General features: G+C 64.9%; 55 protein-coding genes (1 of these 55 running past the window's edge). 30 read left to right on the plus strand and 25 right to left on the minus strand.

All coding sequences use genetic code 11. The features are described from left to right. The first annotated feature begins 3 nt into the window (after positions 1-3). The 4 genes from OO12_RS21510 to OO12_RS21525 all read left to right on the plus strand — a co-directional run bounded on the left by OO12_RS21510 (position 4) and on the right by OO12_RS21525 (position 4,254). Positions 4-732: a cytochrome b/b6 domain-containing protein gene (locus OO12_RS21510; RefSeq protein WP_034160815.1), complete on the plus strand. Its 729-nt coding sequence runs from the start codon at positions 4-6 to the stop codon at positions 730-732. Then, positions 729-1,490, plus strand: a complete 762-nt coding sequence (locus OO12_RS21515; RefSeq protein WP_034160816.1) for a molybdopterin-dependent oxidoreductase — start codon at positions 729-731, stop codon at positions 1,488-1,490. Before OO12_RS21510 ends, OO12_RS21515 begins: the two co-directional genes overlap by 4 nt. Positions 1,491-1,577: 87 nt before the next feature. Continuing rightward, positions 1,578-2,816 carry an SAM-dependent methyltransferase gene (locus tag OO12_RS21520; RefSeq protein ID WP_034160817.1) on the plus strand — a complete coding sequence of 413 codons (1,239 nt, stop codon included), beginning with the start codon at positions 1,578-1,580 and terminating at the stop codon, positions 2,814-2,816. 130 nt (positions 2,817-2,946) lie between these two features. After that, positions 2,947-4,254 (plus strand): MATE family efflux transporter, encoded by a 1,308-nt coding sequence (locus tag OO12_RS21525; RefSeq protein ID WP_034160818.1) that lies wholly within the window; start codon positions 2,947-2,949, stop codon positions 4,252-4,254. Between the two features lie 62 nt (positions 4,255-4,316). On the opposite strand, the gene OO12_RS21530 is transcribed toward OO12_RS21525, so the two are convergent. Then, positions 4,317-4,919 carry a TetR/AcrR family transcriptional regulator gene (locus OO12_RS21530; protein WP_034160819.1) on the minus strand — a complete coding sequence of 201 codons (603 nt, stop codon included), beginning with the start codon at positions 4,917-4,919 and terminating at the stop codon, positions 4,317-4,319. 50 nt (positions 4,920-4,969) lie between these two features. Between OO12_RS21530 and OO12_RS21535 the strand changes: the two genes are divergently transcribed. The 4 genes from OO12_RS21535 to OO12_RS21550 all read left to right on the plus strand — a co-directional run bounded on the left by OO12_RS21535 (position 4,970) and on the right by OO12_RS21550 (position 10,888). Further along, the gene (locus OO12_RS21535; protein ID WP_034160820.1) at positions 4,970-5,815 is read left to right on the plus strand and encodes an oxidoreductase; all 846 of its coding nucleotides are present in this window, start codon (positions 4,970-4,972) and stop codon (positions 5,813-5,815) included. Between the two features lie 402 nt (positions 5,816-6,217). Then, a complete protein-coding gene (locus OO12_RS21540; RefSeq protein WP_034160821.1) occupies positions 6,218-7,447 on the plus strand; it encodes an argininosuccinate synthase in 1,230 nt (409 codons plus the stop codon). 54 nt (positions 7,448-7,501) lie between these two features. Beyond that, on the plus strand, positions 7,502-9,265 hold the full coding sequence (locus OO12_RS21545; RefSeq protein ID WP_052216158.1) for a hypothetical protein: 1,764 nt from the start codon (positions 7,502-7,504) through the stop codon (positions 9,263-9,265). A 9-nt stretch (positions 9,266-9,274) separates the two neighbouring features. Next, entirely contained in the window at positions 9,275-10,888 is a 1,614-nt protein-coding gene (locus OO12_RS21550; protein ID WP_034160905.1) for a hypothetical protein, read from the plus strand. Here the strand turns inward: OO12_RS21550 and OO12_RS21555 are convergent. From OO12_RS21555 to OO12_RS21570, 4 genes are read right to left on the minus strand one after another with little or no spacing between them, the layout of a single operon-like run. Then, the gene (locus OO12_RS21555; RefSeq protein ID WP_034160822.1) at positions 10,869-12,005 is read right to left on the minus strand and encodes a GNAT family N-acetyltransferase; all 1,137 of its coding nucleotides are present in this window, start codon (positions 12,003-12,005) and stop codon (positions 10,869-10,871) included. The genes OO12_RS21550 and OO12_RS21555 overlap by 20 nt on opposite strands. A gap of 50 nt (positions 12,006-12,055) precedes the next feature. Then, on the minus strand, positions 12,056-12,520 hold the full coding sequence (locus OO12_RS21560; protein ID WP_034160906.1) for a RidA family protein: 465 nt from the start codon (positions 12,518-12,520) through the stop codon (positions 12,056-12,058). Between the two features lie 37 nt (positions 12,521-12,557). After that, positions 12,558-12,776 carry a DUF2061 domain-containing protein gene (locus tag OO12_RS21565; protein WP_235364957.1) on the minus strand — a complete coding sequence of 73 codons (219 nt, stop codon included), beginning with the start codon at positions 12,774-12,776 and terminating at the stop codon, positions 12,558-12,560. A gap of 50 nt (positions 12,777-12,826) precedes the next feature. Next, positions 12,827-14,044, minus strand: coding sequence for an LL-diaminopimelate aminotransferase (locus OO12_RS21570; RefSeq protein WP_034160824.1), 1,218 nt, complete (start codon positions 14,042-14,044; stop codon positions 12,827-12,829). A 134-nt stretch (positions 14,045-14,178) separates the two neighbouring features. Between OO12_RS21570 and OO12_RS21575 the strand changes: the two genes are divergently transcribed. From OO12_RS21575 to clpS, 4 genes are all read left to right on the plus strand, one after another. Continuing rightward, positions 14,179-15,921, plus strand: coding sequence for a PHA/PHB synthase family protein (locus tag OO12_RS21575; protein WP_034160825.1), 1,743 nt, complete (start codon positions 14,179-14,181; stop codon positions 15,919-15,921). A 123-nt stretch (positions 15,922-16,044) separates the two neighbouring features. Then, on the plus strand, positions 16,045-16,881 hold the full coding sequence (locus OO12_RS21580; protein WP_082006711.1) for a phasin family protein: 837 nt from the start codon (positions 16,045-16,047) through the stop codon (positions 16,879-16,881). Positions 16,882-16,938: 57 nt separating this feature from the next. Further along, positions 16,939-17,430: a hypothetical protein gene (locus OO12_RS21585; protein WP_152616586.1), complete on the plus strand. Its 492-nt coding sequence runs from the start codon at positions 16,939-16,941 to the stop codon at positions 17,428-17,430. Positions 17,431-17,561: 131 nt separating this feature from the next. Next, positions 17,562-17,933, plus strand: coding sequence for an ATP-dependent Clp protease adapter ClpS (clpS, locus tag OO12_RS21590; RefSeq protein WP_200887533.1), 372 nt, complete (start codon positions 17,562-17,564; stop codon positions 17,931-17,933). Between the two features lie 91 nt (positions 17,934-18,024). Here the strand turns inward: clpS and OO12_RS21595 are convergent, their stop codons facing one another. Continuing rightward, on the minus strand, positions 18,025-18,723 hold the full coding sequence (locus tag OO12_RS21595) for a Crp/Fnr family transcriptional regulator (RefSeq protein ID WP_034160827.1): 699 nt from the start codon (positions 18,721-18,723) through the stop codon (positions 18,025-18,027). A gap of 185 nt (positions 18,724-18,908) precedes the next feature. Between OO12_RS21595 and murA the strand changes: the two genes are divergently transcribed. Both murA and OO12_RS21605 read left to right on the plus strand, forming a co-directional pair. Beyond that, complete coding sequence (gene murA / locus OO12_RS21600; RefSeq protein ID WP_034160828.1) at positions 18,909-20,192, plus strand: UDP-N-acetylglucosamine 1-carboxyvinyltransferase; 1,284 nt, start codon at positions 18,909-18,911, stop codon at positions 20,190-20,192. A 22-nt stretch (positions 20,193-20,214) separates the two neighbouring features. Further along, the gene (locus OO12_RS21605; protein ID WP_052216172.1) at positions 20,215-21,060 is read left to right on the plus strand and encodes an arginase family protein; all 846 of its coding nucleotides are present in this window, start codon (positions 20,215-20,217) and stop codon (positions 21,058-21,060) included. Here the strand turns inward: OO12_RS21605 and OO12_RS21610 are convergent. From OO12_RS21610 to OO12_RS21625, 4 genes are read right to left on the minus strand one after another with little or no spacing between them, the layout of a single operon-like run. After that, positions 21,057-21,575: a phosphoribosyltransferase gene (locus OO12_RS21610; RefSeq protein WP_034160829.1), complete on the minus strand. Its 519-nt coding sequence runs from the start codon at positions 21,573-21,575 to the stop codon at positions 21,057-21,059. The two genes, OO12_RS21605 and OO12_RS21610, sit on opposite strands and share 4 nt — an antisense overlap. Beyond that, entirely contained in the window at positions 21,572-22,591 is a 1,020-nt protein-coding gene (locus tag OO12_RS21615) for an adenosine deaminase (RefSeq protein WP_034160830.1), read from the minus strand. The genes OO12_RS21610 and OO12_RS21615 overlap by 4 nt, the downstream gene beginning before the upstream one ends. 39 nt (positions 22,592-22,630) lie before the next feature. Beyond that, entirely contained in the window at positions 22,631-23,437 is an 807-nt protein-coding gene (locus tag OO12_RS21620; RefSeq protein WP_052216159.1) for a hypothetical protein, read from the minus strand. Next, a complete protein-coding gene (locus OO12_RS21625) occupies positions 23,434-24,762 on the minus strand; it encodes a cystathionine gamma-synthase family protein (protein WP_034160831.1) in 1,329 nt (442 codons plus the stop codon). Before OO12_RS21625 ends, OO12_RS21620 begins: the two co-directional genes overlap by 4 nt. A gap of 89 nt (positions 24,763-24,851) precedes the next feature. On the opposite strand from OO12_RS21625, the gene OO12_RS21630 reads away from it, so the two are divergent. Beyond that, entirely contained in the window at positions 24,852-25,232 is a 381-nt protein-coding gene (locus OO12_RS21630) for a VOC family protein (RefSeq protein ID WP_034160832.1), read from the plus strand. A gap of 100 nt (positions 25,233-25,332) precedes the next feature. On the opposite strand, the gene pgeF is transcribed toward OO12_RS21630, so the two are convergent. The 4 genes from pgeF to lgt are packed head-to-tail and all read right to left on the minus strand — an operon-like array spanning position 25,333 to position 28,612. After that, a complete protein-coding gene (gene pgeF, locus OO12_RS21635; protein WP_034160833.1) occupies positions 25,333-26,094 on the minus strand; it encodes a peptidoglycan editing factor PgeF in 762 nt (253 codons plus the stop codon). Further along, entirely contained in the window at positions 26,091-26,624 is a 534-nt protein-coding gene (locus OO12_RS21640) for a GNAT family N-acetyltransferase (protein ID WP_034160911.1), read from the minus strand. Before OO12_RS21640 ends, pgeF begins: the two co-directional genes overlap by 4 nt. A 49-nt stretch (positions 26,625-26,673) precedes the next feature. Beyond that, positions 26,674-27,720, minus strand: a complete 1,047-nt coding sequence (locus OO12_RS21645; RefSeq protein WP_034160834.1) for a class I SAM-dependent methyltransferase — start codon at positions 27,718-27,720, stop codon at positions 26,674-26,676. A gap of 19 nt (positions 27,721-27,739) precedes the next feature. Beyond that, positions 27,740-28,612, minus strand: coding sequence for a prolipoprotein diacylglyceryl transferase (gene lgt / locus OO12_RS21650; protein WP_034160835.1), 873 nt, complete (start codon positions 28,610-28,612; stop codon positions 27,740-27,742). Positions 28,613-28,676: 64 nt separating this feature from the next. On the opposite strand from lgt, the gene OO12_RS21655 reads away from it, so the two are divergent. From OO12_RS21655 to phbB, 4 genes are all read left to right on the plus strand, one after another. Next, positions 28,677-30,392 (plus strand): class I adenylate-forming enzyme family protein, encoded by a 1,716-nt coding sequence (locus tag OO12_RS21655; RefSeq protein WP_034160836.1) that lies wholly within the window; start codon positions 28,677-28,679, stop codon positions 30,390-30,392. Positions 30,393-30,477: 85 nt separating this feature from the next. Continuing rightward, positions 30,478-32,718, plus strand: coding sequence for a xanthine dehydrogenase family protein molybdopterin-binding subunit (locus OO12_RS21660; RefSeq protein ID WP_034160837.1), 2,241 nt, complete (start codon positions 30,478-30,480; stop codon positions 32,716-32,718). Next, positions 32,715-33,722: a ferrochelatase gene (gene hemH / locus OO12_RS21665; RefSeq protein WP_034160838.1), complete on the plus strand. Its 1,008-nt coding sequence runs from the start codon at positions 32,715-32,717 to the stop codon at positions 33,720-33,722. The genes OO12_RS21660 and hemH overlap by 4 nt, the downstream gene beginning before the upstream one ends. A 35-nt stretch (positions 33,723-33,757) precedes the next feature. Continuing rightward, positions 33,758-34,480 (plus strand): acetoacetyl-CoA reductase, encoded by a 723-nt coding sequence (gene phbB, locus OO12_RS21670; RefSeq protein ID WP_034160839.1) that lies wholly within the window; start codon positions 33,758-33,760, stop codon positions 34,478-34,480. Between the two features lie 402 nt (positions 34,481-34,882). On the opposite strand, the gene OO12_RS21675 is transcribed toward phbB, so the two are convergent. Beyond that, complete coding sequence (locus OO12_RS21675) at positions 34,883-35,284, minus strand: glycine zipper 2TM domain-containing protein (protein ID WP_034160840.1); 402 nt, start codon at positions 35,282-35,284, stop codon at positions 34,883-34,885. Positions 35,285-35,467: 183 nt separating this feature from the next. On the opposite strand from OO12_RS21675, the gene OO12_RS21680 reads away from it, so the two are divergent. Then, positions 35,468-36,448: an esterase-like activity of phytase family protein gene (locus tag OO12_RS21680; protein WP_034160841.1), complete on the plus strand. Its 981-nt coding sequence runs from the start codon at positions 35,468-35,470 to the stop codon at positions 36,446-36,448. A 20-nt stretch (positions 36,449-36,468) separates the two neighbouring features. On the opposite strand, the gene rpmB is transcribed toward OO12_RS21680, so the two are convergent. Further along, positions 36,469-36,765: a 50S ribosomal protein L28 gene (gene rpmB / locus OO12_RS21685; RefSeq protein WP_034160912.1), complete on the minus strand. Its 297-nt coding sequence runs from the start codon at positions 36,763-36,765 to the stop codon at positions 36,469-36,471. A 172-nt stretch (positions 36,766-36,937) separates the two neighbouring features. Between rpmB and OO12_RS21690 the strand changes: the two genes are divergently transcribed. Next, positions 36,938-37,219 carry a hypothetical protein gene (locus OO12_RS21690; RefSeq protein WP_034160842.1) on the plus strand — a complete coding sequence of 94 codons (282 nt, stop codon included), beginning with the start codon at positions 36,938-36,940 and terminating at the stop codon, positions 37,217-37,219. 56 nt (positions 37,220-37,275) lie between these two features. Next, a complete protein-coding gene (locus OO12_RS21695) occupies positions 37,276-37,725 on the plus strand; it encodes a nucleoside deaminase (protein WP_034160843.1) in 450 nt (149 codons plus the stop codon). Between the two features lie 127 nt (positions 37,726-37,852). On the opposite strand, the gene OO12_RS21700 is transcribed toward OO12_RS21695, so the two are convergent. Then, positions 37,853-38,524 (minus strand): OmpA family protein, encoded by a 672-nt coding sequence (locus OO12_RS21700; protein ID WP_034160913.1) that lies wholly within the window; start codon positions 38,522-38,524, stop codon positions 37,853-37,855. A gap of 161 nt (positions 38,525-38,685) precedes the next feature. On the opposite strand from OO12_RS21700, the gene OO12_RS21705 reads away from it, so the two are divergent. Both OO12_RS21705 and OO12_RS21710 read left to right on the plus strand, forming a co-directional pair. Next, complete coding sequence (locus OO12_RS21705; RefSeq protein ID WP_034160844.1) at positions 38,686-40,002, plus strand: hemolysin family protein; 1,317 nt, start codon at positions 38,686-38,688, stop codon at positions 40,000-40,002. A 1-nt stretch (position 40,003) separates the two neighbouring features. After that, a complete protein-coding gene (locus OO12_RS21710) occupies positions 40,004-40,507 on the plus strand; it encodes an STM3941 family protein (RefSeq protein ID WP_327196045.1) in 504 nt (167 codons plus the stop codon). Between the two features lie 139 nt (positions 40,508-40,646). On the opposite strand, the gene OO12_RS21715 is transcribed toward OO12_RS21710, so the two are convergent. Together OO12_RS21715 and purD are read right to left on the minus strand one after the other, a co-directional pair. Beyond that, positions 40,647-41,324 carry a hypothetical protein gene (locus tag OO12_RS21715; RefSeq protein WP_034160846.1) on the minus strand — a complete coding sequence of 226 codons (678 nt, stop codon included), beginning with the start codon at positions 41,322-41,324 and terminating at the stop codon, positions 40,647-40,649. A gap of 72 nt (positions 41,325-41,396) precedes the next feature. Continuing rightward, a complete protein-coding gene (purD, locus tag OO12_RS21720; protein ID WP_034160847.1) occupies positions 41,397-42,665 on the minus strand; it encodes a phosphoribosylamine--glycine ligase in 1,269 nt (422 codons plus the stop codon). Between purD and xseA the strand changes: the two genes are divergently transcribed. The 3 genes from xseA to OO12_RS21735 all read left to right on the plus strand — a co-directional run bounded on the left by xseA (position 42,664) and on the right by OO12_RS21735 (position 45,205). Then, a complete protein-coding gene (gene xseA / locus OO12_RS21725) occupies positions 42,664-44,076 on the plus strand; it encodes an exodeoxyribonuclease VII large subunit (protein ID WP_034160848.1) in 1,413 nt (470 codons plus the stop codon). The genes purD and xseA overlap by 2 nt on opposite strands. A gap of 14 nt (positions 44,077-44,090) precedes the next feature. Continuing rightward, on the plus strand, positions 44,091-44,294 hold the full coding sequence (locus OO12_RS21730) for a DUF2093 domain-containing protein (RefSeq protein WP_034160849.1): 204 nt from the start codon (positions 44,091-44,093) through the stop codon (positions 44,292-44,294). A gap of 113 nt (positions 44,295-44,407) precedes the next feature. Then, entirely contained in the window at positions 44,408-45,205 is a 798-nt protein-coding gene (locus OO12_RS21735; protein ID WP_235364958.1) for a M23 family metallopeptidase, read from the plus strand. A 19-nt stretch (positions 45,206-45,224) separates the two neighbouring features. Here OO12_RS21735 and OO12_RS21740 read toward each other — a convergent pair whose 3' ends face one another. Next, positions 45,225-45,782 carry a hypothetical protein gene (locus OO12_RS21740; RefSeq protein WP_152616588.1) on the minus strand — a complete coding sequence of 186 codons (558 nt, stop codon included), beginning with the start codon at positions 45,780-45,782 and terminating at the stop codon, positions 45,225-45,227. Between the two features lie 228 nt (positions 45,783-46,010). Between OO12_RS21740 and OO12_RS21745 the strand changes: the two genes are divergently transcribed. Further along, a complete protein-coding gene (locus OO12_RS21745; protein ID WP_034160851.1) occupies positions 46,011-49,226 on the plus strand; it encodes a TonB-dependent receptor domain-containing protein in 3,216 nt (1,071 codons plus the stop codon). A gap of 492 nt (positions 49,227-49,718) precedes the next feature. On the opposite strand, the gene OO12_RS21750 is transcribed toward OO12_RS21745, so the two are convergent. Together OO12_RS21750 and OO12_RS21760 are read right to left on the minus strand one after the other, a co-directional pair. After that, entirely contained in the window at positions 49,719-51,368 is a 1,650-nt protein-coding gene (locus OO12_RS21750) for a tetratricopeptide repeat-containing sulfotransferase family protein (RefSeq protein WP_034160852.1), read from the minus strand. A 333-nt stretch (positions 51,369-51,701) separates the two neighbouring features. Beyond that, positions 51,702-52,721, minus strand: coding sequence for a hypothetical protein (locus tag OO12_RS21760; protein ID WP_034160854.1), 1,020 nt, complete (start codon positions 52,719-52,721; stop codon positions 51,702-51,704). Positions 52,722-52,798: 77 nt separating this feature from the next. Between OO12_RS21760 and OO12_RS21765 the strand changes: the two genes are divergently transcribed. After that, positions 52,799-54,091 carry an aspartyl/asparaginyl beta-hydroxylase domain-containing protein gene (locus tag OO12_RS21765; protein WP_082006715.1) on the plus strand — a complete coding sequence of 431 codons (1,293 nt, stop codon included), beginning with the start codon at positions 52,799-52,801 and terminating at the stop codon, positions 54,089-54,091. On the opposite strand, the gene OO12_RS21770 is transcribed toward OO12_RS21765, so the two are convergent. Both OO12_RS21770 and OO12_RS29190 read right to left on the minus strand, forming a co-directional pair. Continuing rightward, positions 54,081-55,049: a hypothetical protein gene (locus OO12_RS21770; protein ID WP_034160855.1), complete on the minus strand. Its 969-nt coding sequence runs from the start codon at positions 55,047-55,049 to the stop codon at positions 54,081-54,083. The two genes, OO12_RS21765 and OO12_RS21770, sit on opposite strands and share 11 nt — an antisense overlap. After that, entirely contained in the window at positions 55,046-55,216 is a 171-nt protein-coding gene (locus OO12_RS29190) for a hypothetical protein (RefSeq protein ID WP_235364964.1), read from the minus strand. The genes OO12_RS21770 and OO12_RS29190 overlap by 4 nt, the downstream gene beginning before the upstream one ends. Between OO12_RS29190 and OO12_RS21775 the strand changes: the two genes are divergently transcribed. Beyond that, positions 55,142-56,089 (plus strand): TauD/TfdA family dioxygenase, encoded by a 948-nt coding sequence (locus OO12_RS21775; protein WP_235364963.1) that lies wholly within the window; start codon positions 55,142-55,144, stop codon positions 56,087-56,089. The two genes, OO12_RS29190 and OO12_RS21775, sit on opposite strands and share 75 nt — an antisense overlap. On the opposite strand, the gene clpB is transcribed toward OO12_RS21775, so the two are convergent. After that, positions 56,090-57,065, minus strand: partial view of an ATP-dependent chaperone ClpB gene (gene clpB / locus OO12_RS21780; protein ID WP_034160857.1) — the 3' end only. The gene runs 1,604 nt beyond the window's last position; 976 of the gene's 2,580 nt are visible here — the last part of the coding sequence; the start codon falls outside the window, past its right edge — the gene reads right to left on this strand; its stop codon occupies positions 56,090-56,092.

Below are 57,065 nucleotides of genomic sequence, written 5' to 3' on the forward strand. Positions count from 1 at the left end.
CCCCTGCCCCCGGCTCCCGGATCTTCCCTCTACCGCCACAAGCTGGTGACGCGGATCTGGCACTGGGTCACGGTCGTCACGGTCATGATCATGATCGGCAGTGGCCTGACGATCCTCAACGCGCATCCGCATCTCTATTGGGGCGCCTATGGCGCGAATTTCGACCATGCCTGGCTGCACACGCCGCGCGCGCCGGGCTGGCTGACGCTCCCCGTCAGCTATAATCTCGCCATCGCGCGGCGCTGGCATTTGCTGTTTGCGCTGGTGCTGGCGTTCGGCTTGCTGTTCTTCATGGTCTCCAGCCTGATCAACCGGCATTTCCAGAAGGATCTGCGCATCCGGCTGGCCGAGTTATCGCCGGCGCATCTGTGGTTCGACCTGAAGGAACATCTCGCCTTTCGCTTCCACGATCCGAACAAGCCCGGCGCGTTCAATATCTTCCAGAAACTCTCCTACGCGCTGGTCATCTTCGTACTGATTCCACTGATGATCCTGACCGGGCTGACCCTGTCGCCGGGCATGAACGCGGCATGGCCATGGCTGCTCGACCTGTTCGGCGGGCGGCAATCGGCGCGCTCGATCCATTTCATCGCCGCCTCCGGGCTGGTCCTGTTCATCATCGTCCATCTTGTCCTGGTCATCCTGGCGGGCGCCTGGAATGAGGTGCGCTCGATGATCACCGGGCGCTGGACCGTGCCAAAGGACGATCATCCTGGGGAGGAGGCCCGATGAGCAATCTCATCACCCGGCGGACGCTGGTCACAGGCGGCGCCGCGGCCGCCGGCCTGCTGCTCAGCGGCTGCGACCGGGTCGCGCAGAATCCCGATTTTCGCAAGATTCTGCTGTCGGGCGACGCGGTGAACCAGGGGTTGCAACGCGCCTTGTCCAATCGCGGCGCGCTGGCGCCCGAATTCCGGCCCGATCAGATGTCGCCGCGGTTCCGCACCAACGGTACCGCCAATCCCAACACGCCGGACTATAATGCGATGGTGGCGGAGAATTTCGCGCATTGGCGGCTGCAGGTCGGCGGGCTCGTGGCGCGGCCGCTCACTCTGTCGCTGGCGCAGCTTCGGTCGATGCCGGCACGCAGCCAGATCACCCGCCATGACTGCGTCGAAGGATGGAGTGCGATCGGCAAATGGCAGGGGCCGATGCTCGGTTCGCTGCTCAAGCTGGCGGGAATCAGGGATGCGGCGCGCTATATCGTGTTCACTTGCGCCGATCTCTATGGTGGCCAACCTTATTATGAATCGATCGACCTGATCGATGCCTTCCATCCGCAGACGATTCTCGCCTGGGCGATGAACGACCATGTCCTCGACGTCGGACATGGCGCGCCGATCCGGCTCCGGGTCGAGCGGCAGCTTGGCTACAAGCACGCCAAATATGTCATGCGCGTCGATGCCGTAGCGTCACTTGCCGGCGTCGGCATGGGCAAGGGCGGCTATTGGGAGGATCGCATCGATTACGATTGGTATGCGGGTATCTGAGGGTTTGTTCGGGGAGGGCGCCGGCACGGCAAAAATGCGCGCTGCCGCGCATTTTCAAACCGGCTTCGACTTGGTACGGCGCCCGCCATGGCACTGATCGATCGATTTCTTGCCGCCCGCGTCAAGCGCGGGCAGCTCACCGTCCACCACGCCGATGGCACGATCCGCACCTTCGGAACGCCCGAGCCCGGTTTCCCGACCGTCACGATCCGTTTCGCCGACAAGGGCGCGGCGAATTTCATCGTGCGCCATCCCAGCCTGGGCGCGGGCGAGGCCTATATGGATGGCCGGATGCTGATCGATGGAGATGATGTCAGGGGGCTGGTCACGCTGATGACCGCCAATGACCTGTGGGAAGAGGGCAAGGCCGCGCTGATCGCCTCGCCGGCGCGGCGTGCGGTCGCGGCGGTGGTGCACCGCGTCAGCCGGATCAACATGGCGCGCGCCTCGAAGCGCAACGTCGCGCATCATTACGACCTGTCGGACCGGCTCTACGATCTCTTTCTCGACGCGGACCGGCAATATAGCTGCGCCTATTTCACTGACCCCGACAACAGCCTCGAACAGGCGCAATCGGACAAGAAGGCGCATATCGCCGCCAAGCTTGCGCTCAAGCCGGGCATGCGCGTGCTCGATATCGGCTGCGGCTGGGGCGGCATGGCGCTGTACCTCCACGCCAGGACCGGCGCCGAGGTGCTCGGCGTCACCTTGTCGGAAGAGCAGATCAAGGTCGCGCGCCGTCGCGCCGAGGAAGCGGGCGTCGCCGACAAGGTGAAATTCGAACTGATCGATTATCGCCACGTCACCGGCACCTTCGACCGCATCGTCTCGGTCGGCATGTTCGAACATGTCGGCCCGGCGCATTACCGCACCTTCGTGCGCAAATGCCGCAGCCTGCTCACCGAAGACGGGGTGATGCTGCTCCACACCATTGGCCGGGCCGGCGCGCCGGGCGTGACCGACGACTGGACCGCGAAATATATCTTCCCGGGCGGTTATAATCCCGCGCTGTCGGAAATCGTGCGCGCGAACGAAGGGCAGAAATTCTTCATCACCGATGTCGAAGTGCTGCGGCTGCACTACAGCTACACGCTCGACCTCTGGTATGATCGCACGGTTGCGGCAAAGACCCAGATCGTCGCTCTCTACGATGAGCGCTTCTATCGCATGTGGCTCTTCTATCTGGCCGGCGCGAGCGCCGCGTTCCGCTATGGCGGGATGGTCAATTATCAGGTGCAATTCGCGCGCAACCGCCATGTCCTGCCGATCACGCGCGATTACATGTATGAGGAAGAGCGCCGCCTGCGCGATCCCCAGGCGGGGTAAAGCGGCATCGTCCCGGGGGCATCTGCTGGACCCGCGTTCGCAGCACAAGCCGGGGACAGTCCTGGGCCAGGTTCGGGACTGAACCGGGACAGGTGATTACACTCCGCCCGGCATTGGGTTAGGGGGCGCCATGTCCGTGACGATCCTCTCCCGCCGGTCGATTTTCGCTCAGGCCTGGCCAATCATGCTCGGCCAGACCACGGTGCCGCTGGTCGGGCTGGTCGATACCGCGGTGATCGGCGCGACCGGCGATGCGGCGGCGCTGGCCGGGGTGGCGCTGGGCGCAACCGTGATCAACCTGATCTTCTGGACTTTCGGCTTCCTGCGCATGGGCATGACCGGAATGACCGCGCAGGCGGCGGGCGCGGGCGACGCGCCCGAGGTCGAGGCGATGCTGCTGCGCGGGGTCGCGGTCGGCATGGTGCTGGGCGCGGGTCTGTTCGCGCTGCAATTGCTGCTCATCCCGCTTGCCTTTGCCGCTCTGTCCGGCGGTGGCGCGCTTGACGATGCGGCCCGCGCGTTCGTCGGTGCGCGCTTCATCGGTGCGCCGGCCAGCCTTGCGGTGTTCGCGATCAATGGCTGGCTGTTCGGCATTGGCCGCACGCGCGCGGCGCTGGCGCTGCAGATCGTGATGAATGTCGCGAACATCGCGCTCGACCTGTTGTTCGTGTGGCATTTCGGGCTGGGCGCACGCGGCGTCGGGCTCGGCACATCCTGCGCGGAATGGATCGCGCTTGCCACCGGGCTGTTGATTGTCGGGCGGGGAATCGACTGGCGCCGGCTGGGCTCGGCCGCCCTGTTCGGCGGCGGCGCGCTGAAGCGGCTGTTCGCGGTCAATGCCGACATCATGATCCGCACCATCGCGCTGCTGCTGCTGTTCGTCTGGTTCACCAATGCCGGCGCGCGGCTGGGGACGGTGCCGCTGGCGGCGAATCATGTGCTGATGCAATTCGTCAGCGTCGCGGCGTTCGTGCTCGACGGCTTTGCCTTCACCGCCGAATCGCGCGTCGGCCACGCGATCGGCGCGGGGTCGCGGCCGCAGATGCTGCGCGCGATCCGGCTGACCGGCGAATTCTCGCTGCTTGCCGGGTTCGGTTTCGCCTTGCTCTTCTTCGCCGCCGGGGGCCCGCTGATCGACTTGCTGGCGGCCAATGCCGAGGTCCGGGCGCACGCGCGCGCGCTGCTGCCCTTCGCGGCCGCCATCCCGTTGATCGGCGTGCCCGCCTGGTTGCTCGACGGCATCTTCATCGGGGCGACGCGGGGGCGGGCGCTGCGCAATGCGGCGATCGTCGCGACCACGCTTTATATCGCCACCGACCTGTTGCTGCGGCCCTATGGGTCGGTCGGGTTATGGTGGGCGATGATGATCGGCTATGCCTATCGCGCTGCGGCGCTGGGCCTTTATCTGCCCGGGCTGCTCAGGCGCATGGCCGATTAGGGCGGATCGGACGTCAGGCCCATCGCACTCTTTGGCGGTTGCATCGATTGCGGTCCGGCCGGCTACCGTTCGATAAAGCCGGACAACAAGGTGCCCGCGATCTCCCGCGCATTTGTGGCGAGCGCTTCATCCGGCAATTCGCCCGCGGTCCAGAAGGACAGCACGCCGCGAAAGGCGAAGGCGAGTTGCCCCGGCAGGCAGTGAAGCGCCTGTTCGCGCCGGGCCGCGAGCAGATTGTCGCCCGCGCCCAGCGCTAGCGCCCATAGCGCCGTCGATCGCGCCCATATCTGTCCGGGGGCGGGGCCGGGCGCGCCGAGCCATCCCATCACCGCGCGATTGACCTCGGGTTCCTCCAGCATCACCGTCGCAGCGATGTCGACCGCAAGCAGCACGCGGTCCGCCGCGTCGCCCGCTGGCCGCGCCGCGCTGTAGCGCGCTTGCATCAGGTCGATGCGCCGCCCGGACAGCGCCTGCATGATCGCGGCCTTGCTGCCGAACTGGTTGAACGGCGTCGCAAAACTGACCCCGGCCTCGGCGGCGAGGTCGCGCATCGAAAAATCGGCATTGCCGGTTCGAAGCAACCGTTCGGCCGCGTCGATCACGCGTTGGCGCACGGGCGCGCCTCTGGTGCCGGTGGGAGAAGGCCGGGTCTTGTTCTGTGCCATGCAGCTTTCTATATCATGATATAGAAACAATGTAAGCATGGAGTTTGATCATGGCTGTTGCTCCTTCCACGACTTTCCTCATCACCGGCGTCAGTTCGGGCCTGGGCCGGGCGTTCGCTCAGGGCGCGCTGGCGGCGGGCCATCGCGTGATCGGCACTGTGCGGCGGCCCGGCGACGCGGACTCCTTTGCCGCGCTCGCACCGGATCGCGCGCATCCGCTGGTGCTCGACGTCACCGATTTCGACGCGATTCCGGCGGCTGTGGCCGCTGCCGAGCGCCGCGCCGGCCCGATCGACGTGCTGGTGAACAATGCCGGCTATGGCCATGAGGGGGTGCTGGAGGAATCCTCGATGGACGATCTGCAGCGCCAGTTCGCGGCGAATGTATTCGGTCCGGTCGCGATGGTGAAGGCGGTGCTGCCGGGGATGCGCGAGCGGCGTCGCGGCCATATCGTCAATGTCACCTCCATGGGCGGCTTCATCACCATGCCGGGGATCAGCTTCTATTGCGGCAGCAAATTCGCTCTGGAAGGCATCTCGGATGCGCTCGGCAAGGAAGTGGCGGCTTTCGGCATCCGGGTGACCGCGCTCGCGCCCGGCCAGTTCCGCACCGATTGGGCCGGACGGTCCATGGCGCGCACGCCGCGCAGCATCGCCGATTATGACGCGATCATGGACCCGATCCGCGCCGGGCGACAGGCCAAAAGCGGCAATCAACCGGGCGATCCGGCGAAGGCCGCGCAGGCGCTGCTCGCCGTGGTGGCGGCCGATAATCCGCCCGTGCGCCTGTTTCTGGGCGACGATGCGCTGGAACTGGTCGATCGCAAGCTTGACGGGATGAGGGCCGAAATCGCTGCCTGGGAAGCGCTGTCGCGCGCCACCGGCTTCGCGGCCTGATCGCCTGATTGCCAATGACACCCGGCCGCATGCCGGGCTTGATTCAAGTCGCGCGTCTCAGTCGTCATGCCTGTTCCCCGACACAGGATTGCGTGTCGGAATAAGCCGATTCGACGAACCAGTTGAATCGGCGGAACCGGAAAAGTGCCGACCATGACTCCAGCCCCGACCATTTCCCGATATTCCCGCAAGCACCCGGTAAAATTCCCGTGCGGATCCATCAAAATTCCCGCAGCTTTTCCCGCAGATTCCCGCAGAACGCTCGAAAATGCGTTTTCCCGCAGCTTTTCCCGGCGCTGCGGGAATTTCGCGATTGCCGCGATGCCCGAAATACGCTGCGGCTTGCCCCGTGCGAGGTGGGCTGATACCCGCCCGCGTCCCCTTCTCTCCGGAGCTTTGCCCGTGTCCAAACCGACATCCGATCAGATCAACCGAGTCGTCCTCGCTTATTCGGGCGGCCTGGACACCAGCGTGATCCTGAAATGGCTGCAACAGACCTATCAGTGCGAAGTGGTGACCTTCACCGCCGATCTCGGTCAGGGCGAAGAGCTGGAGCCAGCGCGCGCCAAGGCCGAGCTGATGGGCGTGAAGCCCGAACATATCTTCATCGACGATCTGCGCGAGGAATTCGTGCGCGATTACGTCTTCCCGATGATGCGCTCGAACGCGCTGTATGAGGGGCTGTATCTGCTCGGCACCTCGATCGCCCGGCCGCTGATCGCCAAGCGCCAGGTCGAGATCGCGAAGATGGTCGGCGCCGACGCGGTCAGCCATGGCGCGACCGGCAAGGGTAATGACCAGGTCCGTTTCGAGCTCGGCTATTATGCGCTCGCGCCCGACATCAAGGTGATCGCGCCGTGGCGCGAATGGGATCTGACCAGCCGCACTGCGCTGATCGCCTTTGCCGAACAGCACCAGATCCCGGTGCCGAAGGACAAGCGCGGCGAATCGCCCTTCTCGACCGATGCCAACATGCTGCACACCTCGTCGGAGGGGAAAGTGCTCGAGGATCCGTGGGACGAGGTCCCCGACTATGTCTATTCGCGCACCGTCAATCCCGAGGACGCGCCGAACGAGCCGGAGACGATCACGGTCGATTTCGAACGCGGCGACGGTGTCGCGATCAACGGTGTCGGCATGTCGCCCGCGACTCTGCTCGAAACGCTGAACGAACTGGGCCGCAAGCACGGCATCGGCCGGCTCGACCTGGTCGAGAACCGCTTCGTCGGCATGAAGTCGCGCGGAATGTACGAAACGCCCGGCGGCACCATCTATCACCTCGCGCATCGCGGCATCGAACAGCTCACGCTCGATCGCGGCGCAGCGCATCTCAAGGACGAACTCGCGCCGCGCTATGCCGAGCTGATCTATAACGGCTTCTGGTTCAGCCCCGAGCGCGAGATGCTGCAGGCGGCGATCGACCATAGCCAGGAAAAGGTTTCGGGCACCGTCCGGCTGAAGCTCTACAAGGGATCGGTCATTGTCACGGGCCGCAAATCGCCCAATTCGCTCTATTCGGAGAAGGTCGTGACCTTCGAGGACGACCAGGGCGCCTATGACCAGCGCGACGCGGCGGGCTTCATCAAGCTCAACGCGCTGCGGCTGCGCCTGCTCGGGCGTCGCGATCGCTGATGCTGCGCCCGGCGGGAACGGCTATTTAACGGTCGGTCCTCTAGAAACACGGGCATGGACTATCGGGACCGGCAGGGATTGAAGGGGGACACGCTGGCCGCGTTCGTGCTGGCGTTCCTGCTTGCCGCTGTCTGGACGGTGCGCGACTGGCATCAATTGTCGGCGCTGCGTCTGCCCGACACCGATGACGTCATGCGGTTGCAGCAGATCCGCGACTGGCTCGGCGGGCAGCGTTTTTCCGATCTTGCCCAGCATCGTCTCGGCGCTCCGCCCGGGCTGGCGATGCACTGGTCGCGACTGCCCGATCTGGTGCCGGGCGGCATCATCGCCGGCCTGACGCCGCTCATCGGGCGGCATATGGCTGAGATGACCGCCGTGATCGTCTGGCCGGCAGTGTTGCTGACCGCCGCGCTGCTGTTGACCGCCCGGATCGCGCGTGCGCTCGGCGGTGCGGAGATCGCCCGCACCGCGCTGATCGTGGCGGCGATCGCTTATCCCACGACGACGATCTTCCTGCCCGGACGGATCGATCATCACGGGCTGCAGGTCGTGCTGCTGCTCATCGTCGTCCATGCCCTGGTCCATGCGCCCGACATGTCGCGCGGCCTGACCGCTGGACTGGCGGCGGCATTGAGCATTGCGATCGGGCTTGAGACCACGCCGCTGATCGCGGCGGCGGGCGTGGTGTTGGTGATGTGCTGGGTCTGGGGTCGGCGCGGCGCGGACGATGCGCTGATGGGCTTCGGCATTGCGCTCGCCGCCGGGCTGCTGGCCGCCAATACCGTGCTCAAGACCGAACAATTCGATTTCGCCGGATGCGACGGCTTTACCGCGACGGTGTGGCGCGCGAGCCAGTTTGCCGCATTCGGCCCGATCGTGCTGGCGATCGCCGGCCATGCCAGCGCGCGGCGTGACGTGCGTGCCGCGCTTGCGGTTGCGCTTGGCGCGACGTCCCTCTGGGGCCTGTGGCTCGTCGCACCGGCGTGCCTCTCGCCTTATGGCGGGGTCGATCCGCTGCTCGCAAGGCTGTGGCTCGGCAATGTCGGCGAGGCCCAGCCGCTGTTCGCCGCCCGGCCCGAGATCGCGATCGGCTATGCCGGGCTGATGGTGGCGGGGATCGCGGCGAGCCTGTGGTGCTGGCGCACGACCCGTGACGCTTATTGGGCGGTCCTGCTCGCCTTTCAGCTTGCGGCGCTGGTGCTCACTTTGGCGCAACTGCGCGGCGCCTATGCCGGGGCGATCCTGGCCGCACCGGCGCTGGCGGCGGTGATCGCGGTCGCGCGGCGGCGCGGGGCGCTCTGGCTGGCGGCGGCATGGCTGGGGTCGGCGGGCATGCTGTACCCGATCGCCGCCAACGCGTTCGTGCCCCAGGCCGGCTCGACCTCATCGGCGATACGGATGCCCGCCGGCCCGGGCTGCACGTCGCCCGAAGCGCTTGCCGCGCTTGCGGGCCGGGACGGGCGATTGATCGCGCCGCTCGACCTCGGCGCCTATGCGCTCGCATCGACCCGGCTGGCGGTGGTCGGCGCGCCCTATCACCGCAACAATGCCGGCAATCTGGCGGTATATCGCTTCTTTCTCGGCACGCCCGATCAGGCGCGGTCGATCGCCCAGGCGTGGCGGCTGGACTATGTCGCGCTGTGCCTGGACAGTTTCGACGAGCTCGGCGAGGCGGTGACCGGCGATCGTCACCGGCTGCTCGGACAGCTCAGGCAGGGCCGAATTCCGCCCTGGATGCGACCAATCGGCAGGAATAGCACAGGTTTGACGCTGTTTACCCTCGAACCGCGCTTGTTTGCCCCGCATTCCTCGCGGTAAGGCGTGATCATGCAGGGGGACACCGACAGGCTGCGCTGGTGGCAGACACGCTGGTTCGTGGCGTTGATGGTGCTCGTCTCGATCATCCCGTTGCTGAAGCCCGATATTCCGCCGCTGGTCGATCTGCCCGGGCATATGGGGCGCTACCGGGTCCAGCTCGACATGGGCAGCTATCCGTGGCTGCGCGACTGGTATGATTTCAGATGGTCGCTGATCGGCAATCTCGGCGTCGATCTGCTGGTCATTCCGCTGACCCCGATCTTCGGACTCGAACTCGCGGTCAAGCTGATCGTCATCGCCATTCCGGCCTTGACCGTCCTTGGCCTGTTATGGATCGCGCGCGAAGTTCATGGCCGCATCCCGGCCACCGCGCTGTTCGCGCTGCCGCTCGCCTATAGCTTCCCGTTCCAGTTCGGTTTCATCAATTTCGCCCTCGCCATGGCGATCGCGCTCAACGCCTTCGCGCTGTGGTTGCGGCTTGGCCGGCTTGGGCATTTGCGGCTGCGTACGATTATCTTCGTGCCGCTCTCCTGCATGTTGTGGCTGTGCCACACGTTCGGCTGGGGCGTGCTCGGCGTGCTGGCCTTTTCGGCGGAGATGATCCGCCAGCACGACGCGATCCGCGGCAAGGGATGGCGGCATTGGTTCAGCGCCTGGTTGCGCGCCGCGATCGCGTGCGTGCCGCTCGCCTTGCCGATGGTGCTCATGGTCGCCTGGCGCACTGGCAATCATGTCACCGGGCAGACCGGCGACTGGTTCAACTGGCGCGCCAAGATGGGCTGGATGACCATGGTCCTGAAGGACCGCTGGCAGTTCTTCGACATCGCCTCAACGGCTGTGCTCTATCTCATCCTGTTCCGGGGCTTTCGCGACCCAAGCATCGAATATTCACGCAACCTGGGATTGTCGGCGCTGTTCCTGCTCGCGGTGTTCATCGTCCTGCCGCGCATCGTGTTCGGCTCCGCTTATGCCGATATGCGGCTCGCGCCGTTCCTGCTCGCGATCACGATGATCGCCCTGCGTCCCCGTCCGGGATTGTCGATGCGCGGCACGGCGCTGCTCGCGGTACTGGGCTGTGCTTTCTTCCTCGTGCGGATGGGGGCGGCGACCGTAAGCTATTGGATGTTCGACCAGCGGTATGATCATGAGCTCAAGGCGCTCGACCATGTGCCGGTCGGTGCGCGGCTGGTCAGCTTCGTCGGCCAGGAATGCGGCAATAAATGGCTGATGTCGCGGGTCGAGCATCTTCCGGCGATCGCGCTCGAGCGGCGGCTCGCCTATACCAACGACCAATGGTCGATGCCCGGCGCGCAATTGCTCACCGCCAGATATACCCCGGCGCTCAGGTTCGCGCACGATCCGTCGCAAATCGTGACCAGCGTGCAATGTCCGCGTGAATGGTGGCGGCCGATCAGCCGCGCCATGGCCCGCTTCCCGCGCGATGCGTTCGACTATGTGTGGCTGATCCAGCCGCCTGCCTATGATCCGAAATTCAACGCCGGGCTGATCGAAGTGTGGCGCGATGGATCGAGCGTGCTGTACAAGGTCGATCACTCGCAACCCGGGCCGGACGTGCCGGATTCCGAACTCTACCCGAAATATGTCAGGCGGGTGCCTTTCTGAACGGCGTCAGCGCGCCAAGATATTCCTGATCGGATTCGACCGCCTCCCGCTCGCTCGCCAGGAAGTTTTCGATCGCCCGTCTGAAATTCCGGTCCGGAATATAATGCGCCGACCAGGTCGTGACCGGGACATAACCTCGCGCCAGCTTGTGTTCGCCTTGCGCGCCCGCCTCGACCGTGGCCAGTCCGCGCGCGATCGCGGCGTCGATCGCCTGATAATAGCAGAGCTCGAAATGCAGGAAGGGCACTTCCTCGATACAGCCCCAATAGCGGCCATAGAGCGTGTCCGCGCCGATCAGGTTGAGCGCGCCGGCGATCGGCGCGCCGTCGCGTTCGGCCAGGATCAGCAGCACATGGTCCGCCATGCGCTGCCCGAGCAGCGAGAAGAAGTGCCGCGTCAGGTAAGGCCGGCCCCATTTGCGCGAGCCGGTATCCTGATAGAAGATCCAGAAGGCGTCCCAATCGGCTTCGCTGATCTCGGCCCCGGAGAGGTGGCGGATCGTCAGCCCCTCGACCGCGGCGGCGCGCTCCTTGCGGATCGCCTTGCGCTTGCGGCTGGCCAGGCAGCCGAGAAAGTCATCGAATCCGGCATAGCCCTGGTTGCGCCAATGGAATTGAGTGCCCGCGCGGATCAGCCAGCCCGCCGCCTCGAACAGCGGCAGCTGGTCGGGGTCGATGAAGGTGGCATGCGCTGATGACAGGCCGTGCTGATCGGTCACCGCTTCGATCGCGGCGATCAGCGGCGCGGCGAGGGCGGTATCGCGCAACAACAGGCGTGGACCCGGCACGGGCGTGAAGGGCACCGCGACCTGCAGCTTGGGATAATAGCTGCCCCCGGCGCGCTCCCACGCATCGGCCCAGCCATGATCGAAGACATATTCGCCCTGGCTATGGCTCTTGGCGTAGGCGGGGGCGATCGCACCAGGCGCGCCATCCGCGCCATCGACGATGATCGGGATCGGCTGCCAGCCGGTCTGCGCGGTGGCGCTGCCGGATTCCTCCAGGATCGACAGGAAGCAATGGCTCAGGAACGGGTTACCGGACCCGGCGCACGCATCCCAGTCGGCGGGCGCTATGGCGGCGACGCCGTGAGCGATTCGGGCGGTGACGGCGGTCATTGCCCCTTAGGTAGAGGCGGCGGTCGCCCGCTCCAAGGTGGGACGTAGGGTTATTCCGCGATCTTGATGATCGCGTCGATTTCCACCGCCGCGCCGCGCGGCAGCACCGGCACGCCGACCGCGCTGCGCGCATGCTTGCCGGCTTCGCCGAACAGCGCTTCCATCAGGTCGGATGCGCCATTGGCGACCAGCGCCTGATCGGTGAAATCGCTCGCCGAATTGATGAACACGCCAAGCTTCACGATCCGTTCGACCCGGTGAAGCTCGCCCAACGCGCGCTTCATCTGCGCGACCAGCATCAGCCCGCAGCGCTGCGCGGCTTCCTGGCCATAAGCCAGATCCTTGTCCTCGCCGATCCGCCCGGTCATCACCACGCCGTCCTTGAACGGCAGCTGGCCCGAAATGTGGAGCAGCCCGCCCGCTTCGACGGCGGGAACATAGGAAGCGATCGGCGCCGCGGCTTCAGGCAAAGTGAGGCCGAGTTCGGCGAGCTTGGTGGCGATTCTGTCGGTCATGGCGGTCAGATGACGTGCCGCGCCGGACACGTCAATCTCAGACCGGCGCGGCGCCTTCGTCCGACTGGTCGCGCGCCGCGGGTTCATCGACCCGGTGGCCCCAGCGGACCAGCGACCAGGCGCGCTCGTGGAAATAGAACAGAACGATCTTGGTGAAGACCTCCGTCCCCGCGATCGCGCCGGCCGATTTCGCGCTGCCGGTGAACAAATAACTCAGCACGAAGGTATCGATGCTGCCCAGGGCGCGCCAAGACACTGCCTTGACGAGAGAGCGCGGGTGGCTCTCAACGCCCCGGAACAGGAACATCAGGCGGAACGGGCCGTTGAACTGGCCGGTGTGTTGACGCCCATGCTTTGCAGATATTTCTTCACGTTACGCGCCGCCTGGCGCAGGCGCTGCTCATTCTCGACCATCGCGATGCGCACGAAGCCCTCGCCATTCTCGCCATAGCCGACGCCTGGGGCGACGGCGACCTTGGCATGGGTCAGCAATTGCTTGGAGAATTCGAGGCTGCCGAGATGCGCCAGCGCCGGCGGCAGCGGCGCCCAGGCGAACATGCTCGCGCGCGGCGAGGGGATGTCCCAGCCGGCCCGGCCGAAGCTTTCGACCAGCACGTCGCGGCGATGCTGGTAGAGCTTGCGATTCTGCTCGACGATGTCCTGCGGCCCGTTGATCGCGGCGACCGCGGCCGCCTGGATCGGGGTGAAGGCGCCGTAATCGAGATACGACTTCACGCGTGTCAGCGCAGCGATCAGCGTCGGATTGCCGACCGCGAAGCCGATCCGCCAGCCGGCCATCGAATAGGTTTTCGACAGCGAGGTAAATTCGACCGCGACATCCTTCGCGCCCGGCACCTGCAGGATCGAGGGGGTCGGCTGGCCGTCATAATAAAGCTCGGAATAGGCCAGGTCGGACAGCACCCACAGCTTGTGCTCCTTGGCGAAGGCGACGACGCGCTCGTAGAAAGCGAGATCGACGACTTCGGCGGTCGGGTTCGACGGATAGCCCATCACCAGCACGCTCGGACGCGGCACGGTAAAGGCCATCGCCCGCTCCAGCGCCTCGAAATATCGCTCGTCGGGCGTGGTCGGCACGCTGCGGATCGTCGCACCGGCGATGATGAAGCCGAAGGTATGGATCGGATAGCTCGGATTTGGCGCGAGCACGACGTCACCTGGCGCGGTGATCGCCTGGGCCAGGTTGGCCAGGCCTTCCTTCGACCCGAGCGTGACCACCACTTCAGTATCGGGGTTCAAATCGACCCCGAAGCGGCGCTTGTAATAGCCGCTCTGCGCCTTGCGCAGTCCGGGAATGCCCTTGGAAGCCGAATAGCCATGGGCATCGGGCTTGCGCGCAACCTCGCACAATTTGTCGATGACATGCGGCGGCGGCGGCAGATCGGGATTGCCCATGCCGAGATCGATGATGTCCTCGCCGCCCGCTCGCGCCTCGGCCCGCATCGCGTTCACTTCGGCGATGACATAGGGCGGCAAGCGGCGGATGCGATAGAAATCGTCGGACATGAGTGGTTCTCTGCACTGGGACGGTATTGTCCTGCTTACGTCTTTCTTCCTTTGGCGGGAATGACGCAAGCGCACCCATGCGTTAGGGTGTCCGAAAATCCCGAGGAAACCCTGAGAAAGCTCCGAGGAACCCTATGGCCAAGACCGACACCGCCGCGCCGACCTTGCCCAGCCTGGAGGAGCTTCAGCACTGGACCTGGGTGATGGGCCGGGCGCAGCAAATGCTCCTCGAACAGGGAATCGGCGCGATCGCGCCCGCCGAATCGAGCGGCCTGCCCGTGATCCCCGGGTTCAACGATGCTGCCACGATCGAGCGCGCCCAGTCCTTCTGGACCGACAGTCTCGACCTTTGGCAGCGCTTTCTCGATCCGGTGCATGCGCCGCCGGTCGAGGAACGGCCGGAACAGGCGCGCGACAAGCGTTTCAAGGATGCGGCGTGGCGCGACAATCCGATGTTCGACTGGATCCGCCAGAGTTATTTCCTGATCTCGGATCACTTGCTCCAGAGCGTTGACGCCGTGCAGGGCGTGGATGCGAAGCAGAAGGAGCAACTGCGCTTCGCCGCGCGCGGCTTCCTCGATGCGATGAGCCCGTCCAACTTTCCCGCCACCAACCCGCAAGTGCTCGAAAAGACGATCGAGACCGGCGGCGAGAATCTGCTCAAGGGCCTGCAGAACATGCTCGCCGACATCGGCAAGGGGCAACTCACCCATACCGATCCCAACGCATTCGAGGTCGGCCGCAACCTTGCCATGACCCCCGGCAAGGTGGTGCACCGCACGCCGCTCTATGAGCTGATCCAATATACGCCGACCACCGAGACCGTGCTGGCCGTGCCGCTGGTGATCTTCCCGCCCTGGATCAACCGCTTCTACATCCTCGACCTGACGCCGGAGAAGAGCTTCATCCGCTGGGCGGTCGATCAGGGCATCACCGTGTTCATGGTGTCGTGGAAATCGGCCGATGCCAGCATGAAGGACGTGTTGTGGGATGATTATATCGCCGCGCAGATCGATGCGATCGATACGATCCGCGGCGCGCTGAAGGTCGATGCGGTGCATGCGATCGGCTATTGCGTTGCTGGCACCACGCTTGCCGCGACGCTCGCCATCCTGGCGGCGCGCGGAGAAGCGGAGAAGGTGAAGAGCGCAACCTTCTTCACCGCGCAAATCGACTTTGCCGATGCCGGCGAGCTGCTCCATTTCGTCGACGACGATCAGCTCGCCTCGATCGCCAAGATGTCGCCCGATGGCTTTCTCGACGGCCGCTACATGGCGCTGACCTTCAACTTACTGCGCGGGCGTGACCTGATCTGGAACTATGTCACCAACAATTATTTGCTCGGTCAGGATTATGCGCCGTTCGATCTGCTGCACTGGAACGGCGACACGACCAACCTGCCGAGCAAATGGCATCTGAGCTATCTGACTGACCTGTACCGCGACAATCTGCTCGCCAAACCGGGCGCGCTCCAGGCTGGCGGCACGCCGATCGACCTGACGAAAGTGAAGACCCCGGCCTATATCCAGGCCGGGCGCGAGGATCATATCGCGCCGGCCGAAAGCGTGTGGAACATCACGCATCATTTTGCCGGGCCGATCAAATTCGTGCTCGCCGGGTCGGGGCATATCGCCGGGGTGGTCAATCCGCCCGCGCTGCACAAATACCAATATTGGCTCAATCCGACGCCGGTTAGGACGCTTGCCGACTTCGTCGCTGGTGCGAGTGAGACCAAGGGCAGTTGGTGGCCCGACTGGCTCGGCTGGCTGCACGACCAGGACGCGGTGACGGTGGCGGCAAAGGCGGCGCGACAGCCCGGCAAGGGCCGGCTCAAGGCGATCGAGGACGCGCCTGGCAGCTATGTGAGGGCTCGCTAACCTCTTGTTATGACTGCTTTGTTGATCGTTCCATGACCGTTATGTTGCAATGCAACAAAATTCCTTGCTTTTGCCGGCGCAGCAATTATATTGCAGTGCAGCAACGAATGTAAGGAGGCCGTTTTGGCCAGCAAGTCGCCCATCACTGATTCGACCGTCAAGGCGCCCGCGCCGGTCGCCGCGCCGGTTTCCGCTCCTGCCGTGACGGCAGCTGCAGCGCCTGCGCCCAAGGCCGATCCAGCTCCTGTCGCAAAGGTCGACGCGGCGCCCGCGCCGAAGGCCGAAGCCAAGCCGGTTGTCGCCAAAGCGCCGGTCGCCAAGGTCGCGGCCCAGCCCGTTACCGCCGCCAAGCGCAAGCCGGTGGCCAAGAAGAAGGTCGTCGCCAAGGCGGCCGTCAAGTCTGCACCGACCAAGACCATCAAGATCAAGCCTGCCGCAGCCACGTCGGTTGCACCCAAGATCATCGCAATCAAGCCGGTCGTCGCAAAAGCGAAGGCCGTCATCCAGAAGGAAGTGACTGTCATGGAAGCTACGCTGAAGACCGCTGCCGACAAGGCCAAGACCCTGTTCGCCGATGCGAACGACCGCGCCAAGGCCGCCGTGGAGAAGAGCACCAAGGCGTTCGAGGAAATCAACGAATTCAACAAGGGCAACATCGAAGCCATCGTCGAATCGGGCAAGATCGCAGCCAAGGGCTTCGAAACGCTCGGCCAGGACGCTGCCGAATATAGCCGCAAGCAGTTCGAAGGCGCGACCGCCGCGCTGAAGAGCCTGTCGACCGTCAAGTCGCCGACCGACTTTTTCAAGCTGCACAGCGACTATGTCCGCTCGTCGTTCGATGCGATCGTCGCTCAGACCTCGAAGAACACCGAAGCCGTGCTGAAGCTGGCCGGTGAGGTCGCTCAGCCGATCTCGAACCGCGTTGCCGTCGCCGTCGAGAAGGTCAAGATCGCAGCATAAGCCTGCGGTTCATCCGGATCAGGAAAGGGCGGTCCCGTTAGGGGCCGCCCTTTTCGTTTGTGTGAGGATGCCAAACCTTCGACGATCTCCTGCGGTGTGCTAGGATTACGCCTGATGGGGCGAAGGGGGAATGACATGGCGTTCTGGAACATCGATCTGACCACGCAGGATGGCGCGGAAAGCGCCGCGCAGAATGGCGGCCTGGCCTGTTTCATCGCGACGGGGCTTGGCGTCCTGGGCATCGGAATGATCGTTGCGACGCAGTCGGCGCCGGCACTGGCGACGATGATCGCGGGCGCTGCGGGCGAAGCCCTGGTCTTTGCCATAGCAGGCTTCCGGTTGCGCGCCGGCAAGGGGGTCATATGGGGCGGGGCAGCGGCGCTCCTGATTATCATCGAAATCGCAGCGAAACTCATCTCGCTGACGGGCATTGGCGGTATCGTCATCAACGTTGTTCTGCTGGTCGTCATGATCAACGGCGTGCGTGGCGCTTGGGCGTTGAGAAACGACGACCTCAGCGTGGATGATGTTGCGAAAGTCTTCGACTAGAGTCGTCCGACAAGCGACGAGCCTTTTGGGGAAAATTCACCATCAAAGCGAGGAATCGAGCAGCTAAAACGGATTCAACCCGCCTGCACCCTCTTGCCCTTGAGCTTTGTCGTGCCATATTTTCCAACTTCATGATCGATCAGCTCAACATCACGGCGATAGCCGAACGCGCCGCGGACGATGGCGCCGGCAATGGCACCGATGACGACACCGGCCTCGGCATCGCCACGCGGACCCGTACGCGCACCAAACAGCCGACGCCGTACCGTGTGCTCCTGCTCAACGACGATTATACGCCGATGGAATTCGTCGTCCTCGTCCTGCAGCGCTTCTTTCGCATGGATATGGAGGCCGCGACGCGCGTGATGCTCCATGTTCATCAGAAGGGTGTCGGGGTGTGCGGGACCTTCAGCTATGAAGTGGCGGAGACCAAGGTCGCGCAAGTCACCGAATTCGCGCGGCAGAATCAGCACCCGCTGCAATGCACGCTGGAGAAGGCGTAACAGCCCCCCGGCGTTCGCGCGCCATTCGCGTCAGGCGATTTTCGGGGGCTAATGGCACGCCGTTCGGCGTCCGGGCGATCACGCCTTGGTCTCAGGATGCCGTCGGCAGCCAACCCAGATCGAGCCCGGTGTAACGGTCGACATAATTCGCCGCCCGCGCCAGTGCGCGTTCGTTCAAGAACGTCACGCGCCCCGCTTCGCGCGCGATCAGTCCGTCTTCCTCCAACTGACGCAGCATGCGGTTGACATGCACCGCGGTCAGGCCGGTCGCGTCGCCGATCTCCTCCTGCGTCAGGCCCAGGGTGAAACTGGCGCCGATCTCCTTGTCCATCATGCGGATGCGGTTGCGCATCTCGATCAGGATCGCCGCGACCCGTGCCTTGGCAGAAGTCCGCCCCAATGCCGCGAGACGATCGGTCAGCGCGGTGCGCTCGATCTGGTTATAGACCATGATCAGCGCGGCCAGCCGCGGATGGTCGCGGATCAACGTCGCGATCGCCGATCGTTCGAACGGGCACACGACGCAGTCGGTCAGTGCCGAGATCGTCTCGGGCGCTTCGCGATACACCAGGCTCGATACCCCCAGCATGTCGCCGGGAAACAGGAAACGCAGGATCTGGCGGCTGCCGTCGTCGAGCAGGACCGAACTCATCATCGTGCCCTTGCGCAGCACGAACATATCGGCCGCGCGATCATTCTCGCGGATCAGCGTGCCGCCGCGCCGTAAATGACGCTCACGCTCTTCCAGTCGTTCGAGCGTCCGATGCTCGGCCGGAGTCAGAATCACCATGTCGCCCAATCGCTCGGCGAAACAACTACCAGTCACTCACGCATTCCCCCCGAAGGTATAACCTCAGAGCATCACGGCGGAATCCGCGCATTAAAGTCGATCAAGCGGTGCGATCTGCGGTCCGGAAGATCGATCCGGTTCACGCGGCTGTTGCGCGGATGCGTGCACGCGATAGAAGCTCGGCAATGGATCGAATTCTTATCCGCGGCGGCAATCGCCTTTCGGGCAAATTGCCCATCTCCGGTGCGAAGAACGCTGCCCTCACGCTGATGCCGTGCGCGCTGCTCACGGATGAGCCGGTGACCCTGCGCAACCTGCCGCGACTCGCCGATGTCGACAGCTTCGGGCATCTGCTCAACCAGCTTGGCGCCTCGACTCAGATCGAAGGATCGCGACCGGAGGATTTCGGTCGCGTGATGACGATCCGCGCCGGCAAGCTTACCTCGACCGAAGCGCCCTATGACATCGTGCGGAAAATGCGCGCGTCGATCCTGGTGCTCGGCCCGCTGATCGGCCGCGCCGGCGAGGCGACGGTGTCGCTGCCCGGTGGCTGCGCGATCGGCAATCGCCCGATCGACCTGCATCTCAAGGCGCTGGAAGCGATCGGCGCCCATCTCGAAATGGCCGCCGGCTATGTCAAGGCGACCGCGCCGGGCGGGCGGCTCTCGGGCGGTAAATATACCTTCCCGATCGTCTCGGTCGGTGCGACCGAGAATGTCATCATGGCCGCGGTGACGGCCAAGGGCGGCTCGATCATCGAGAACGCCGCGCGCGAGCCCGAGATCGTCGATCTGTGCAATCTGCTCGTCGCGATGGGCGCGAGCATTTCGGGCATCGGCACCGAAACGCTGGAGATCGAAGGCCGCGACCGGCTGCACGGCGCGACCTATCGCGTGATGCCCGACCGGATCGAGGCGGGCAGCTATGCCTGTGCCGCGGCGATCACCGGCGGCGCGCTCGAACTGGTCGGCGTCGGCATGCACGACATGCGCGCGACCGTCGCGGCACTGGTCGAGGCGGGCGTGACAGTCGAGGAGCGGGGCAACAACCTCTATGTCGAGGCATCGAATGGCCTTGGGCCGCTGACCCTGTCGACCGCGCCTTTCCCTGGCTTCGCGACCGACATGCAGGCGCAGTTCATGGCGATGCTGACTCAGGCGGACGGCGCCAGCGTGTTGACCGAAACGATCTTCGAGAACCGCTACATGCATGTGCCCGAACTGGCACGGATGGGCGCCGACATTCAGGTGCGCGGCCGCACCGCCGTGGTGCGCGGCGTCTCGCCTCTGGTCGGCGCGCCGGTGATGGCGACCGACTTGCGCGCTTCGATGAGCTTGATTCTCGCTGGCCTCGTCGCGAGCGGCGAGACGCAGGTGCAACGCGTCTACCATCTCGATCGCGGCTATGAGCGGCTCGAAGAAAAGCTCCAGGCGGTCGGCGCGGATATCGAACGCGTCGGCGACGGGTGACGCGCACGCCGCCGGCCCGTTCGTGAGCGCAAGCCTGCCCGCCGCGGGCATTCTTGCCTATATCGGTCGTGCCGGTGATCGGAACGACCGGGCCGTCGCTGGCGTTGAGCTGCTCGCCGCGCACCTGTCCCGCGAGATCCGCTTGCCAGTTCATATCGTCGGAACGGCGAGCGAACCGCTTGCGGTGGACTGGACAGTCGAATTGCCCGCCGCGGTACCGGACCTGCAGCGTCTGGCGCGAGAACTCGACCAAATCTTGTCTGGGGGCCGTCGCGCGCTGACCCTGCTTCCCCGCTGTGCCGCCGGCCTGGCCACCCTGCCGGTTGTCGCGAAACGGCGTCCCGGCACCGCGATCGTCTGGTTTGACGCTCATGGCGATTGCAATATGCCCGACCGTACCGGCACGGGCTATCTCGGCGGCATGGTGCTGACCGGCGCAGCGGGCCTGTGGCCGACTGGCCTCGGATCGGACATGACTCTCGATCAGGTCATTCTGGTCGGCAGTCGCGACCTTGACCCTGGCGAGCAGGAACTGATCGACGCCGGCCGGATCGCGCTCGTGGAATGCGGCCCCGATCTCGCGGATCGCCTGTGCGCGGCGGTGGCCGGCAGGCCGGTCTATCTGCACCTTGATTGCGATGTGCTGGAACCGGGCATCGTCCCGACCGAGTATCAGGTAACAGGCGGGCTCTCGCTGGCCGAGCTTCGATCGGCATGCGCTGCGCTGGCGGCGTTCGAGGTGGTCGGCGCGGAGGTCGCCGAGCTGGAAGCTGCCTGGCCTGACGGGACGCCTGCCATACTGGATCCGCTGATCGATGCGCTCCGGCCGATTATGGATGCCCTCACCAACGGCGCCGGCGCGATCTAGGCGGTGCGCTCCGGCACGGCCGCTGCGTCGAGCGCGATCGCCACATCGGGAGCGACCGCTTCCCATGGGAAGATGAACCAGTCCTTCGTCACCGATCGATCGATCTCGCGTGCACGATATTCGACTCGCTGGGTCGATCGCACATTGTCCATCAGGGTCGCGAAGCGGATGCTGCCTGGGGCAGCGCCGGCATCGGCCAGCGCACCGCGCAAATTGGCGATGGTGCGGCCGGTGTCGTTGATGTCGTCGAGGAACAGCAGCCGTTCACCCTCGCGCGTGCGCGCTGCCAGCCGAACCAGCGGCGCATCGGAGAAATCCTCGACCTGCGACGAGAAATCGACCGACAGCATCGGCAGGCCGGTCGAGTGGCTGAGGAACACCGCCGGCACCAGACCGCCGCGCCCGATGCCGATGATGAAGGTCGGCCGCCACGCTGTGTCAGTGTCGAGCTTGCCCGCCAGCGTGCGGATGTCGGCGACGAACTGCTCTTGCGGGATATGAGTATAGACCGTCACGCGACCATGCTTTCGACATAGGCGTCGAGCGCCGCGAGATGCCCGGCCACGGCTTCGTCGTCGAGGAATGAGCCGAGAAAGCTGTTGCGCGCCAGCATGATCAGGTCGTCGCGGTCCAGACCCCGTCCCGCCGCTGCGGCATGGTAATTGTCGGCGATGTAACCGCCGAAATAGGCCGGGTCGTCCGAATTGACCGTCGCGCGCAAGCCGGCGTGCAGCATCCGGTCGATCGGATGCGCTTCCATGCTCTCGACCACGCAAAGTTTCAGGTTGGACAATGGACATACGGTCAGCGTCATGCCGGTCCGCGCCAGCCGCGCGGTCAGCACCGGATCCTCCAGGCTGCGATTGCCATGGTCGAGCCGGTCGATACCGAGCACGTCCAGCGCCTGAAGGACATAATCGGGCGGGCCTTCTTCGCCAGCATGCGCGACCAGCTTCAGCCCCAGCGCCCGCGCCGCGGCGAACACACGCGCGAACTTCTCCGGCGGATTGCCCAATTCGCCCGAATCAAGACCAACCGCCGCGATCCGGTCGAGCCAGGGTTCGGCGGCTTTCAGCGTGGCAAACGCATCTTCCTCGTCAAGGTGGCGCAGGAAGCACAGGATCAGCTTCGAAGTCAGGCCATGCTTCGCCTCGGCTTCGGCCATCCCCGACAGGAGCCCGGTGATCACCGTGTCGAAGGAAATACCCCGCGCGGTGTGTGTCTGGGGATCGAACATGATTTCGGCATGGACCACGCCGTCGGCCGCGGCACGATCGAAATAGGCGGCGGCAAGATCGCGAAAATCGCGCTCGGTGCGCAACACCGCCGCGCCCTGGTAATAGATGTCGAGAAAATCCTGCAGCCGCGAGAAGCTGTACGCCGCGCGGACTTCCTCGACATTCGCGAACGGAATCGTCACCTGGTTCCGCTCGGCCAGCGCGAACATCAGCTCAGGCTCGAGGCTGCCTTCGATATGAAGATGGAGCTCAGCCTTGGGCAGGCCGGCGATGAAGCGATCGAGGTCGGTCATACGCCTTGATCGCGCGGTATGCCGGATTGGGCAAGCCGCTTAGCGCGTGTCCCACCACCCATCATCTTTCGGCGTCCACCAGCGCGCGGCTTCGGCGATGCGCGCGTCATGACCGGGGCCGCCAGCGTTGATCAGCGGAAGACCGGTTTGCGCCACGAGCGCGGCGAGTTCCCCCTCCTCCAGCCGCTCGGGTACGCTGCCGCGCGCACGGCAGGCGAGTCGCCACAACTCCATCTCCTGGCCCCAGAAATAGATCGATCCGGCACCGATATTGTCCTGCATGCGACGGACATCGTCCCATTTCTGCGGCTCGACAAACTTTGCCCAGATATCCGCCTGCAGGCTGTCCACCTTGCCGTCGGGGCGCCAGGTCAGGGCATCGTCCTGCACCACGGTGATCTTGGCGCGCACCGCTTCGGGCAACTGGCCGAATGTACCGAGCGTATCGGTCAGTGCGATCACGTTGGGATCGCGCTCGATCACCGTGACTCGGGTCACCGCCGGGTTGAGTGCGACATTGGCTGCGCACCAGCCCATGCCGAGCCCGAGCACGACGGTATGGCCGTGCGCCGCGGCGATGCCGATTTCCTGGCTCTCGATCTCCATCGGCACGATCGACATCCAGGCCGCCTGGTCGTCCTCGAACGGGCCTTTGAGGATGACCGTTCCGGCGAGTGTGTAGAACTGCCCCCAATAGCCGCGCCCGGCAAACATCGCGATGATGTCCAGCGACCATTGTCCCCACGCGCCTTTGCGAAAGCGCGGAAGCCATAAGGGCGTGGTGAAGTCCCCCAGCATCGGCCGAGGATCGACTGAGCCCTTGATGGCATCCGCGCTCTGGATCAAATCGCCTCCAACGCCTGTTCGAAATCGGCGATCAGGTCATCCGCATCTTCCACGCCGATCGAGATTCGCACAAGGTTGTCCGTGATGCCGAGCGCCTGTTTGCGCGCATCGGGCACTGACAAATGCGTCATTGCCGCCGGATGGCTGGCAAGCGTCTCGGTGCCGCCGAGGCTGACCGCGAGCTTGGCGATCTTGAGCGCGTCGAGGAACGCGAACGCTTCTTTCTCGCCGCCCTTGACGATCAGCGAGAAAGTCGAGCCCGCACCAGTGCAATGGCGGCGATAGATATCGGCCTGGCGCTCCATCCCGGGCGTGCTTTCGAGGAAGCCGAGATAGCCGACGCGCTCGACCTTGGGATGGGTGCGCAGATACTCGCACACCTTGATCGCGTTCTCGCCCGCGCGGCTCATGCGCAGTTCGAGCGTCTCGAGGCTGCGCATCAGCATCCAGGCGGTGTTGGGGTCGCAGATCGTGCCGATCGTGTTGCGCATCAACCGGATGGTATTGATGTGCGCTTTCGACCCGAGCACGCCGCCCGCGACAAGGTCGCTATGCCCGCCGGCATATTTGGTCAGGCTGTAGACCACGATATCGGCGCCATGCTGCAACGGCTTCAGCCACAGGGGCCCAAGAAACGTATTGTCGATCGCGATCGGCGGTTTGACTGTGGCATTGGCGAAGATTGCGTCGCGGCTTGCCGCCACGGCCTGGATATCGACCAGCGCATTGGTCGGGTTGGCCGGGCTTTCGAGATAGATCAGCGCGACATTGCCCGATGCGGCCTTGCTCAGCACCGCATCGATTTCCTCACGCGTCGCGCCGGCCGGGAAGTCGAGCCAATGCACGCCGAAGCGGCCAAGGATGCGCGCGATCAGCGTTTCGGTCGCGGCATAGAGCGGGCCGGAATGGACGATGGTGTCGCCGGGCTTGACCATCGACAGGAACAGGGTGGCGATCGCCGACATGCCCGAAGAGAAAGCGAGCGCGTCTTCGGCTTCTTCCCAGATGCCGAGCCGGTCCTCGAGGATTTCCTGATTCGGTCCGTTGAAGCGCGAATAGACCAGGCCTTCGGCGCCGCCCGGGCGCTTGCCGGTCACGCCTTCGAAGTGACGCTTGCCCGCGGCGGCATTGGGGAAGACGAAGGTCGAGGTGAGGAAGATCGGCGGCTTCAGCGATCCCTCCGACAGCATCGGATCATAGCCATGGCCCATCATCATGGTCGATGGCTTCAGCTTGCGGTCGCCGATCTTCTCGATGCTCGCCTTGGGTTTGCCGCGCGGTGGGACGCCGGTCAGATCGGCTTCGGTTTCGTTCTTGTTCGGCATGCTCTATGTCCTGCGGAAGGAGTGTTGACCCATCCTAACGCGGGATAGTCGCATTTGATACCGCCCCGGGGTGCCAAAGGGAAAAGCCGATGCCTGTCGCAATCGTCTCCGTGCCTGTCACCGATCTCGACCGGGCGCGCGCTTTCTATGTCGATACGCTTGGCCTGACGCTGTTGCGCGACGAGCCGATGGGGCCGGACATGCGCTGGATTCAGCTGCAGCCAAAGGACGGCGGCGCGACGATCGCGCTCGTCACCTGGTTCGAACAACTCAGGCCCGGTGGCCAGCAGGGGCTGATGCTCGGGATCGACGATGTGGATGCCGAGCATGCACGGCTGATCGCGCTTGGCGTGGAGGTGCCGGCGGTCGCGGAGCAGCCCTGGGGCCGCTACATCATGCTGACTGACCCGGACGGCAATGGCTTGATCCTGTCGCAACTGACCGACCCGGCGGAAATCAGGACGCGCTGATTATCTTCCACCCGTTCGTTTCGAGCATAGTCGAGAAACCGCAACCGGGTGCTGTGGCCTGTTTCTCGACTGCGCTCGACACGACCGGTGGGCGTGGAGCCTAGGCTTCCAAACCGATCAGCGAAATCTGCCGCCCATAACCCGGCTCGCCGCGATGCGTCGCGCGGCGGAAGCTGAAGAAGCGGTCTTCATCGGCATAGGTGTCGAGCCCCAGCGCTTCGATCCGGGTCAGCCCAGCGGCGGCGAGGCGGGCGGTGACATAGGCTTCCAGGTCGAACTGATGATGACCCGGCTTGCCCGGCGCGAAGAAGCGTTCATTGGCCGGATCGTCGGCCGCGAAGCGCTGCGCGAAACCGTCATCGACCTCGTAACTGGCGCGGGCAATGCACGGACCGATCGCCGCCGCGATGCGCTCGCGCCGCGCGCCGAGCGCCTCCATTGCCGTGATCGTCGCATCGGTGACGCCGCCGATCGCGCCCTTCCAGCCGGCATGCGCCGCGCCAATCACGCCGGCTTCGGTGTCAGCGAATAGCACCGGAGCACAATCGGCGGTCAGCACGCTCAGCAGCAAGCCAGGTCGGTCAGTGACCAGCGCATCGCCGCGCGGGCGTTCCGCGAGCGGCGCGGTGACGGTGATCACATCGGCGGAATGGATCTGAAACAGGCCGACCAACGTCGCGCCGGGCAGCACGGCCGTGGTCGCCCGGATGCGGTTCTCGGCGACGGCATCGGGGTCGTCCTCCGATCCGATGCCGACGTTCAGGCCGGCATGGATGCCGTTCGATACGCCGCCACGCCGGCCGAGAAAGCCGTGCGCCACGCCGCCGAGCGTGCGACTGCGAATGACCTCGACCTCGCTCACAGCACAAGCCGCATCAGATTGTCGTCATCGACCGTCTCGCCGACGCGGAAGGCATAGCGGCCAATATCGCGGAAGCCGTAGCGTTCGTAGAAACGGTGCGCGCGATGATTGTCGACATAGACGCTGAGGATGACTTCCTTCGCGCCATGCGACCGCGAATGCTCCAGCGCCCAGTCCATCAGGGTCTGGGCGACGCCCTGGCCCTGCCACGGTCCCAGGACATAGAATTGATACAGCTCGATCGCATCGGGCCGCCATTCGCCGGGGAAGGTGACCGGACCCATTTTGACGAAGCCGATGATCTTGTCGCCCTCGAGCGCGAGCCGGACCGCGAAATCGGGATCGGACAACTGCGAGGGCAAGCCGTTCGCGCCGAATGCTTCGTCGAGAAAGGCGGCGAGATCGGATTGGCGATAGAGCGTGCCGAACGTCTCGGTGAAGCTGCGCCGCGCCATGGCCGCCAGGGCCGGGCCGTCGATGGTGCGCGCGTCGCGATACGTGATGGCAGGGGAAGGGGCGAGATCGGTCATGCCGCCCGCCATATGCCGTTGCGGGCGATCCCGCTACCGATCGCCTCGATTATGCGAAACCGGCCGGTGCCGGCCACGCTGGCGCGGTGACTGCAAGCGCCTTGAACAGCGTACCCATCGCCTCGGGACCGATCAGTCGATCGCGATCGGCGGCGATACCGGCGGCGCGGCCGGGCGCGGCGGCGCTCAGCGCGGCCGCGCGTGCGGCCACGCCAAGTGTCACGAGCAAAGCGCCCTGATCGACCGGTCCGAATCGAGCGGCGCTTTCGGACTGGGCGGCGGCGGCGAGCGTCGCCAGGTCGACATGCGCGGTCAGGTCATGCTCGCCGGGATTGTCGAACGGATTGACGAAGCCATGCGCGCGCATCGCCTGCAGCGTGTCGCCGACCGCCGGGCCTTCATAGCCATAGTCGATGACCAGCGCGGCGCCGCCTTGCGCAACGATGCGCTGCGCCAGATCCCGCACGATCGCGACGCTGGCGGGGGATGTCTCGACGATCGACCCCGGCGGAGCCTCGCGCAAATGCGGCGGCAGGATCGTCTCGGGCACTTGCTTGCCGGCGATCGGCAGGAACAGCAGATCCTGACAGGCGACGAGCCGCTCATGCCAGCCGCCGATCGTGCGCACGAGTTGATGGATCGGCAGGGCGTCGAAAAATTCATTGGCGATGACGATCAGGGCGCGATCATCGGGCAGCGTCGACACGCTGTCATGCCAAGTCGCCCCTGGCACCCGCTCGGCCTGCGCCGCACGCAGCACCGGGCTGGTTTCGACGAAATGCACCGGCGGTTTCAGGCCGATCGTCGCCATCGCGCGCAACGCATCGGCGGCGAGCGTGCCACGCCCCGGGCCGAGTTCGACCCAGGCGATATCGGGCCGGCCGGCGCGATCCCACAGATCGGCGCACCACAGGCCGATCAGTTCGCCGAACATCTGGCTGATCTCGGGCGCGGTGGTGAAGTCGCCCGCCGCACCCAGCGGATCGCGCGTCGCATAATAATGCGCGTTCGCCGCGCCCATGAAATGCGCGATGGGAATCGGTCCGGCGAGCGTGATCGCCCGGGCGAGCCGGTCGGGAAGGGGGGCGTCGGTCATTCCGGTAAGGGGGAGCGCCTCAGGCGACGCTCTCGGCCCCCGCGATCGGCTCGATTCGCTCGCGCCGCTTCGCCGCGGTGGCGATCAGATAGGCGCCGCCCAGGATCATCGGCACGCACAGCCATTGCCCCATATGCAGGCCGGTCGATTCGATGAACGTCCCCTGAAACTGCGAATCGGGCTCGCGATAGAATTCGACGATGAAGCGCGCGATGCCATAGCCGGCGACAAAGATGCCGACGAGCTTGCCCGGGTCATAGCGCGCCTTGGTCTTCCAGAAGGCGAACCACAGGATCGCGAACAATAATATGCCTTCCAGCGCGGCTTCGTAGAGCTGGCTCGGATGGCGCGCCAGCGGCCCGCCGCCGCGTTCGAAGATGATCGCCCAGGCGACATTGCTCGGCTTGCCCCACAATTCGCCGTTCACGAAATTCGCCAGCCGGCCGAAGAACAGCCCGAACGGCACCACGCAGGCGACATAGTCATGCACGCGCAGCCAGTTCAGCTTGTTCTTGCGCGCGAACAGGATGAGCGCGAGGCTGGTGCCGATCACGCCGCCATGGAAGGACATGCCGCCGTCCCACAGCCGCAGGATGCGGATCGGATCGAGGAACATCTCGGAGGCGTAGAAGATCACATAGCCGATTCGCCCGCCCAGGATGACGCCGAGCGTGGCATAAAAGACGAGGTCGTCGGCATGACGCCGCGCCATCGGCGACCCTGGCTGGGCGATCAGCTTGAGCAGATACCACCAGCCGACCAGGATGCCGGTGATATAGGCGATCGAATACCATTTGATCTGGAAGAAGCCGAGATCCAGCGCCACGGGGTCAAGCCCGAGACTGCTGAAAGTCAGGTGCGTCTGGGCGGCGGTGGCGGCAGTCAGGATCAAGGCTTTTCCCCGGGCTTTCCAGCCTCCATAAAGAGCCAAGGCGATAGAACCAATAGGAGAGAGCATGCGCACCGAGCTTGACCGGCGAATGGATGAAGGGCTGGCCAGGCTGAGCGGCGAGGGTGGACCCCTGCCGCTGACCAAAGTGTCGCTTGACCGCTTCGGTGTCGAGGTGCCGATGATCGCCGCCGCGCCGCCGGCTTTGTCCTATTATTTCGCGCATTTCTGCGCCGAGCATGCCGACAAGACGTTCCTGGTTGCGGGGCCCGAACGGCTGACCTTCGCGGCGGTTTTCGCATCGGCGCAACAGGTCGCGGGTGCGCTGGCGGGTGAGCTTGGCGTCAAAAAGGGCGACCGAATCGGCATCGCGATGCGCAATTCGCCCTCCTGGATCGTGCTGTATATGGGCATCGTCATGGCCGGGGGGATTGCCACCCTGCTCAACGGCTGGTGGCAATCGGCCGAGCTCGACGCGGCGATGCGCGATGTCGAATGCAGCCTGGTCTTTGCCGATCCGCCGCGCGCCAAACGCCTGGCCGAGGTTGCCGGGCTGACCGCCAAGGTCGTGACGATCGACGATCTCCAGCCGCTGGCGAATGCGCTTGCGCCGGTGACCAGTCTCGCCCGGGCGGAAGCCTTGCCCATGCTGGCGGGCACGGACGATGCGACGATCCTGTTCACTTCGGGATCGACCGGCCAGTCCAAGGGCGCGATCAGCGATCACCGCGCGGTGCTGCAAGGCATTTTCAACTATCTGACTCAGGCGCTGGTCATGCTCGGCATCTCGACCGAGAATGGCGTCGCGCCGCCGGCGCAGCATGCGACCCTGCTCAACGTGCCGCTGTTCCATGTGACGGCGGAGGTGCCGGTGTTCCTGCAAAGCTTCGCGATGGGGCGGAAGCTGGTGCTGATGCCGAAATGGGATGCCGAGGACGCGATGCGGCTGATCGAGGCGGAAACGGTGACCTATTTCGTCGGCGTGCCGCTGATGAGTTTCGAGATCCTCACCCATCCCAACCGTTCGAAATATAATCTCTCGACGGTGAGCGATTTCGCCGCCGGGGGCGCACCGCGTCCGGTCGATCATGTCCGGCGAATCAAGGATGAGATGGGCGGACCCAATGGCGAGGGCGCGCCGCTGCTGGGCTATGGGTTGACCGAGACCAATGGCGTCGGTTGCGGCAATTGGCGCAGCAACTATATCGCCAAGCCCAATTCGACCGGGCGCGCGTCGGCGCCGCTGGTCGATCTGGCGATCCTCGACGGGAACGGCAAGCCGGTCACGGCGGGCGCGCGCGGCGAAGTCGGCATCCGGTCGGTCTGCAATTTCCGCGAATATTACAACCGCCCCGCAGCGACGCGCGAGGCCTTCACGTCGGACGGTTATTTCCTGACCGGCGACATCGGCTATCTCGATGACGAGGGCTATCTGTTCATCGTCGATCGCAAGAAGGATATCATCATCCGCGGCGGCGAGAATATCTCCTGCCAGGAAGTCGAGGCGGCGATCTACGAACATCCCGCGGTCGCCGAGGCGGCGGTGTTCGGCCTGCCCGATGAGCGTTACGGCGAAGTGCCGGGCGCGGTGGTCACATATCGCGATGGCGAAACGCTGACCCCGGAGGAGCTCTGCGCTTTCCTGTTCGCGCATATCGCGGCGTTCAAGGTGCCGCAGCGCATCTGGACCTCGGGCGAACCTCTGCCACGGCTCGGCACCGAGAAGATCGACAAGGTGAGCTTGCGGACCAAATACCGGGCGATCGCGGCGGCGGAGGCCTGACGCGACCAGGCCTGCCTTCCCGACCGCCGTTCCGTTTGCTGCCACGTCTCTTTCCACACCTCACCCGCCGCGATAGAGCATCATCATGGCGGCAGGCGACACAAGGGGCAGGATCGACCGACGCACGCTGCTGATTGGCGGCGGCGCGGGAGTCGGGCTGATCGTGGCCTGGGCCGTGTGGCCGCGCAGCTATGCGCCCAATCTGACGCCGGCCAAAGGCGAGACGGTGTTCGGCGCCTGGTTGAAGATCGGCGTCGACGGTCATGTCACTGTCGCGGTGCCGCAGGCCGAACATGGCCAGGGCGTCTATACCACCTTGCCGCAGATCGTCGCCGATGAGCTGGGCGCGGACTGGCGTACCGTCAGCGTGCAGCCGGCGCCGCTCAATCCGCTTTATGCCAATGCGCTGGCCGCGAACGAGCTGTTCGGCGGCGCTTTCGGGGCCTTGCCCGAGCCGCTTCGCGCCACCCATGCGCAGCGCAGCGCGCTGGTGCTGACCGGCGGGTCGAGTTCGGTTCGCGCGTTCGAGGGCGAATTGCGCGCGGCGGGTGCGGCGGCGCGGATCATGTTGTCCAAGGCGGCCGCCAAACGCTGGGGCGTCGACTGGCAATCGACCGGCACGGCGGCGGGGTTCGTCGTGCACGGTACGAAGAAGCTGCGCTTCGCCGAACTGGTGACCGAGGCGGTGCATCAGAAGGTCCCCAGCCCGATCCCGTTGCGCGGGGGCGACACCAACCGGCTCTACGGGCAATCGCTACCTCGGCTGGATGTCCCTTCCAAGGTCGATGGTTCGGCCAATTTCGCCGGCGATATCCGTCTACCCGACATGGTGTTCGCGGCGATCCGCCAGGGGCCGGTCGGCGATTCGAAACTGATTCGCGTCGACCGCGCGGCGGCCGACAGGATTCGCGGTGTGCTGTCGGTGGTGACCAATGATCGCTGGGTCGCGGCCATCGCCAATAACTGGTGGGCGGCGAACAAGGCGCTCGACGCGCTCAGCCCGCGTTTCGAGACCAGGGGCGCGATCATCAGCAGCGCGTCGATCGACGCGGCGCTTGATGCCGCGCTCGACGGGCCGGGTACGCGCATGGCGGCGCTCGGTGATCTCGGGCCGGTGTTCAAGGGCGCCAATGTCGTGACCGCGCAATATCGTGCGGGACTTGCGGTGCACGCCGCGATCGAAACGATGACCGCGACCGCGCATTATCATGACGGTCGGCTCGAGCTGTGGCTGCCGACTCAGGCGCCGGGCCTGGCGCGGGGCGCGGCGGCGGCGATCCTCGGCATTCCCGAGAATGACGTGATCGTCCATCCGATGCTGGTCGGCGGATCGTTCGGCGCCAATCTCGAACATCAGGCCGCCGAGCAGGCGGCATTGCTGGCGGAGCGGCTCAAGCGCCCGGTGCAGCTGGTCTGGTCGCGCAGCGAGGATATGCTGCACGATCGCTATCGCCCGCCCGCCGCGGCGCGGATGAGCGCGCGGCTCGGTCCCAATGGACAGATTCTCGGCTGGCTGGCGAAGATCGCGGCGCCGTCGACCGGGCGCGAGATTGCCGGGCGATTGCTGTCGGGCGATACTACCGCCCGCGCCCTGCTTGCGACCAGCAGCAGTGGCGATGCCTATGCGGTGGCAGGGGCCAGGCCATTCTATCGGTTGCCCGCTTATGCGATCGACCATCATCCCGCCGAGATCGGCGTGCCGACCGGGCATTGGCGCTCCGGCGCGCATAGCTATACCGCCTTCTTCACCGAATGCTTCCTTGATGAATTGGCGCATGTCGCCGGCACCGAACCCCTGTCATACCGTATCGGCATGCTTGGCGGCGATGCCCGGCTGGCGCGTTGCCTGTCCACCGCCGCTGCGCTGGGCGGCTGGGAGGGCGGCGTTCCGGGCAGCGGACAGGGCATTGCCTGCCATGCGTTTCGCGGTTCCTATATCGCGGTGCTGGCCGAGGCGCATATCGGCGACGATCAGCGCCCGGTGGTCGACCGGCTGGTTGCGGCGGTCGATTGCGGACGCCAGGTCAACCCCGATGTCGTGCTGCAAGCGATCGAGGGCGGACTGATCTTCGGCATGGCGGCGGCGCTGGGCGGGACGACCGGCTTCACCGAGAATCTCGCCGATGCGCGCGGCTTTGGCGATCTCGCGCTGCCGCGCCTTGCCGACACGCCCGACATCACGATCGAAATGATCCGCAGCGAAGCCGATCCGGGTGGTGTCAGTGAACTCGCCGTGCCGCCGGTCGCGCCAGCCATCGCCAATGCACTGCAGGCCGCGACGGGCTTCCGCATGCGCACCCTGCCGCTGACGCCCGGAGAAGCGTGATCCTGCCTGCCGATCATCCGCCGGTAAGCGCGCGAAAAATCGGTGTGCTGCTGATCAATCTCGGCACGCCCGACGCGCCGGATGCGGCGTCGGTCAAACGCTACCTCGCCGAATTCCTCTCCGACCGGCGCGTGGTGGAAATTCCGCCGATTGCCTGGCAGCCGATCCTGCGCGGCATCATCCTCAACACCCGGCCGAAGAAATCGGCACATGCTTATGGCCTGGTATGGCGCGAGGACGGGTCGCCGCTCGCCGCGATCACCCGGGCGCAAAGCGATGCCTTGCAGGGCGCATTCGGGCCGGAGGTGATGGTCGACTGGGCGATGCGTTATGGCAATCCGTCGATTCCGGTTCGGCTCGCGGCGCTGCAACAGGCGGGGTGCGATCGCATCCTGCTCGCGCCGCTCTACCCGCAATATTGCGCCGCCACGACCGCGACCGCCAATGACAAGGCGTTCGCCACGCTCGCCACGATGCGCTGGCAGCCGGCGATCCGCACCTTGCCGCCTTATCATGACGATCCCGGCTATATCACTGCACTGAAGGCATCGGTGGAAACGTCGCTGGCGGCGCTCGATTTCGAACCCGAGGCGGTCGTTACGAGCTTTCACGGCATGCCGCAGCGGACGCTGGAGCTGGGCGATCCGTATCATTGCCATTGCCGGAAGACTGCCCGGCTGCTGAGCGAAGCGCTGGATCGCGAATTGATCGTCGCTTTCCAGTCGCGATTCGGGCGTGCGAAATGGCTGTTGCCGGCGACCGACGCGACGCTCGCGGCATTGCCGGGCCAGGGCGTGAAGAAAGTGGCGATCCTCGCCCCCGGCTTCTCCGCCGATTGTCTCGAGACGCTGGAGGAACTGGCGATTCGCGGGCGCGAGGGCTTCGAAAAAGCCGGTGGCACGCATTTCGCTTATCTGCCGTGCCTCAATGAAAGCGCGGTCGGAATCGAAATGCTGCACGCGCTGCTCGCACGAGAGCTTGAAGGCTGGAACTTCACCGCCTAGCCTCCCGTTGACGGAAAAATCCAAGGAGAGAGTGTATGGCACGCGTCGCGATCGTTACCGGAGGCACGCGCGGGATTGGTGAGGCGATCAGCCTTGCGCTCCAGGAGATCGGCGTGACCGTCGCCGCCAACTATGCGGGCAATGACGAACGTGCACGTGAGTTCAGCGAACGGACCGGGATCAAGGCCTATAAATGGGATGTCGGCGATTATGACGCGACCCAGTCGGGTTGCGCGCAGGTCGCCGAAGAACTCGGGCCAGTGGACATCGTCGTCAACAATGCCGGTATCACCCGCGACGGCACGATCCTGAAAATGAGCTATCAGGCGTGGAAAGAGGTGATCGACACCAATCTCGGCGGCTGCTTCAACATGGCCAAGGCGACTTTCCCCGGCATGCGTGACCGCAAATGGGGCCGAATCGTCAATATCGGATCGATCAACGGCCAGGCCGGACAATATGGCCAGGTCAATTATGCCGCCGCCAAATCGGGCATCCATGGCTTTACCAAGGCCTTGGCGCAGGAAGGTGCGCGGGCCGGGGTGACGGTCAATGCGATCGCGCCGGGTTATATCGACACCGACATGGTCGCTGCGGTCCCGGCTGACGTGTTGGAGAAGATCGTGGCGAAGATTCCCGTTGGCCGGCTCGGCCAGGCGAACGAGATCGCGCGCGGCGTCGCGTTCCTGTGCTCGGAAGAAGGCGGGTTCGTGACCGGATCCACGCTGAGCATCAATGGCGGGCAGCATATGTACTGACGGGTGCAGGCGCGGCGGCGACCGCGCCGCTGCGCAGCAGCGCCCGGCACGGCCGGCGGGTGGCTACGCCAACCCGTCCGACGGCGGCTTTGCCGCCGTCGCTGGCTGGATAAGCCTAAAGTCAGGTGACTCCGGGCGGACTTCCCGTCGTCATCCCCGCGAATGCGGGGATGAGGTGATTCAATCATTCCGCTCCGGATGAAAATAAGAGCCGGCGGCAAAGCCGCCGTCGGACGGGTCCCCGGAGCGCCCGCCGTCCGGTTTGGGCGCCGCTCGCCTTGCGAGCACCGGCGCGGTCGTGGCCGCGCCCGCGCCCAAAACACGAAGGCCGGCCCCCTTTCGGGAACCGGCCCTCAAACCCTCAACTACGCTACACGAGGGGTACGCATACTACCGGGGAGCTTACCGACGGCAGTAATTGGGATTGTCCGACTTATCGATCGCGCGGCCGGCAAGGGCGCCGACGCCGGCGCCAAGTACGGCGCCCAGGGTGCGATCGCCGCCGCGGCCAACGACTTCGTGACCCAGCAGGCCGCCGGCAATCGCGCCGATCACCGTGCCGCCGGTCGTGTCGCAACGATTGTTGCGGTGGCGGCGATTGTCGCGATAGTCACGGCGATCGTCATTGTAATAACCGCGGTCATCGCGGCGATAATCGCGATAGCCACGGTCGTCGCGGCGATCATAGCGATCGTAGCGATCGCCATATCCATCATAGCGCTGCGCGGCGGCCGGGGTCGCGGAAACCAGTGCGCTGGTGCCCATGGCGAGCGCGACGGCGGCGAGCGTGAATTTCTTGAACATGATCGGGTCTCCCAGTCTCGAATGTCATGACGACGGGATTGCTTGATCGCCGTCGATGCACTTCTTCTAGGCGAGCCGCTTTGAGCCGAGCCTGAATGCGTCCGTTATCGTTGGTTCATGTCGGGCCCGGTCCGATTGCCGCAAAGCCGCTGGTGGCCGCGCCGTTCGCGGCTATGAGGGCGCGTGCGCATTTTCCTGTCGATCCTGTTGATCCTTATACTCGTCCCGAGCTGGTCGGGGCCGAAGCGTCTCGACCTGCTTGGCAGGGAGGCGCGAATCGCTGTGAAGCACGTGCCGCTTGACGCAAACGACCCGGCGCGGCGGCGGGTCGGCCAGCTGACCTGGCTCGGCGGGGTGCAGTTGAGCAGCCCGGACCATACCTTTGGCGGGTTTTCATCGATGCGCCTGCAGGGCGACCGGTTCACCTTGCTCAGCGATGGCGGCAACATCGTCAGCTTCGCGCTCGATCGCCGCGGCGGTCTCCGCGATGCGCGCTTTGCGGAATTGCCCGACGGCCCGGGCACTGGCTGGCAGAAGAGCGACCGGGACAGCGAATCGCTGACTGTCGATCCGGCGAGCGGGGATGTCTGGGTCGGGTTCGAGCGCGCCAACGCGATCTGGCGCTATGATTCGTCGCTGACCAAAGTGCGGGGCCATGTCGAGCCGCCGGTCATGGCGGGGTGGAACGAGAATGGCGGACCCGAGACGATGGTGCGGATGCCCGATGGCGGGATGATCGTCATCGCCGAAACGACCAAATGGCCGCACCGCGAGGCGCGCAAGGCGGTCCGATTCGCCGGCGATCCGGTCGCACAGCCGAATCGGGGCTTCCAGTTCGGCTATCTGCCGCCCAGCGGTTATGATCCGAGCGACGCGACCTTGTTGCCCGATGGGCGTTTGCTGGTCCTCAATCGCCGATTCGCCACGCCGTTCGATTTTTCGGCAAAATTGACGATCGTCGATCCGGCGCGAATCCGGCGTGGCGCGGTGGTGCGCGGGCGCGAGATTGCGACGCTTGCCGCGCCGCTGATCCACGACAATTTCGAAGGGCTCGCAGTCACGCACGAAGGGCGTGACACGATAATCTGGATCGTCTCGGACGATAACCAGTTCGTGCTGGAACGCACGTTGTTGCTCAAGTTCAGACTGGAGCCGGGTGCCTGAGGCAACCCGGCGTCAGCAGCTCAGGCGGCAACCGCCGTGGAGAGCTTCTTGCGGACGTCACGCTTCAGACGGCGTGCGCGCAGCGACAGCTTGTCGTCGGTCGTCTTGACCAGCCAGTTGTCCAGGCCACCGACATGCTCGACCGAACGCAGGCCGTGAGTCGAGACGCGCAGCTTCACGCTGGTGCCCAGTGCTTCCGACATCAAAGTCACATTCTGCAGATTCGGCAGAAAGGTGCGCTTGGTCTTGTTGTTGGCGTGGGAAACATTGTTCCCTACCAGCCGGCCCTTGCCGGTCAGCTCGCAAATCCGCGACATGATCGTATCCTGAAGGTCAGGGCCATGACGGCCCGGTAATCCCATGAAGGCGGCGCGGATACCCGACACGGGACAAGGCGTCAACCGATTCAGGCTTTGACGTGCAACCAACGGTTGGGGTGCAACGTTTGGTTACGGTAACGATTCGAATGATTCGATCTAGGAGAATGCCATGCGCGCCCTGTTGATCCTTATCGGCCTAGCCGCTCTTGTCGTCGTCGGCCTGATGTCGCTTGGCCTGTTGAAGCTCGAAGGCACGCCCGGTTCTCTGCCGCGTGTCAAGCTCGAAGGCGGCGCCGCGCCGCAGGTCAAGGCCGATATGGCGACGATCTCGGTCGGTACCGAAAACAAGACGATCGACGTGCCGACGGTCGGCACCACCCAGAAGACGATCACCGTCCCCACGGTGAAGATGGACACGCCGGCCAGCAACGCCGCCGCCCCGGCGAAATAAGTCCTGGTATGCCGGCCGGGCTGGCCCGGTCGGCTTCCGGCGGGCATAGGGCAAACATGTTCCCGATGCCCGCCCCGATGCGCGCCGCGCTTGATGCCGCCCATATGGCGGCGGCCGATGGGGAAGTGCCGGTTGGCGCGGTGATCGTGCGCGCCGGACGGATCATCGCGGTCGCCGCCAATGCACCGCGAACGCTTCATGATCCCACTGCTCATGCCGAGATTCGCGCGATTCGCGCCGCAGCCGAACGGATCGGCTCCGACCGGCTGGAGGATTGCGACTTGTGGGTCACGCTGGAGCCCTGCGCGATGTGTGCCGGGGCGATCGCCCATGCCCGAATCGCGCGGCTTTATTATGGCGCCGAAGACCCGAAGGGCGGGGCGGTCGCGCATGGCCCACGCTTCTTCGCGCAGCCGACCTGCCATCACCGCCCCGAAATCTATGCCGGGATCGGTGAAGAGGAAGCGGCGGGTCTGTTGAAGGATTTCTTCGCCGCGCGGCGCTAATCGCAGGGCATGCCAATTCGCCCTGAGCCTGTCGAAGGGCCGCTCTCGGCAGGCGAAGGCCTGTTCGGGACGCAGCGGGGTTTCGACAAGCTTGGGGCGAACGGCAGCGCGTGTGGCCGTGATTTACCTAGCGCAGGTCGCTCTCCGGGATCGGGACGATCTTGATCTCGACCCGGCGGTTGGCGGCGCGGCCTTCCTCGGTGTCGTTGGATGCGATCGGCTGCGATTCGCCGAAACCGCGGGTCCCGATCCGCGCCGCCTGGACGCCGCGCGTGGTGAGATAGTCGGCGACCGATACCGCGCGCCGCTCCGACAGGCTCTGGTTATACTCGTCGCTGCCGGTCGAATCGGTATGGCCGTACACATCGACATAGGTGCGGTTATAGTTGCCGAGGACCTGACCGACCTGATCAAGCGTTTGCCGGAAGCTCGGCGCCACCGCCGCGCTGTCGGTGGCGAAATTGATTCCCGACGGGATGTTGAGGATCAGATCATCGCCCTGGCGGATCACCCGGACATCGGTGCCGGCGGTGCGGGCGCGCATCTCGCGTTCCTGCTTGTCCATATAGGCGCCAATGCCCGCACCGGCGAGACCGCCAATGCCCGCGCCGAGGATTTTCTCGGTGCGGTCGTTGCGCCCGCCGACCAGATCGCCGAGCAGATAACCGCCCAGCGCGCCGCCGATGCCGCCGATCGCCGCCTTTGACAGGCGCCGTTCGCCGGTCTCCGGGTCAGTGGTGCAGGCGCTGGTGGTAACGAGCGCGGCAAGGGCTGCGCCAAGCAACAACCTGGATTTGATCACGTAAATTCTCCCTTGAGATCAGCCCGCCCATTGGTTTTGGGCGACCGGACGGTCGCAACAACTCTTCCTGTCGGGCGATTGTTCCGCATCCGATTTGAACGAAAGATGATCGCGCTGTTGTGAAACCGACAGATTCGCGCCAAAGGAACAGGAGCGTCATGGCACCGCTTCCCCCCTTTCCCTGGATCGACGTCGCGATTATCCTCGCGCTGGTCGCGTTGAATGGCGTTTTCGCGATGTCGGAACTGGCGATCGTCTCGGCGCGCAAGGCGCGGCTCGAGGCGATGGCGCGCACCGGCAAGCGCGGCGCGCGGTCGGCAATTCAGCTCGCCGCCGATCCCGGAAAATTCCTCTCGACGGTGCAGATCGGCATCACGCTGATCGGCATTCTTGCCGGTGCCTATTCCGGCGCAAGCCTCGGCGCGCCGGTCGCGGCCCGGCTGCACTGGCTCGGCCTGTCGGACGACACGACCGCGACGATCGGCTTCGCGCTGGTCATCACCATCACCACCTACGCATCGCTGATCATCGGCGAACTGGTACCCAAGCAGATCGCTCTTCGTGCGCCCGAGCCGATCGCGGCATTCATGGCGGCGCCGATGCGCTGGCTGGCCTGGGGTACCGCGCCGATCGTCTGGCTGCTCGATTCGACCAGCGCCCTGCTGTTCCGCCTGATGGGCCTGAAGCGTGAAACCGAAGATCATGTCACGGCCGAGGAGCTGCATCTGATCGTTGCCGAGGCGTCCAAGTCCGGTGTGATCGAGGAGCATGAGCGGTCGATCATTTCGGGCGTGGTGCGTCTTGCCGACCGGCCGGTGCGCGAGGTGATGACGCCGCGGACCGATATCGACTGGATCGATGTCGGCCTCGATGCCGACGGCATCCGCGCGGCGCTGATGGAGGCGTCGCACAGCCGATTGCCGGTTGCCGAGGGATCGGTCGATGCGGTGATCGGCGTGGTCCAGGCGCGCGATGTGGCGATCGCCTTGCTCAGCGGCGCGCCGCTCGACCTGCGCGCGTTGATGCGGCAGGCGCCGGTGGTGCTCGATCAGCTCGACGCGATGGACGCACTGATCGCGCTGCGCGAGGCCGAAGTACCAATGGCGCTGCTGCACGACGAATATGGCCATTTCGAAGGCATCGTCACGCCGGCCGACCTGCTCGCGGCGATCGCTGGCGAATTCGCGTCGGATACCGATCCCGACGACAGCCCGTCAGTGGTCGAGCGCGACGATGGGTCGTTGCTGGTCGCGGGGCAGATGGCGGCCGACGCGCTGGCCGAACGGCTCGGCATCGATCTGCCCGAGGATCGCGATTATGCGACCGTCGCAGGCCTGGCGCTGGCGGTGTTCCGCCATTTGCCCGGCGAAGGCGAAAGCTTTGTCGAACAGGGCTGGAAGTTCGAGGTGGTCGATCTCGATGGGCGGCGCATCGACAAGCTGCTGGTCAGCGCGGCGAAGAAACGCGGTGGCTGAGATGGATGATGGGTTCGTCGCGCATGTGTCGCGCTGGCGCGCCGCTCTCCTGGTGTTCGGCGCGCTCGTTTTCGTCGCCGGCGGCGTGTTCGTCGTGCAGACGAAGGGACTGAATGATCCGCGGGCGCTGGTCACTGGCTGGCTGGGTGCGCTGTTTTTCGGGGCGTGCGCGCTGGTCGGCGCACGCCAGCTGTTCCGCAGCGGTCCGGTGATGGAGATTGATGCCCGGGGCATTTTGTGGCGGCGCTGGTCCGATGAACGCATTCCCTGGTCGGCGATCGTCCGCGCCGAGGCGATGAGCCTGCGCCGCCAGCGGTTTCTGGCGCTATGGCTGCAGGACCCGGAGCAATATCGATCGACGCACCTGCTTGGCAGAGTCGCTGGGGTCAACAAGTCGATGGGGTTCGGCGATATCGCGCTCAGCGTTTCGGGAACCGATCGAAGTTTCGCGGACCTGGTCGCGGCGATCGAGCGCTACGCGCCAGAGTCGCACTTCGAGGCATAGTCGAATTGAGCTGATCCGCGCGACGGCGATACTCAATAGGGCTGCGGGATGAAGCATGGTGAGGGTCGGCGGGGCGCCGGCCAGAGGCTTTTGCCTCTAACAGGCTGGCGCCGCGCTCCGGCGCTGCCGAATCAACCCTCTAGCCACCGAGCTTGCCGAACTCGGCTTCATAGGCCGTGCGGTCACCGGCGGTCAGCAGCCGGGCTTGCTCGACCCAGCGGTCGCGGGCGATTCGGCCCTTGAAGGCGCCAAGCTTTGCGTCGAGCTCGGCGATCTCCGCCGGGCTCATCGCCGCGATCTGATCCACGCTCGTCACCCCCAGCCCGGCCAGTTGCGCGGCCAGCTTCGGGCCCAGCCCTTTGAGCTGGGTGATGTTGCCGGCAAGTGCCGGCTCGACCGGGGAGTTCGCGACCATGTCGGCCGCCAGCGCCGCGGGGCTGGCATCGAATGCGGCCGCCGCAACGATTGGTTCGTCCGCGAGTGGCGATGGATCCGGAATGAGAGAATCCGGAGCGACCGGATCCGGCGTGACTGGGTCCGGAGCGGCTGGGGCAGCAGCGACCGGGACCGCGGCGATTGACGGCGACGCGACCGCCACTGGGGTGGGCGGCGCCTCTGCTGTCACCCTGTCGACCGCCTCGCGATGCTCCTCATTGACGGCCTGTGCCGCGACCCGTGCGCGCTTGAGCTTCATGCCCCACCAGATGCCGATGATCACGACCACCGCGAATACGGCAATGAGGATCAGATGCGCGGTGGTGATTGTCGACATCATGTCGGCGGCCCCGGCTGTGGTCTGGGCCTGCTTGTCGTCCATGGGTGGTGCTCCGTTGATCTCCTGGCCGATGCTAACCCAGCATCGCCGACAAAGCACCACCTGGTGGCAGGATCATTCCAAACCGGCGCGCGCGATTTCGCGCCAGCCGATATCGCTCCGGTTGAAACCGGTGGGAAAATCGACCGCCATCACCCCACGATAGGCGGCGGCTTGTGCGGATGCCGCGTCGGGGCCGGTCGCGGTGACCGCCAGCACCCGCCCGCCCGATGCAACGAGTGTCCGACCATCAAGGCGCGTGCCGGCCTGAAAGACCCGGGCGCCGGTCGCTTCCGCCGCGTCGATCCCGCTGATCGCGCCGCCGCTCTCGGGCGTACCCGGATAACCCTTTGCGGCCATCACCACGGTCAGTGCGGTATCGTCGGAAAATGCCGGTGCCGGGTGGTCGGCGAGCCGTCCTTGCGCGGTGGCCAGCATCAGTTCCAGCAAATCGCCCGTAAAGCGCATCATCAGCACCTGGCATTCGGGGTCGCCGAAACGGACATTATATTCGATCAGCTTGGGGCCATCCGCCGTGAGCATCAGGCCGGCATACAACACCCCCGAAAAGGGCGCGCCCATCGCCGCCATCGCTGCGATGGTCGGTGCGACGATCTCGTCCAGCGCGCGTTGCTCCAACGCAGGAGTCAGCACCGGCGCGGGGCTATATGCCCCCATGCCGCCGGTATTGGGGCCGACATCGCCATCCCCGACGCGCTTATGGTCCTGTGCCGATCCGAACGGCGCCATCGTCGCGCCGTCGGTCAGGACGAACAAGCTGACTTCCTCGCCGTCGAGAAATTCCTCGATCACCGCTTCGGCGCCGGACACGGAGAATAGATCGGCGATCGCACCTTCGGCTTCCTCGCGAGTCATCGCCACCGTCACGCCCTTGCCGGCGGCCAGGCCATCGGCCTTCACCACCACGGGAATGGTGAAATCGTCGAGCGCCGCCATTCCGCCCCCGCGCGACATGACCTTGGCATAGGCGGCGGTCGGGATGTTGGCGCGGGCGCACAGATCCTTGGTGAAGCCCTTCGATCCCTCGAGCTGCGCCGCTGCTTTGTCGGGGCCGAATACCGGCAGGCCCATGGTGCGGATATTGTCGGCCAGTCCATCGACCAACGGCGCCTCCGGGCCGATCACGACGAAGCCGATCGAATGACGAAGGCAGAAATCGATCACCGCACGATGGTCGGCGGGGTCGAGGTCGACCAGCTCGGCATGCTCGGCGATGCCGGGATTTCCCGGTGCGGCATAGAGTTTCGTGAGCGTCGGCGATTGCGCCAGCCGCCATGCCAGCGCATGTTCGCGGCCACCCGATCCGATCAACAGGACATTCATGGCCGACCCTTTTTCCGATATGCACCAAGCAGACATGGGCCGGCTCGTAGCCGAGGAGTTGGCAGGCGACAACGCCGCCCCGGTCAGCGTCGGCGAACTGGCGATGAAGCTGAAACGCGTGGTGGAGGGCGAGTTCGGTCATGTCCGGCTACGCGGCGAAATCTCCGGCTACAAGCGTGTCGCGTCGGGGCATGCCTATCTCAGCCTCAAGGATGACAGCGCGGTGATCGACGGCGTGATCTGGAAGGGGCAGGTATCCGGCCTCGCCTTCCAGCCGCAGGACGGGGTCGAGGTGATCGCCACCGGCAAGATCACCACCTATCCGGGCCGCTCGAAATACCAGATCATCATCGAACGCATGGAGCTGGCCGGCGAGGGTGCGCTGATGGCGCTGCTCGAGAAGCTGAAGGCGAAGCTGGCGGGGGAGGGTCTGTTCGACGGCGCGGCGAAGAAGCCGCTGCCGTTCCTGCCGCGCGTGATCGGGGTGGTCACCTCGCCGACCGGAGCGGTGATCCGCGATATCCTCCACCGGCTGGAGGATCGCTGCCCGACGCATGTCATTGTCTGGCCGGTCAAGGTGCAAGGTGACGGCGCGGCGGCCGAAGTCGCGGCCGCGGTGCGCGGTTTCGATGCGATCGCGCCGGGCGGTCCGGTGCCGCGCCCCGACCTGGTGATCGTGGCGCGGGGCGGCGGATCGATCGAGGATCTATGGGCATTCAACGAGGAAGTCGTGGTCCGTGCGATCGCCGCCTGCTCGATCCCGATCATCTCCGCGGTCGGGCATGAAACCGACACGACCCTGGCCGATTTCGCCGCCGATTTGCGCGCGCCCACGCCGACCGCGGCGGCGGAAATGGCGGTGCCGGTCCTTGCCGACCTCCGGCTGATGCTCGATGGCCATGGCCAGCGGATGGAACGATGCGCGCGGCGCTATCATGAGCGCGGGCGCGAACGGCTCGACGCGCTGGTCCGTGTGCTGCCGAAGCGTGATGCACTGCTTGGGCCGCAACGACAAAAGGCCGATGACATGAGCGCGCGGCTCGATCGCGGCCTGGAACGGCGCGTGACTCTGGCGCGCGGCGCACTCGATCGGTCCGGTGGCGCGTTGCGCGTGTCGGTGCTCGAACGCCAGCTTGCCGGCGCGCGCGACCGGCTCGACCGGACATGGCGGCTGGTTGAATCGCTCAACCCCGATCGACTGCTCGACCGCGGCTATGTCCGGGTGTCGGCGAAGCTCGGCGGTGCGGTGGTCGCCACGGCGGCGGCGGCCAGGGCGGCAGGGGCCGTTACGCTCCATTTCCGGGATGGGGAGGTCGATGCACGCCTTGAGCGCAGCGGCGCCAAGGCATATGACAAGGGCAATGATAAACCGGGTGATCGGCCAAAACCCGACCAGCCGACCCTGTTATAACCGGACCCACGCCCATGTTGATGTCGAACAGCGATCGCCCCGCACGCCTCCATTATATGGCCAATGGTTTTCGCGTGCTGACCACTGGCGATCATGTGGTCTGCGCGGTGTCGGGCGCGCGCATCCCGCTTGAGGATCTGCGGTACTGGAGCGTCGCGGCGCAGGAAGCCTATGCCACCGCCGAGGTCGCCACCGAAGCGATGAGCCCGCCCAGATGAAGCGCATGCGGCGCTGGGCCGTGGGGCTTCCCGCGCTGATATTACTCGGAAACAGTGCCTCACCGCCGGAGCGTGTTCAGCCGCTGCCGCCCTCGCCGCGGACCGACGCGCCAATGCCCCAACCGCGCCGTGTCCCCGGCCCTGCGACCTTCAGCTATAGCGGCCCGCGCATGCAGGGCGGCGTGGTGGTCGGTGTCGCACCCGCCGGCACCCGTCTGCTGACCTTCAACGGCGCCCCGGTGCCGGTGACCCCCGATGGCCATTTCCTGATCGCTTTCGATCGCGACGCCGGACCCTCGGCGACATTGGTCGCGACACTGGACGATGGCCGTCAGGTCAGCGATGCGCTCGTCATCGCGCCGCGTGCATGGCAGATCGAGCGGCTCAGCACCTTGCCCAGATTCCCCAGGCCCGAGCCGGAAATGGCGCGGCTGCGGCCGGCCGAACTTGCCCAGATCGCCGCGGCGCGCCGGATGCGATCCGATTCGACGGGGTGGCGCGAAACATTCCTATGGCCGGCCACCGGACGCATCTCCGGCATGTTCGGGTCGCAGCGCGTCTATCAGGGGCAGCCCGGCGTCTATCATTCGGGCGTCGATGTCGCCCGGCCGATCGGAACGCCGGTGCTGGCGCCGGCCGACGGCGTGGTCATCCTCGCCGCCGATCATCCCTTCACGCTGGAGGGTAATTTGCTGATGATCGATCACGGCATGGAGTTGAACTCGGCGTTCCTGCATTTGTCGCGAATCGACGTTCGCGTCGGGGAGCGCGTGCGACGTGGCCAGGTGGTCGGCGCGGTCGGGATGAGCGGCCGCGCCACCGGCCCGCATCTTCACTGGGGCATGAAATGGCGCGATGCGCGGATCGACCCCTTGCTGATCGCCGGGCCGATGCCGATAACGGCTCCCTGAACCGGTTCGGCGCGCTGGTTCAGCGCACCCGCATTCCACGATAGGTGCGTCCTTCGACGGCGATGAAATAATTCCCCATCACGCCTTGCCGGATGCGGATCGCGGTGCCCGCTTTCGGCGGGAAGTCCATCGGATCGGTGGTCTGCCAGACCGCGCTACCCTCTTCGGCCAGCCGGATCTCCACGCGGCTATTGGCCAGGCTACGCGTTGAAGCCACCGTGCTCTTGATTTCGGTGAAGGCTTCTTCCTTGTCGTCATCCCCGCCGCCGAACAGCCGGATGGAGGGGAGCGCCAGGCCGAATAATGAGCGTCGGGTCTTGCGGACGTCGGCGCGATCCACGATCCGCACCTCCTTCGACTTGATCGATGCCTCCAGGGCGGTTGCGGCCTTGTCGAAACAGGACAGCCGCAGATCGGCCGCCGCGATCGCCCTGCACTCGGCAAAAGAGCGCGCGACACGATCCGCTGTGGATTCCCGGGGCTCCTCGGCCGAAGCGGCGTTCGCTGTGCCCATGACGAGCAATCCTGCAAAGACCCATCGCACAGCGTTCATGGCACCCCCCTCGCTCGAAATCACATGCTAGGGCCGATGTAAGGTTGCATCAAGCTAACCCGCCCGGCGCGCCGGCCAACTGTGGCTCACATACTACACTTTGCAGAATTATTGCTTTGCTCTCCGGGCGCCGTTGCCGAGCCATGAATTTCCCATTAGCCCTTGCGCCATGTAGCCAGACTTGTCCGGCCACTTGAAAAAATGACTTGGGGCACAAGTCAGCCTTGCGGGGCAAATTTAAGGGGAATCTAGATGCTCAATCGATATCGCTCGCGCTTGCTAGCCTCGACCTTGCTGGTCGGCGCCGCGCTTGCTTCAAGCCCGGCATTTGCGCAGGACGCGACCATCGCGCCTCAGGAAACACCGCCGGCCACTGACTCCAGCGCTGGCGGCGACATTGTCGTTACCGGTTCGCTGATCACCAATCCGAACCTGACTGCCTCCAGCCCGGTCACCGTGATCGGCCAGCAGGAAATGGCTCTGCGTCAGACCAACACCGCGGAAGAAATCCTGCGCGACCTGCCGGGCGTGGTGCCCAGCATCGGTTCGGCGGTGAACAACGGCAATGGTGGTTCATCCTTCGCCGATCTTCGTGGTCTCGGCAACTTCCGCAACGTGGTGCTGCTGGACGGCAATCGCATCACGCCGTCGAGCAAGGAAGGCCGCGTCGATCTCAACAACATTCCGCTCGCGCTGATCGAGCGCGTCGATACGCTGACCGGCGGCGCTGCCACCACTTATGGCGCAGACGCGGTGTCGGGCGTCATCAACTTCATCACGCGGAAAGATTTCTCGGGCATGGAGGCATCGGTCTCCAACCAGATCACCGAACGTGGTGACGGGCATTACTTCCGCGGCGATCTGACCGTTGGCGCCAATTTCGACGATGGTCGCGGTAACGCGGTGCTCTCGGTCGGCTATCAGAAGTCCGATCCGGTCTATCAGGGCGCGCGCAAGATCTCGCAGAATAACTACACCTCGACGACGGGCCATAAGGGCGGTTCGGGCACTACGGTGCCCGCGCGTTTCTTCGTTGAAAAGGGTGCAAACCCCGATACCGTCCCGTTCGACAAGGCGCAGTTTTTCTCAATCCAGCCCGCCAGCGGTTCTCTTCGTCCCTATGCCGGGACCGATGGGTTCAACTTCAACCCGTACAACGTTTTCCAGACGCCGTTCGAGCGCTTCAACATCTTCAGCTCCGCGCGTTACGAAGTATCTGACAATATCGAAGTCTATGCCCGCGGCATGTTCTCCAAGAACCGGGTCAAGACCATCATCGCCCCCTCGGGGATTTTCGGTCAGCTGCTCACCATTCCGGTCAGCAACCCGTATCTGCCGGTTGCCGCGCGGAACCTGTTCTGCCAGCGGAACGATTTCGACCCGAACACCCCCGGCATTCAGCCACTTAACGATGCACAATGCGCGGCAGCAGCTGTTGCCACTAACCCGAACGACCCCAATTTCCGGACATTCACCACCACCGTGGGCCGGCGTACGACTGAAGTGGGGCCGCGGCTTTCCGAATTCGTGACACAGCACTTCGACTATCGTGCCGGTGTGAAGATCGGGGTTACCGATTCGATCTCGCTCGATGTGTCGGGTGCCTATGGTGAGTCCGAGAACCGTCAGACCCAGTCGAACTATGTGCTGATCTCGCGGCTGCGGACGGCGGTCTACACCACCAGCACGACCAGCTGTAACCTGGGCTCATCGCCGACGGTCAATAATCCCAACCCGGCGCTACCGCCGCTCGCTACGGCGGGCGCAGGGGTCACCGCCGGATCGGGTTGCGTTCCAGTCAATATTTTCGGCGCGGACGGCTCGATTTCACCGAACCAGGTACCGTATCTGACGGCTTCGGCGGGTACCTCGCAGGAGACCTCGCTGGCACAGGCTCGTGCCCTGCTCAGCGGCGACCTGGGCTTCTCGATTCCGGGCGCCAGTGACCCGGTCGGCTTCGCGCTCGGCGCCGAATATCGCAAATATACCGCGCGCCAGACGGCCGACTCGCTGTCCCAGACTGCCGGCGAACTCGGCGGTGCCGGCGGTGCCGTGCCGAACTTCGAGGGCGGTTATAATGTCAAGGAAGTGTATGGCGAACTTATCGCGCCAATCATGTCCGACAAGCCGTTCTTCCACAGCCTCTCGCTGGAAGCGGGCGTCCGTTACTCCAGCTATTCGGTCAACGCGCCGAACAACCCGAGCTACAGCACGACCACCTATAAGGGGGGCGGTACCTGGGAGCCGGTCGAAGGCTTCAAGTTCCGCAGCAATTATCAGCGCGCTGTTCGTGCGCCGAATATCGCCGAGCTGTTCTCGCCGACTAACACCGGCCTGACCAACTTGGGGGTAGATCCGTGCCGTGGCTCCAACGCGGCAACCCAGGCGGGGAACGCGGCCTATAACCCCAAACTTGTTGCGGTCTGCCTCGCGCAGGGTGCGCCATTGTCGTCGATCGGCGCGATTGCCAATCCGACTTCGGGGCAAGCCAACGCGACGACGGCTGGCGGTACCTATTTGCGGCCGGAGACCTCAAACAGCTTCACTGCAGGTGTGGTGCTGCAGCCGCGCTTTATTCCGGGGCTTTCGATCACGGCTGACTATTACAATATCAGCATCAAGAATGCGATCTCGCAGCCGACGCCGGGCGACCTCATCACGGGTTGCTTCGGTAACAACACCGGTTTCGCGGCAAACGTGGCCAACCCGATCTGTGGTCTGTTCACGCGCAACCCGGTCACCGGCGGCCTCGACGGTGATCCATCGACTACCCCCGGTCTCATCTTCCCGTCGTCCAACTCGGGGCATGTCCTGACCGACGGTATCGATCTCGGCATCAACTATCGCAAGAATTTGGGTTTCGCGAAGCTCAATATGAGCTTCACCGGCAACTGGACGCGCCGGTCGATCTTCCAGGCGCTGGTGCCTGGATCGATCATTCCCCCGGGCTACCGGGGGGCGGGCGGCCCGCTGCCGGTTACGCTGCGGCGCGAGTGCGTCGGCTTCTATAGCCAAAACTGCGGCTCGCCGGGTTCGGCAGGCCCGTCGTCATCGGCAGGGTCGCTGCAGCCGGAATTCACCTGGAGCCATCGCACCACGCTGACCTTCGGCGATATCGACTTTTCGGTTCTGTGGCGTCATCTCAGCGCCATGAAGGCAGAGCCGGGCACCACGACCTTCAAGGGTATCATCGGCGCAGACCGGCCTGCTGGTACCTCTGGTGTCCTGGAAGGGCAGAAGGTCGATTTCGGCAAGATCCCCGCCTATAACTACTTCGATCTGGCGGCGCGGTTCGGTGTTGGCGATCATCTCGACCTCACCTTCACGGTCATGAACCTGTTCGACAAGGCTCCGCCAATCGTCGGTGGCACCATCGGATCGACCTCGTTCAACAGCGGCAATACCTATCCGTCGACCTACGACACGCTGGGTCGCCGCTTTGCAGTTGGTGCCCGCGTCAAGTTCTGAGGCAGGCATTTCGCGAAAAATCGGGGGGCGAGCCGCAAGGCTCGCCCCCTTTTTCTTGTAATCAGCGATTGGGCGCGTTGATCGAATACGCACGCCGGAGGCGGACAAGCATTGGGTGCGGCCTGGGACGGCTCGTCATTGAGCGATCGTCGGCATGATCGGCGCGCCGATTCAACCTGATTGTGAATCATGCAAGCGTGGCGGCAGACGGGAAGCCATCCGGCTCTCCGCCCCGCTCTTTGATATGACTGGAAGAATATGCGCGATTCCCGCCGGCTGATCCGGCGAGAACAGCATGCTGTTCCGTGCTGTTATGCGCGCTGTTCCATGCTGTTATTCAATAACAGCATGGAACAGCGCAAGGCTTTGGAAATGATGTGGAAATTCGGACCTGAAATCCAACTTAACAGCATGGAAAAAAATCTGCCGGAATAACAGCTTGGAACAGCGGGAAAACATGCCGGGCCTTTGCCGCGACTCGCGCTCCGGCCCCTAGGCGTCGGAACCGAACCGTGCGATCCACGGATCGAGGATAGGCAATACCGGGGCGAGCGCGTCGGCATAGCGCCGCCATTGGCCACCCCCATTGTAGAGCCCCTTGCGAACCTGGGTCTCGCTCGCGGTTCGTACACCACGCGACTTGGCGGTGCGATCGAACCGGGTGAATTCGTCGGTCCATTCAAGGCCGATGAAATCGGCCAGGGCATGCACGGTTGGTTCGAACTCGGTGACGAGCCGATCATAGCGTACTTCATGATATGCCAGCGGCAAAGTCTCGCGACAGCGGTCGATCAATCGCATCAGCGCGTCATAATGGCGCGCCGCTTCGGTCAGGTCGCTGAGTGCCCAGGCCGCTGTGCCGGGTGTAAAGCTGATCCGGAAGCAGCTCAGCATCACGTCACGCGGATCGCGTCGCATGATCACGATTCGCGCATCTGGAAACAGGCGCGCGATGATCGGTAGCTTGAGCCCGTTGAACGGGTTCATATCGACCAGCACCTTGCCCTCGACCGGGCCGCCAAGCTGGTGGACTCTTTCCCAATAGGTCGCGCGTAGTCGCTCGACCAGGGCCGGATCGAGTGAATCGAGCGGCGGCATCGTCCCGTCATTGGCGAGCAGCGCCGCGTCGATATCGGCCAGCGTGTCGCGCTCCTCGAGCGCGACAACGCCGGGCGCGCTGGCAAGGACGTTCTCGATCAGCGTCGTGCCGGACCGTGGATAGCCGAGCAGGAAGACATGCATGTCGGCGGCGCCGGCGACCGGCGACTGAGGCGCCGGAGGGGGTATGGCGCCGGCGCTCTCGACCTGCGCCATGATCTTCTCGATAAACGATCGGTGCGATGGTCGGCTGCGGCTGGGTTCGAGTTGCGGTCGATAGATTTCGCGGAAGCTGTGTTGCGCGCGCTGATAGGCAGCGAAAGCTTCGGCAGTGCGATCCTGTCGATCGAGTGCGTCGCCGAGCAAGGTCAGTGCGCGTGTCCGGTCGTCGGGCGCCAACTTGGTCGCCAGCAGCGGCTCGAGCCGCGCCACGGCACTGGCGCCGTCTCTTGCCTCGATCGCCAATAGCGCCAGGGCGAATATGACTGATGGTTCCGCGGGATTCAGCGCGAGCGCGCGGTGCGCGTAAGTCTCGCTCGCGGCGGTATCGCCGCGGCGGGCGGCGGCGTCGGCCAGCTTCCCAAGCGCAGGGGCAAGAGTCGGTTCGATCGCCAGCGCGCGCTCATAGCTTTCGATCGCGGCTGCGTCCGCGCGCAGGGCGTCGAGAACATAACCCCGTTCAAGCCATGCGGCCGCGTGGCGCGGCTCGGCTGCCACGACGCGATCGAGTATGGTCAATGCCTCTTCCGGATAGCCCTGTTTGCGCAGAACGGCGGCGATCGAGCCCAGAATCAGGACATCGCCCGGCGCGAGCGCGAGCGCGCGCTTCAACAGCGCGTGCGCGCCGCCATAGTCGCCGGCCTCTTCCTTGCGCCAGGCGGCGAGATTCAGCACCAGCGTATCCACATGCCCGGCGGCGAGCGCGGACGCCGCGATCTTCGCGGCTTCCGCCACCTTCCCTGCGGTAAGCGCCTGCTCGATGCGCGGCCGATACATATCGGCGCCTCGCGCCTCGCGGCGCCGCTTCACGACCTTAATTGACATTAGTGTCAGACGATCCTTACCATTGCCCCGGCACAGCATATAACATCGTTTTTTCAATGGAGGCATTTGTCGTGTTGGGATTGATTGCATTGCTCCTTGTCACTGCCGGGAACCCTGGCGATCAAAGCACGCCGAAAGCGCGAGAAGGAGAGCGGGCCTCGGATCCGTCGGACAAGATGATCTGCAAGCGCTTCGTTGAGACGGGCTCGCTCGTTCGCGCTCAGCGTGTCTGCAAAACCAAGCGCGATTGGGAGCGTGACCGCGCAAATATCCGTTCCGAGCCGGGTATCGATTCGTGCCGCGCGCGTGCGAACGGCGGGGCGTGCTGATCGATTAGCCGACCAGCGGTGCCGGCGGCGTCGGGCTGAAACCGGCGCCGGCGGCGACCGCTTCCGCCCATAATGTCACCTTGTCGATCTCATCGGCATGGATTTCGGCCGCGTCGCGATGTTCGCTGGCGCGGTTTTCGGCGTCGAAAGCGGTACCGAACTTCGAATGCGTGCTGAACGCAGGGCCTGTGGCGATTGCTTCGATCACCGCGGCATCGACTGGCCGGTCGAACAGCGCGGCCATTGCGGAAAGCGCGGCGCGCGGATCGGCCATCAGCGTCGTGCTGTCGAGCGTCCGCACGCGATCCGCCCCAAACCGCTCGACCAGATGCGTGAACAGCTTCTGGTGCGCGAGCCAGCCAACCGCCGCGACCTGCAGGTCGGTCTGGCCAAGATGGTCGCGCGCGGTGAAGCCAAGATCGATCAGTCCATCGTCGATCATCCCGGTCAGCAGCGTCCGCACCCAGAGGCGCCCGTCCAGCCCCTTCTTCGCGATCGACGCGAGATAGGTGGGAAGCGGGGCGTACATCAGCACCGCGCGCGCCTCGGGACGCAGCGTCAGCATTGCCGATGCCAGGCCGTTCACGGCGGTCGACGGTTTGACGATCACCGCCTCGCCCGGTGCGAACGGCCGCGACAGAAGCGACAGCATATCGTCGAGCACGCTCGCCATGTCCGGCCCTTTGCCGCCGCGACGGCGCCAGCCGATAATGTCGTTGAGGACGACCGGCTCCTTCAGGCCCATTGCCCAGCCGGGTCGGTCGACGGCGCGCGCCAGCAAGGTCGAACAGCAATAAGCCGAATGAAACAGGAAATGTAACGGCGCCCGGACCGGCCTGGCGCGCATGGCGTCGCTGCGTCTCACCACCAATGGCTCGAGACCGTCCGGCAAATATTCATCGGTCAGGAAGGTCGCCTTGCGATGCGCGGCGCGCGGCACGGGCAGCAAGTGAACCGCATCATGCCCGGGATCGTAGCGATGGGCGAGCCAGCTGGCATCGCCTGTTGCGGCGGCGATCGACATCGGGGGACGCATCGCGTTCGAGTGTGGGCAACCAGGACCGCGTTGTCTAGCTGTCACCGCGTCGATATGCAGTTCGGATGGACCAGGCGCAAATTCAGCAGATGATTACGACGGCGGTGCAGGAACGCCGCGCCGGCCGGGGTGAAGAAGCCGCCCGGTTGTTTCGCGAAGTTGTCGCACGTGCGGGCGAACAGCCATTGGCGCTGAATGCGCTGGGGCTGCATGCACTGGCGCAGGGCGAATTCGCGGAGTCCGAGGCGTTGTTGCGGCGTGCTATCGCTGCGGATTCCAGCGCGCCGGAGCTTTGGATGAATCTCGCCAAGGCAAAGCGGGAACAGCGCGACGACGCGGGTGAGGAAGAGGCGCTACGCGGCGCTTTGTCGATCGATCAGCGTCACTTCATGGCGCTCGTTAGGATGGCCGAACTGCTGGAGCGGCGGGGCGACGAAGCGGGGGCTGCGGACCGTTGGAATGGCGTGCTGGCGATGGCGCCGATGATCGAGGAGCGCTCGCCCGCGCTCGACATCATGCTGGAGCGCGCCCGCGACTATGTCGTCCGGCAGCGCGAAGGATTTGCCGGTGCCGTCGACCAGGGGCTGGCGGCGGCGCGCGGCACTGTCGCCCCGGCGGCGCTCCGTCGATTCGACGCCTGTATCGATCACGCGCTGGGCCGGCGTGAAATCTACGCCAACCATTGTGCCGGGATGCACTTTCCGTTCCTGCCCGCCGACGAGTTTTTCGCGCGCGAACATTTCCCCTGGATCGAGGCGATCGAGGCGCAGACCGAGGTCATCCGTGCCGAGCTCGAGGCGGTTCTGGCCGAGGATGCCGCGGCGATTCGTCCCTATGTCGCAATGGAGCCGGGCACACCGACCAATAAATGGTCGCCGCTTGACCATTCGCTCGATTGGGGCGCGATGCATCTGTGGAAGGATGGGCGGCGTGACGATGCGGTGTGCGCGCGGGTGCCCCGCACCGCGGCTGCCGTCGAGGCACTGCCATTGTCGGATTTGCCCGGGCGCACGCCGACCGTGTTTTTCTCGCTGCTCAGGCCGGGCGCACATCTCCCCGCGCATACTGGCGTGAGCAATGTGCGCTCCATCATCCATCTGCCACTGATCGTTCCGCCGGGCTGTACTTTCCGGGTCGGTGGCGAGACGCGGGCGTGGCAGGCCGGTCAGGCCTGGGCGTTCGACGACACGATTGAACATGAGGCCTGGAATCGATCCGACCAGGTCCGGGCGATCCTGATCTTCGATGTGTGGAACCCCTATATCGCGCCGGTCGAGCGCGACCTGCTGCGCCGTTTCTACGCCGTGGCAGCGGAGGCAAAGGGCGCGCCGATAGCGGCGATCAACCTCAGCGAATGAGTGCCGATTCGACCAGCGCAGCCTCGGGTGAGGGGCTGGCGGCGTGGCGGGCGACCCACGCCTCGGCGACATCGAGTTCGGCGGCGATCGCTTGCTCCACTTCGGCGCGGCGCGCGATCCGCGCGGCATTGTCGAACGGCAGTGACGGGTTCTTCGAATAAGTGGCGAACAGCGGGCCGGCGACGGTCGTGTCCACTATGGCATCGGATATCGGTATGCCGAAATGCCGTGTGGCCGCCTTCAGCACCATAGATGGCTCCGCGAAGAAGGTCTCCGCATCGAGGGTCCGGGCGTGCGGCATGCGCCCTAATGCCTTGGTGAAGCCATCGACCTGGGCGAGCCACAGCGCTGCCGCGAGTTCCGCGTCACTCAGCTGCGATAGATCGCCGAGATATGGGGCAAGCTGGCTCGTGACATTGCGCAGCCAGGTCCGGTGATTGTCGTTGCGCAGAATTGCCAGCAGATATCCGCGTAGCGGGAGATACAGCATGATGGCGCGCGCCTCGGGGTCCGTCTCCGCCAGTTGCGGCAGCAGGAAGTTCACCGGTACGTTCGCCTTGACCAGCGTAGGTGCATCGGCGCGATAGCGCTTGCCGATCATCGCCGTAACGAGGGCAAGCCGCTTGGCGTCAGGATTGAAGGCCGTCTGGCGCAATGCCCGGGGCTCGCGCAGCACCAGACTGGCTTCCGGGTCGTCAAGCGCGCGCGCGAGCAGGGTGGAGCCGCAATGCGCCACGTGGAAGATCCAGCCAGTCGGCGCCGGGGTTCGCGATTCCCGTATAAGCGCCGCCACCGGGAGCTTCATCGACTGATCGGCAGCAGGCGAGATGCGATCGTCGAGGAAGATCGATCGATGATAAGCGGCGCGATCCATCGGCATGAACAGCGCTTCGTCCCCATCGAACGAATGGAGATAGTGATCGGGCGAGGCGAACAGGTCGTCGAGCGTCAGGGTCATTGCGCATCGCTATAGCCTGGGGTTTCCAGTGCGGCTATCCTGACGCAATCATGCCGCATGTCGATCTCCCAAAGTCCGGTCAGCCCCATGTCGTGGTCCAACCGGCGAACGAACAAAAGATTGCCGATGTTGACCCGGACCTGATCATCGATCTCTACAAGGCGCATGGCGCGATATTATTCCGTGGTTTTGGGATCGATGTCGTTGATTTCGGCGGGTTTTCGAAACAGTTTTGCAGTACGTCCGTGGTCAATGAAAGCCCTGGGCGGGCCCCGGTCGACCCGGCGGCGAACGTGCATACGGTTGATCGTGGCACAACGGCCTTTGCGCTCCATCCCGAATTGTCGCGCGAGCCGTGGAAGCCCGACGTGGCCTTTTTCGGATGCCTCGCGGCCCCCAGCCGAGGCGGCCAGACTGTAATCTGCGACGGGGTCGCAATGGTGCATCACATGCCCGAAGCTTTGCGCCGCTTGATGGAGCCGCGGCGCCTGCTCTACATCAAGCCGACCTGGCCTTCATTGCTCAAATACTGGCTCGGTACGTCGAACCCGACCGATGCGCAGATTGCCGCACCACCGCCGCAATGTCCTTATTTCTTCCGCCGCTATCCCGACACCGGTATCGTCCGCGTTTTCACACGCCCCGCGCTGCACAAACCGATGTTCATCGACGCACCGGCATTCGGCAATTTCCTGCTGTTCGCGCGTTTCAACCACGGCCGGCCCGATCATCCGGTCCTCGACGATGGGCATCCGATGCCCGAATCATGGTTGCAGGCAATCAAGGCAACCGGTGATCGGTTGAGCGTCGAGATCGGGTGGCGCCCGGGCGATGTGCTGATGCTCGACAACACGCGATTCCTGCATGGGCGAACCGAGATCATCGATCCTGGCGAACGGTTGATCCTGACCTATTTCGGCTATCTCAACTTCGCGATTCCCAATCCCGAGGAGCCGGTGAACCCGATCTGGCGGCGCGAGGATTTCGAGCCGCCGTTGCGGCCCGATCACCCGCGCTACCAGGAATTGCCGGGGGATTGATCAGGCGACGGTCAGTTTCAGCGCCCCATCACCCTCATCGACCTTGACCGTCGCGCCGTCCTTCACCTCGCCGCGCAGGATGAGATCGGCGAGCGGGTCCTGCAGGTACCGCTGCACCGCCCGCTTCAGCGGCCGGGCGCCATAGACCGGATCATAACCGACCCGTCCCAGCCATGCCCGCGCGGCATCGGTCAGGTCGAGCGTGACCTTGCGATCGGCAAGCAGCTTGCCGATCCGGCTGACCTGGATATCGACGATCGGCGCCATCTCGCCCTGGCCGAGGCGATGGAACAGGATGATCTCGTCGAGCCGGTTGAGGAATTCGGGGCGGAAATGGCCGCGCACGATCTCCATCACTTGCGGCTCGACATCGCTCACCGGCTGACCATCGGCCAGGTTGGTGAGATATTGGCTGCCCAGATTCGAGGTCAGGATGATCAGCGTGTTGGAGAAATCGACCGTGCGGCCCTGCCCGTCGGTCAGGCGGCCATCGTCGAGCACCTGGAGCAGGATGTTGAAGACATCGCCATGCGCCTTCTCGACTTCGTCGAACAGGATGACCTGATAGGGCCGGCGCCGCACCGCTTCGGTCAGCACGCCGCCTTCCTCATAGCCGACATAGCCGGGAGGCGCACCGATCAGCCGGGCGACGGCATGCTTCTCCATGAACTCGCTCATGTCGATGCGCACCATTGCCGACGGGTCGTCGAACAGAAATTCGGCCAGCGCCTTGGTCAATTCGGTCTTGCCGACACCCGTTGGCCCGAGAAACAGGAAAGACCCAAGCGGACGATTTGCTTCCTGTAGTCCGGCACGCGCGCGACGTACCGCGGTCGATACGGCGCGCACGGCCTGTTGCTGGCCGATCACGCGCTTGCCGATCGCTTCTTCCATGCCAAGCAGCTTGGCGCGCTCGCCCTCCAGCATCCGATCGACCGGAATGCCGGTCCAGCGGCTGACCACGCCGGCAATGTCG

The sequence above is a fragment of the Sphingomonas sp. ERG5 genome (assembly GCF_000803065.1).
In the GTDB taxonomy this organism is placed as follows: domain Bacteria; phylum Pseudomonadota; class Alphaproteobacteria; order Sphingomonadales; family Sphingomonadaceae; genus Sphingomonas.

Excerpts from the sequence above, each read along its gene's own strand:
- OO12_RS21675 (WP_034160840.1), bottom strand. The coding sequence starts at position 35,284 with ATGTTCAAGAAATTCACGCTCGCCGCCGTCGCGCTCGCCATGGGCACC.
- OO12_RS21735 (WP_235364958.1), top strand. The coding sequence starts at position 44,408 with ATGCCCCAACCGCGCCGTGTCCCCGGCCCTGCGACCTTCAGCTATAGC.
- OO12_RS21730 (WP_034160849.1), top strand. The coding sequence starts at position 44,091 with ATGTTGATGTCGAACAGCGATCGCCCCGCACGCCTCCATTATATGGCC.
- OO12_RS21715 (WP_034160846.1), bottom strand. The coding sequence starts at position 41,324 with ATGGACGACAAGCAGGCCCAGACCACAGCCGGGGCCGCCGACATGATG.
- OO12_RS21525 (WP_034160818.1), top strand. The coding sequence starts at position 2,947 with ATGTCCGTGACGATCCTCTCCCGCCGGTCGATTTTCGCTCAGGCCTGG.
- OO12_RS21660 (WP_034160837.1), top strand. The coding sequence starts at position 30,478 with ATGGCGGCAGGCGACACAAGGGGCAGGATCGACCGACGCACGCTGCTG.
- rpmB (WP_034160912.1), bottom strand. The coding sequence starts at position 36,765 with ATGTCGCGGATTTGCGAGCTGACCGGCAAGGGCCGGCTGGTAGGGAAC.
- OO12_RS21535 (WP_034160820.1), top strand. The coding sequence starts at position 4,970 with ATGGCTGTTGCTCCTTCCACGACTTTCCTCATCACCGGCGTCAGTTCG.
- purD (WP_034160847.1), bottom strand. The coding sequence starts at position 42,665 with ATGAATGTCCTGTTGATCGGATCGGGTGGCCGCGAACATGCGCTGGCA.
- OO12_RS21655 (WP_034160836.1), top strand. The coding sequence starts at position 28,677 with ATGCGCACCGAGCTTGACCGGCGAATGGATGAAGGGCTGGCCAGGCTG.
- phbB (WP_034160839.1), top strand. The coding sequence starts at position 33,758 with ATGGCACGCGTCGCGATCGTTACCGGAGGCACGCGCGGGATTGGTGAG.
- OO12_RS21545 (WP_052216158.1), top strand. The coding sequence starts at position 7,502 with ATGGACTATCGGGACCGGCAGGGATTGAAGGGGGACACGCTGGCCGCG.
- OO12_RS21770 (WP_034160855.1), bottom strand. The coding sequence starts at position 55,049 with ATGACCCTGACGCTCGACGACCTGTTCGCCTCGCCCGATCACTATCTC.
- OO12_RS21615 (WP_034160830.1), bottom strand. The coding sequence starts at position 22,591 with ATGACCGACCTCGATCGCTTCATCGCCGGCCTGCCCAAGGCTGAGCTC.
- OO12_RS21645 (WP_034160834.1), bottom strand. The coding sequence starts at position 27,720 with ATGACCGACGCCCCCCTTCCCGACCGGCTCGCCCGGGCGATCACGCTC.
- xseA (WP_034160848.1), top strand. The coding sequence starts at position 42,664 with ATGGCCGACCCTTTTTCCGATATGCACCAAGCAGACATGGGCCGGCTC.
- OO12_RS21745 (WP_034160851.1), top strand. The coding sequence starts at position 46,011 with ATGCTCAATCGATATCGCTCGCGCTTGCTAGCCTCGACCTTGCTGGTC.
- OO12_RS21595 (WP_034160827.1), bottom strand. The coding sequence starts at position 18,723 with ATGGTGATTCTGACTCCGGCCGAGCATCGGACGCTCGAACGACTGGAA.
- OO12_RS21710 (WP_327196045.1), top strand. The coding sequence starts at position 40,004 with ATGGATGATGGGTTCGTCGCGCATGTGTCGCGCTGGCGCGCCGCTCTC.
- OO12_RS21560 (WP_034160906.1), bottom strand. The coding sequence starts at position 12,520 with ATGACCGACAGAATCGCCACCAAGCTCGCCGAACTCGGCCTCACTTTG.
- OO12_RS21695 (WP_034160843.1), top strand. The coding sequence starts at position 37,276 with ATGTTCCCGATGCCCGCCCCGATGCGCGCCGCGCTTGATGCCGCCCAT.
- OO12_RS21690 (WP_034160842.1), top strand. The coding sequence starts at position 36,938 with ATGCGCGCCCTGTTGATCCTTATCGGCCTAGCCGCTCTTGTCGTCGTC.
- OO12_RS21765 (WP_082006715.1), top strand. The coding sequence starts at position 52,799 with ATGGACCAGGCGCAAATTCAGCAGATGATTACGACGGCGGTGCAGGAA.
- OO12_RS21570 (WP_034160824.1), bottom strand. The coding sequence starts at position 14,044 with ATGTCCGACGATTTCTATCGCATCCGCCGCTTGCCGCCCTATGTCATC.
- OO12_RS21515 (WP_034160816.1), top strand. The coding sequence starts at position 729 with ATGAGCAATCTCATCACCCGGCGGACGCTGGTCACAGGCGGCGCCGCG.
- OO12_RS21760 (WP_034160854.1), bottom strand. The coding sequence starts at position 52,721 with ATGTCGATCGCCGCCGCAACAGGCGATGCCAGCTGGCTCGCCCATCGC.
- murA (WP_034160828.1), top strand. The coding sequence starts at position 18,909 with ATGGATCGAATTCTTATCCGCGGCGGCAATCGCCTTTCGGGCAAATTG.
- clpS (WP_200887533.1), top strand. The coding sequence starts at position 17,562 with ATGATCGATCAGCTCAACATCACGGCGATAGCCGAACGCGCCGCGGAC.
- OO12_RS29190 (WP_235364964.1), bottom strand. The coding sequence starts at position 55,216 with ATGCGCCTTGTAGAGATCGATGATCAGGTCCGGGTCAACATCGGCAAT.
- OO12_RS21630 (WP_034160832.1), top strand. The coding sequence starts at position 24,852 with ATGCCTGTCGCAATCGTCTCCGTGCCTGTCACCGATCTCGACCGGGCG.
- OO12_RS21625 (WP_034160831.1), bottom strand. The coding sequence starts at position 24,762 with ATGCCGAACAAGAACGAAACCGAAGCCGATCTGACCGGCGTCCCACCG.
- OO12_RS21555 (WP_034160822.1), bottom strand. The coding sequence starts at position 12,005 with ATGACCGCCGTCACCGCCCGAATCGCTCACGGCGTCGCCGCCATAGCG.
- OO12_RS21705 (WP_034160844.1), top strand. The coding sequence starts at position 38,686 with ATGGCACCGCTTCCCCCCTTTCCCTGGATCGACGTCGCGATTATCCTC.
- OO12_RS21520 (WP_034160817.1), top strand. The coding sequence starts at position 1,578 with ATGGCACTGATCGATCGATTTCTTGCCGCCCGCGTCAAGCGCGGGCAG.
- OO12_RS21575 (WP_034160825.1), top strand. The coding sequence starts at position 14,179 with ATGGCCAAGACCGACACCGCCGCGCCGACCTTGCCCAGCCTGGAGGAG.
- OO12_RS21640 (WP_034160911.1), bottom strand. The coding sequence starts at position 26,624 with ATGACCGATCTCGCCCCTTCCCCTGCCATCACGTATCGCGACGCGCGC.
- OO12_RS21550 (WP_034160905.1), top strand. The coding sequence starts at position 9,275 with ATGCAGGGGGACACCGACAGGCTGCGCTGGTGGCAGACACGCTGGTTC.
- OO12_RS21530 (WP_034160819.1), bottom strand. The coding sequence starts at position 4,919 with ATGGCACAGAACAAGACCCGGCCTTCTCCCACCGGCACCAGAGGCGCG.
- OO12_RS21750 (WP_034160852.1), bottom strand. The coding sequence starts at position 51,368 with ATGTCAATTAAGGTCGTGAAGCGGCGCCGCGAGGCGCGAGGCGCCGAT.